Here is a 57,671-nt window from a genome sequence, read left to right as displayed (position 1 = left end):
CCTCGCCTTGCGTATTACGGAAGGGCAAGTGCCGACCAAGCTGAAAAACAAGCAGGTGTACATTTTAGATGTCGCCTCTCTGGTTGCAGGGACGGGAATTCGCGGACAGTTCGAGGAAAAAGTGAAGCAAGTGATTGCCGAGCTGCAAATGCGCAAAAACGTCATCCTGTTTGTGGATGAGATTCATCTACTGGTGGGAGCAGGCTCTGCGGAAGGATCAATGGATGCAGGGAACATCCTGAAGCCTGCACTGGCTCGCGGTGAGTTGCAACTGATTGGGGCAACTACGTTAAAAGAGTATCGTGTGATTGAAAAAGACGCAGCTCTGGAGCGCCGCCTGCAGCCAGTCATGGTAAAGGAGCCAACCGTAGAACAAGCCATCGAGATTTTACAAGGATTACGTCCGAAATACGAAGCATTCCACCAAGTCGCTTACTCGGATGATGTCATCCGTGCCAGCGTGGAATACTCCCATCGTTACATTCAGGATCGATTCTTGCCTGACAAGGCGATTGATCTCATGGATGAAGTGGGCTCGCGTTTGAACCTGAGGTCCTCCGCGGTTGATACGGCAGAACTGCATGAGCGGCTGGCGCAAATCAATCAGGAGAAAAAGGAAGCGACGGAGCAAGAGGCATACGAACGAGCTGCCCGTCTGCGAGACGAGGAAGCAAGCATTTTAGAGAAGCTGGATCAGATTGAGGGCAAGGAACAACGCGTCCAGGTCGACGTCTCGGACATCCAAGCCTTGATCGAGCAAAAGACGGGGATTCCTGTTACGAAGCTGCAAAGTGATGAGCAGATGAAAATGAAAAACCTAGCGGCTCATTTGGAAGCAAAAGTCATTGGTCAATCCGAGGCGGTCACACAAGTCGCGAAGGCGATTCGACGCAGTCGTGCAGGTCTGAAACCGAAAAACAGACCGATTGCTTCCTTCCTGTTCGTCGGTCCGACTGGCGTAGGGAAAACAGAATTGTCCAAAGCATTGGCAGAGGAGCTGTTTGGTACCCGCGATTCCATGATCCGCCTCGATATGAGTGAGTACATGGAGAAGCACTCGGTATCCAAATTGATCGGTTCTCCTCCTGGCTACGTTGGTCATGAAGAAGCAGGTCAGTTGACAGAACGCGTTCGCCGCAACCCGTACAGCATCATTTTGCTGGATGAGATCGAAAAAGCACACCCGGACGTGATGCACATGTTCCTGCAAATTCTGGAGGATGGTCGTCTAACAGACAGTCAGGGCCGTACGGTGAATTTTAAGGAGACGGTCATCATTGCGACGAGCAATGCCGGCGTGAGCGAGCGTAAAATCTCTGTTGGCTTTGGAGCAAAAGCGCCCGAGCCTGCCACCGTGCTGGATTCTCTGGGGGCATACTTCAAGCCAGAGTTCCTAAACCGCTTCGACTCGATCATTTCCTTTGCCCATCTGGAAAAACAGGATTTGGTCAAAATCGTCGATCTGCTGCTGCAAGATGTTAGGGGCAATCTGTCTGAGCAAGGAATGGAGATCAGCGTGACAGATGCTGCAAAAGAAAAGCTGGCTGAGCTGGGCTACAACCCTTCCTTCGGGGCACGTCCATTGCGCCGTGTAATTCAGCAATATGTCGAGGATGGCATTGCGGATCTGGTGATGGAAGAAGACAATGTGACAGCGATGCTGATTGATGTAGAAGAGGAAGGCATTCGTGTCAAAAAAGCATAACAGGCGTAAAAAAAGAAACCCCAATGTGTGAATTGGGGTTTCTTTGCTATTTATTCAGGACTTTCTCATTGATGCCATTGCTGACGCCAGCGTTTTCCATTTTCAGCTGGCGGCGCTTGGTGACAATTTTCTTCACCCATAATCCGACCAAGATGAGCGGCACCATGATGAGGAATATATAGAGAGAAACGTTATGGACCATATTTTCCGCCATTTTACCGTAAAAATAAAACAAAAATCCGACTGCGTAAAATTTGACTGCCCGTCCAATTGCCGCATACCCAAGCAATTTCCACAACGGGAATTTCAAGCAACCTGACATGATTGTAAATACTTTAAACGGAATCGGTGTAAATGAACCGATGAAGATCGCGACTTCGCCCTTCTTTTGAAACATCGCTGTGGCAGAATCAATCCATTCCTTCTTGAGGATTTTGTACAGAACGGATTTGCCTAGGACTTTACCGATAAAATAACCAACGGGTGTCCCTAAGAGACAAGCGACATAGCCTACCGTTGCAATCCACAATGCCTGCGAAGGATCTACGAGACTGAGTGGCACTTGAAGAAAGAAGGCAGGAACGGGAAAGATGACTGCGTCTGCAAAAGAATGGATGAACATTCCCAAATAGCCGTATTCCATTAAGAAATCTAAAATGTTCTGAAACATCTATTTCTCCTTTGTCATTCTATCGTTAACTGCCAGTCATCAACTTTGGAGGCCTTTTTGCGCTTTGTCGGAATATTCAGCGTCACGCCGAGTAAGCCCAACAAAATACATGTGTCTAGATGCGATTCTACTTCAAACTGGCCGACTATGGAACGAATTTTTTTGAATTGGGATTCACTTACTATACAACGATATACCGCATTTGATGCATTTTAAAACCATTTTCTCTGCATATTTTCTTTTGCAAAGCCGCCATCATTCTGCTAAAACCATATTCCTGTATTTGTAATACGTTGTAGATCGTTAATAGGTTACGTACCAATCAATTCACATCCGCCTGTGTGCTATGGATCAACTCAACAGCTCTATTATGGAGATTTTTTGGTTGTCCAAAAAACGCACCCTCGTCGGATTTTATCTGCGACTTAAGGCGGAGAGGTTAACGGTGCATGCGGCGTAACACATCCATCAACACCTCAATCCCTTGCTCAATCACTGCTTCCTTGGCATAGGACACATTCAGCTTCAAAATATTTTCTTGCGGAAAGCCCACCAAGTAATTTTTGTCAGTAGCATCCACAAGAATGGAGTACTTTTTTAGCTGGTTGATAACAGCAGGGACCGGGATGGCATCGTTCAAAACAATGTGCGTATGAATCCCCGGATACGCAAAGGGCTGAAAGGTGAATAGATGCTCTTCATTCGTCGCAAAATGGTTCAAGGACGCCATTAGCAGGTTGGATCGCCGTTGATAGGAACTGCGAATTTTTTGCTTGTGACGCTCGAACATTCCGCTTTTTAGGTAAATTTCCAACGCAGCTTGAGATAGCATGGAGCTGTCGATATCCATGAGTCGCTTGTGCTGGTTAAAGGAATCCTTTAGCGCGTCAGGTATAACGGCCACACCCAAACGCAACCCAGGAAAAATAATTTTGGAATAGCTTTTTAAATAGATGGTGCGAGAAAAGCGATCATAGGTAAAGAGGGGATCAGCTTTGCTGTCATGCTCAAGGTCTGCCATGTAATCGTCTTCTACGATATAGACGTCGTACTGTTGGGCAAGCTCCACAATGCGCTGTTTATCCTTTCGACTGTACGTCGTACCGAGCGGACTATGGTAGCGAGGCATCGTATAGAAAAACTTGATCTCTCCCGTTCGGAAAATAGACTCCAGCTCTTCTAAATCGATTCCTTGGGCAGTGCGCTTGATCCCGACGACAGGATGCTTGCGTACTTGCAAACTTTCAATGAAAAGATGGTAGCTGGGCTGCTCAATCAGAATCGTTTCCTTGCCATTTGGAAAAGGCAGACTGCACAGCAAGGATAGCGCTTGTTGGACACCGGAGGTAATGAAAATATTACCCGGGTCCGTAAAAACCTGATGGTTCCCAAGCAGCCTGGCGATGACGGCAATGAGCGATGGCAAGCCTTGTGTGGTTCCATATATGAAAAGATCGTTTTTATAGGTTTCAATCGCTTTATTGATGCAGTGTTGAAAGTCGACATAAGGAAAGAGGTCAGGATCGGGAGCAGAGGTCGCAAAATCGATCACCGACGTATCTGCAGGTTGGATCTTTCTTTGTTTTTTCACGACGTAGTAGCCGCTTCGGTCGACCGAGTAGATGAGGTGACGCTTTTCGAGCTCATCCAAAGTGCGGATTACAGTGCTCTTGCTGCATTGGTAGCGAGAGGCGAGCTCCCGAATAGAGGGAAGCCGGTCTCCGTCTCGATAGGAGAGGCTTTCAATCAACGTTTCGAGTTCATTTTGTAGCTGCAAATATTTGTGCATCCAAAAAACATTCCCTTACCGCTGGATTTGTATCGGTACAGTTACTCCTTTTTTGCATTGTAGCACGATTGATCCCCCATTACTATTAACTAAGACGGCCGTCTGTAAAAAGTCCCCAGTAGGAGAGATACATACGATGAAAGACCAACAAAAAGCGATTCTTGCGGCATTACTGAATGCAGGGATTACCGGCTTGTCGTTTTTGTTTCTGAAAATGGCACTCGCTGTAACCAGCCCGGTTGATACTTTGGCGCACCGTTTTACCGTGGCATTTATCGCTGCATCTATACCGATCGTGTTTGGGTGGATCAAGCTGTCCATCAAACCAAAAGACATGCTCACGATTATACCGCTCGCCATGCTGTATCCCATTCTGTTCTTTACCCTTCAGGCGTTTGGACTGGTGTATACCACTTCGTCTGAAGCAGGGATTATTCAAGCAACCGTTCCGATTTTTACTATGATCCTGGCGGCATTCTTTTTGGGGGAGTCTTCTACGTGGCTGCAAAAGCTATCCACGCTTTTATCCGTAGGAGGTGTCGTGTACATTTTTGCAATGAAGGGGCTCGGTGTCAGCTCAGGCTCAGGGAGCAGTATCGGTACCATTCTCATCCTGTTATCCGCGTTTTCTTTGGCGGGGTATAGTGTTCTGGCGAGGAAAATGACTAAGTCCTTTCATTATATAGACATGACATATATGGTGGCGTTACTCGGATTTTTGTTTTTTAACGGCTGGTCAGTCATTCGCCATAGTGCAGAGGGGACTTTGTCGACGTATTTTGCCCCTTTCGCCAGCTCATCGTTTATCATCTCCATTGTATTTTTGGGGATACTGTCCTCGCTCATGACGTCTTTTATGACCAACTTTGCCTTGTCCAAGATGGAAGCATCCAAACTCAGCGTGTTTAACAATTTGTCTACGTTGGTTACCATCGTGGCAGGCGTCATCTTTTTGCAGGAACAACTGGCATACTACCATCTTATTGGCGCGGTGATGATTGTTATCGGGGTGATTGGGACGAATTTCCTAGGGGCAAAAGCGAAGAACCAGAATCGCACGCCTCAACCAAAATCCACTTCTGTGTGAGAAAATAAAATGGATACGCAACAGAGCGAATGTTTATTCATTGGCTCTGTTTGTTTTTGTGGAGGAATCTCTCATCCTTGCTAGTCGCAAAAAAATCATTCTAGACTTGGTGAAACTGTTTACAAATCGTATCATACACGATATAGTTACCTAGATTGTGAGTATAATGACATATGGTGAGATGACGGAATGAAAAAAATTATACATCTGGATTCGATTGAAAAGAGATTTGCAGATACTGTCGTCGTCCCCTCTTTTTCTCTCTCCATTGAAGAAGGGGAGTTTTTGACGTTACTCGGCCCAAGTGGCTGTGGGAAAACGACACTGCTTCGAATGATTGCTGGCTTTGAGCAGCCAACGACTGGGGAAATTTTCCTGGACGAAAAACCACTCAGCCATGTGCCGCCGTATCAGCGCGATATGAACATGGTGTTCCAGCAATATGCTTTGTTTCCACACATGACAGTGGAGCAAAACATCCTGTTTGGTTTGAAAATGAAAAAAGTCAAAGCAGCTGAACAACAAAAGCGTTTGGAGGAAGTACTTCAGTACGTCCAACTGACAGAATTGCGGAAGCGCACGCCAAAGCAGCTGTCTGGTGGACAACAGCAACGCGTAGCAATCGCACGTGCGATTATTAACAACCCACGTGTTCTGCTTCTGGACGAGCCTCTAGGTGCTTTGGACTACCAATTGCGAAAAAGCTTGCAGCTTGAACTGAAAAACTTGCAGAAAAACTTGGGAATAACGTTCATTTACGTCACACATGACCAAGAAGAAGCGATGGCGATGTCCGATCGAATCGCGGTTATGAACAAGGGACGAATTGAACAGATTGCTTCTCCAGCAGAGATTTACAACTCCCCGCAAACCTTGTTTGTGGCTACCTTTATTGGGGAAAACAACATTTTCCGGGAAAACGGAACGAATGCAGCCGTACGTCCAGAAAAGATCAAGTTGTACCCGATTGACTCCGACAAGGATAAACACAAGAAGCTGGGCACCATTGCTGACGCGGTGTTCCTCGGCAATTTGCGCAAGGTATTTATCCGCCTCGAGGGGCAGGATATGACCGTAATGGCACACCAGTACGCAGGTGACGGTCTGGACTGGCAGGTGGGAGATCAAGTGGCCATTGGCTGGGCACAGACGGACGAGGTGATTCTTCCTTGTTAAACAAGAAGCCGGTAAAACTGCTCGCGCTTCCCGCCCTTTTGTGGATGGGTGCGCTTTTCGTCCTGCCTATGCTTATGATCGCCGTACTGTCTTTCCTCAAAAGAGGCACGTACGGGCAAGTTGTCTATGAATTTACGTTGAACAATTACATCCGTATTTTCGATCCGCTGTATGGCCAAATTTTTTGGGATACGCTGGTTGTAGCGGTTTTAACAACGGTATTTTCGATTTTGTGCGGCTATCCGTTAGCGTATTACATTTCACGACTGGAAAAATCGACTCAGCAAATATGGCTTTTGCTCGTGATGATTCCGTTTTGGATCAACTTCTTGGTCCGTTCCTATGCGTGGGTAATCATCCTGCGTTCGCAAGGCGTAATCAATACGTTCCTGCAATCGCTGGGCATTATTTCGGAGCCGTTGCCTCTTCTGTACAATTCGGGTTCTGTCCTGCTCGGGATGGTGTACACACTCATGCCATTCATGGTCCTGCCGATTTATGTGTCACTGGAGCAGATGGATCGTCGTAAGCTGGAAGCAGCGTATGATTTGGGCGCAACACCTTGGAAAGCTTTTTGGCACGTGACTCTGCCGATGACCAAGACAGGTGTCGTCACTGGATCGATCCTCGTATTTGTTTCTTCCATCGGGATGTTCGTCGTTCCGGATGTCATGGGAGGAGCGAAATCGGCTCTGATCGGAAACGTCATTCAAAATCAATTTCTGTCTGCGCGTGACTGGCCGTTTGGTTCTGCCTTGTCCATCGTGCTGATGCTATTGTCCATGCTGTTGATTCTTCTTTATTTCCGCGCTACCAAAGCGAGCGAGACGAAGGAGGAATCAGCATGAAAACATTACGTCGAAACGCACTATCTGGATACTCGTGGCTGATGCTGGTCTTTTTGTATCTGCCAATCTTGATCCTTGTCCTTTATTCGTTCAATGATTCACGGATCAATGCTACGTGGACTGGTTTTACGTGGAAATGGTACGTTTCTTTGTTTGAAAACAGGCAGGTCATGCAAGCGCTGATGAACAGTATGACGATCGGGGTTATCAGCAGCGTCATCGCAACGGTTTTGGGTACGGCTGCCGCTCTGGCGGTCAAGCATTATTCGATTCGTTGGAGCAACATCTTCAACGGGCTGATGTACTTGCCGATTGTCATCCCTGAGATCATGATGGGATTGGCTATGCTCGTGCTGTTTAGCCAGGTACAGATGGAGCTGGGGAAAGTGACCCTGATCCTGGCGCATGTTACGTTTAGCATGCCGTATGTGATGGTCATTATCTCAGGACGTTTGGCTGATATGGGCAAAGAACTGGAAGAAGCGTCTCAAGATTTGGGAGCAACTCCATGGGAGACATTGCGCTATGTGACGCTGCCTCTGATCATGCCAGGGATCATCGCAGGCTTCCTGATGGCGTTTACCCTGTCGCTGGACGATTTCATTATTTCGTTCTTCGTGGCTGGTCCGAATTCGACCACATTGCCACTCTACATTTATGGGTTGGTAAAACGAGGTGTCTCGCCAGAAGTGAATGCACTCTCGACACTTTTGATCGTGAGTACTGTGCTGTTGGTTGTGGTGGCAGAGATTTTCCGCCGTAAAGATTCGAAAAATAATCAATCCATCTTTTAGATCCATCATGGAGTTTTCATAAAAGCAATCCCATAACTGATTTGGAGGTTGAGAGGAAAAAATGAAACGTTTCAAGTCCTTGATGATCGGCGCTTTGACCGCCGCACTTGCGGTGACTGCTGTAGGCTGCTCATCGTCATCTGAGCAAGAACAACAAGTATTGAATATTTATAGCTGGGCAGACAACTTCGACCAAGACGTCATCAAAGATTTTGAGCAAAAATTCAACGTCAAGGTTAACTATGATGTATACGGCAGCAACGAAGAAATGCTGGCAAAAGTTCAAGCAGGTGCATCCGGCTACGACTTGATTCAACCTTCCGATTACATGGTAGGCACGATGATTCAGCTGGGCCTCCTGGAAGAGTTGAACAAAGCCAACATCCCGAACATGGGCAATATTGTGTCTACGTTCAAGACACCTCCTTATGACAAAGAAAACAAGTATTCACTCGTATATACATGGGGAATTACCGGGATCGCTTACAACAAGAAATATGTAAAAGAAACCCCGACAAGCTGGAACGATCTGTGGAATGAAGCTTACAAGGGCCGTGTCATCATGCTGAACGACCCGCGTGAGGTTATGGGAATGGCACTGATCAAGAATGGCTTCTCCAATAGCACGACGAACAAAGAGGAACTGGAAAAGTCCTTTGCTGATTTGAAAAAGGTAGTACCGAATGTTGTTGCCTTTGATACAGACAACATCAAGCAAAAGATGATTGCTGAGGAAGCATGGATTGGAACGGTTTGGTCCGGTGACGCCGCTTTCATTCACGCACAAAATCCAGATGTTGAGTACGTCATCCCGAAAGAGGGCGCAACGATCTGGGCAGACACGCTGGCAATTCCAAAAGGCGCTAAGAACAAGGAAATGGCTGAGAAGTTTATCAACTACCTGATGGACCCAGAGGTCAGTGTGAAAAACTACGAGTCGATTGGCTACAGCAACCCGAACGAAAAAGCATACCCACTGCACAGTGAAGAATATCGTTCCAATAAAATGGTCTTCCTGGATACAGCGGATATTGCCCGTGCAGAGTGGCTGGTGGATGTAGGAGAAACCTTGCAGCAATACGACCGCTACTGGACTGAAATGAAGAGCGGCAGATAAATAGTGGTGAACGAACCGAGATGGAGTTTTTCCGTCTCGGTTTTTTGTGTTCATTTTGTCTGGGAGCTTACTCTTCGGCTGGAAAGGGGAATAGAGCGAGGGCATTGGAAAAATAATAAGGGGACACCATATATTGGGGTAAAGATAAGATGACAACTAACTTGATTACTGAATCCGTTAGCGAGACGCAAGAAAGATTATGGGATCACATGCGAAATCCGCGATTGGTGTTTCGTAACCTTTCTTGTGGAACCAATAGCTTGTTGCTAGCCTACCTCCCCTATCTAGTGGATACGGTAATTCTCCAGCAGGTGTTGCTTCCCTATTTCGAAAGATTACCTGACGAGAAGATCGTTCCTGATACGATTTTGGGGAATGTTCCTGTTGCTCATGTCACCCAAACCATGGATTACAGACAAATCAGCGATTATCTCGTGAGGGGATGGATTTACCTTCAAATAGAAGGAACGGCGTGCGGGATTCTTCTCTACGTAGCAAGAATACCGAGTCGTTCTTTGGGAGAGGCTCAGGTCGAAACCCAAATTTTCGGTCCACAGGTTTCTTTTACGGAAGCCTTGGAAACCAACTTAGGGGTTCTACAGGGATATCTGTCGACTGATTTGCTTACCAACGTATCCATTACGATTGGGAAACGTAGCATGACGAATATGGAAATATGTTACATGGAGGAACTGGCTGCTCCTGAAAATGTGCAAACCGTCATTCAGCGTATAAGCGATCTAGATATAGACGGCGTGATTGACAGCGGAAAATTGGTTCAACTAATTGATGACAATACGTTTTCTATTTTTCCGCAGCTAATCCTAACAGAACGACCTGACCATGTAAGTGAAGCCCTGTTGGAAGGAAAGGTTGTCGTGTTTGTGGAGGGGAGCCCGTTTGCTATCGTCGGTCCCAGTTCCTTCGTTGACTTTTTCAAGGCCAATGAAGATCTCTATATTCGATGGCAAATGGCTTCTTTCATTCGATTGTTACGTTTCTCGGCCCTTTTTGTCTCTTTGTTTTTTACAGCTACTTATGTGGCTGCACTTACGTTTCACTATGAAATGATTCCATCTGCTCTCCTTGTATCGCTAGTAAAGTCTCGTTCCAAGGTGCCTTTTCCCCCGTTGTTTGAAGCTTTGCTGCTTGAGATGATTATTGAATTCTTGCGGGAGGCTGGAGCAAGACTTCCTTTCAAAGTTGGGCAAACGATAGGGATCGTCGGCGGTATCGTAATTGGACAGGCAGCCGTTGCAGCGGGTTTTACCAGTAACATCTTGATCATGATTGTGGCACTCAGTGCATTAGCTTCGTTTACTTTTCCTTCCTACATGATGAGTACGGCAGTACGCATCCTCCGCTTTCCGATTATCCTGTTAGCTGGAATTTGGGGAGGGTTTGGTATTATGCTTGGCGCGTCTTTTCTATTGATACACATCCTACGTCAATCAAGTCTGGGACGTCCGTTTTTTCTCCCGTTTTTTCCTTTTCGCTTGCAGGATTTTAAAAACAGTCTGATCCGGTTTCCTTTTGACTCTCTCGGCAAGCGTCCGGTTATGACACGTTCTCCTGACGATACCCGTGTGCCTGATGAAGTAGGGAAAAAAAGACCAGTTCAGTAGGTTAGGTGTTGAATGTGAATGTCACTATCCACTTTTCGGCGGAATAGCCATATGGCTATCAGCGTATCGCTTGCGCTATTTATGGTTCATGGCAATCAGGTTGGAATCGGCATAGCGGGCGTACAACGGTTTATTTATGATAGGGTGCAACAAGACGCTTGGATTGCGGTCATAATAGCAGGCATTATGACCCATATAGCAGCGTGGTTCATGCTAAAAATCCTAGCGAAATTCAAAGACATGGATTTGTATGACATTCATCAAAGTGTATTTGGAAAATGGCCAGCTCGCATTCTCAATTTCATCTTTATCATATATATCATGGGTTCTGCCTTAACGATCTTGAGAGGGTACATCGAGATTATTCAGTCATGGATGTTTCCAGAAGTGCCTTCTTGGATATTAAATGCCTCCTTGCTTTGCCTGACCATTTATGGAGTGACGGGTGGCATTCGGGTGTTGGCTGGCATTAGCTTTTTTTCTGTTGGATTGACGATTTTGCAGCTGTTGCTCATGGCTTATCCCTTGCAATACGCTGATTTTCATTTATTGCAGCCAGTATTTCATCATGACATTGGACAGTTGTTGGACGGTGCGAAGAAGATGTCTTTTTCCACTATCGGATTTGAGATTATTTTGTTCATCTATCCTTTTGTGAAGGAAAAGAAAATACTACCGTGGTATGTACATGGTGGGTTGTTTATGACTACCTGCTTGTATGTTGTCGTCATGCTGGTTACACTCTTGTACTTTCAAGGCGAACAGCTTCAGCATCTTATCTGGGCAACGTTCATGATGATGAAAATTGTAGAGTTTCCGTTTTTGGAGCGTTTTGAGTTTGTCTCCATTTCACTGTGGATGCTCGTCATGCTGGATAATTTGCTGATGGACTTGTGGATAGCCATGCGGGGGGTTCACCATATTAGTGGGGTCAAGGAAAGAATGGCCCTTTTCGGGATTGTTGGTGTCATGTTTTTTGCTAGCAACTTTTTGGAAACACGCCAGTCGATTAATCTCATCACGGATATTTTCGGTGGAGTAGGTTTCTATATCATTTTTATTTATCCTATCGTGCTTTATGTAGTGATTCGGCTGTTTCGGAAAGGAGCAGTCCGGACATGAAAAGGTTACGTTTGCTTGTTCACTATTTATTAGTGGTCGTGTTATTGAACGGCTGTGGGGAACAACATGTATTAGAAAAGTTGGGACTGGCGGTTGCAGTGGGGTACGATCTTAGTAAAGACGGAAAGCTGTTAGGTACCACGGTATTTTATCAAATTGATCCGGAGGCACGTGAGTTGGTTACTGTGATTTCTGGCACAGCGCATACAAGCAAAGGACTTACCGTTGCACAGAACAGGGAGTCTTCCAAAAAAATTGTAGGCGGTCAAATTCGCGTTGTGGTCTATCATGATGAGCTAGCGCGTAAAGGGATCCTTTCTCTTGTGGAAAACTTAACGCGTGATGCCTCCATTGGAAGCAATGTCTATTTAACTGTAGCCAAAGGGCGAGCTTATGATATTTTGACACATCGCTATCCCGAGAACAGCAACATTGGAATTTACCTCTATCAAGCCATACGACAGAACGTCGATGGAGAGAATATGATCTCCTCGAAACTTCATGAGTTTATGAAAGATTTTTATGCAATCGGGAAAGATCCTGTGATGCCTTATATCGAAAGAGTAAAGAATGAATTGCATATTAATCAAATTGGTCTGTTTCGAGATGATCGATTGGTGGCAGAGATTACAACAAGGGAGGGATTTTTCCTCAAGGTATTACGTGAGCGTTACAATAAGGGAGAATTGGAAATAAACATTTCCCTCGATAAAAAGCGTATTTTTACTGTCATTGAACATATCTCAAGCAAAAAGCAAATGAAAGTGCTGGATTTGGAGAAACCAAGATTTTCTGTGAAAGTCAAGATGACAGCGCAGATTCAGGAAATGGCTGAAAAAATTGATTTATCAAAGCCTGAGCAATTGAAAAAGGTACAAAAAGCAATCGAACTGGCAGTGAAAAAAGAGACGGAACATTTACTGGAAAAGTTAAGAAAATACGACGTAGATCCGGTAGGATTTGGGGAAATCTACAATATAGCCAGTCAAAAGAGCGGGAAAAAGAAATTGAGTAAAGATGAATGTCGGGAAATCATCAAAAGGGCGAAATATGATGTAGATGTCGAGATCAAGATTTTACGTACAGGCGTCATTGGGTAATCGAAACAAAAATAAATAGACAAGCAACAATCCGGGGTGAGATAGTGTGGGAGAGTTGAGAAAAAATGGAAAACAGGCAGGCTGTACAAACAGGACCGTTTGAAAAGGCATGGATCGGAGAGATTTTCCGCTCATGCCTTTTTTTGTTTTCAACACTTTGCCACATCAGATAGCCCGATGGAGCCATATAGATTCTCGTAGTATTTTGATAGGATTAAGGACGAAATAAGGAAGCAGGTGATAGGGTGACATATAACATCAGACATTATGCGGTTGTGTTTTTGCTCGCCTTCTTACTTGTACTGACAACGGGTATGACGACTGCTTACGCCCATGCTGGGTTGATGAGCAGCTCACCGCAAGATGGTGAGGTACTGAAGGCGAATCCGGGACAATTTTCTGCGCGGTTTACCGAAACATTGGAGCCAGACCTCGTTACCGTTCGTCTATTTGACTGGGACGGCAAGGAAATAAAAGTAGAGCGGCCGACATTGCAGCCGGGTGATGCCTCGCAGTTAAATGCGAATCTGCCGAGCGATTTGGCTGAAGGGACGTATTCGGTTATCGTGTCGGTCGTTTCCGAGGATGGACATCCAATTGAAGAGAAGCTCACGTTTTCCATCGGACAAAAAAGTGCGGTCGTGGTTCCGCCAAGTGAGCAAAAAGCAGATTCAAGCTACTTGATCATGTACCGCTATTTAGCGCAAGGGATTATTCTCGTAGGTGGCGGCTTGTATCTAGTAGCGTGGGCAGCTCAGCGTCATGGCTTGCCTTCGCTTGCCCAGCTCATCGGGATTGGCAGACAAATCGGATGGAGTTTGGCGATAATCGGACTTATATTTTTGTGGTTCTTGTATGACGAAGCGTTAACGGCTGTATCACTTACGCAAGCACTGTGGCAGATGGACGGGAACTTGCTCAGTCAGTCTCCGTTTGCGATCATGCTACTGGTGTCCTTTGCATTACTGCTATTGATGGCGATCCCCAATATGGTGTCTGGCTGGTATGTGGGAATCTGGATTCTCGTGATCAGCGCACAAGCTTTTGGTGGTCATGCATGGGGCATTGCTCCTGTCTGGCTGTCCATTTTGCTGAGACTGTTGCATGTATTGACGGTCGCCGTGTGGATGGGGGCACTTGTCTACTTGCTACTAACAGTCAAGGTAGCTGAAAGAGGACAGGAGTCGTTCAAGAGGTTCTTTTTGCAGACAGTTGCTGTGGCGGCAGTGCTTGCTGTTGTGACGGGTGTTGTCATGCTCATCGTGCAGACGGATGTCATGAGTATTTTCCAGAGTACAACGGCATGGAGCTATCTATTATATGGAAAAATAGCAAGTGTCTCCCTCATGCTTCTTCTAGCCTTTAGGCAAACAAGACGTTGGCGGACGAAAAATGCCTTGCAGCCGGCTTACTTGCGTTGGGAAATAATATTCGGGATTATCGCTGTTCTGGCTGGACTTTGGATGAGTCAGATAAACTACCCGACTGCGACGACAAATAATCAGGCCGTGATTCAAAATGATACAAACTAGGGAGGATTTCATACGATGAAAATGACAAAATGGATGAGCAGTGTACTGGTAGCAGGTGCAGTTTTGACATTGGCGACAGCAGCACAAGCACATGTGAACGTATATCCGAAAGAGACTACTACAGGCTCCTATGAAAAATACTCAGTGCGTGTCCCAGTAGAAAAAGACGTCAATACGACAAAAGTGAAGCTGGAATTCCCGGCAGGTGTGAAGGTAAATACTGTACAACCGATTCCGGGCTGGACCTACGAGTTCGAAAAAGATAAAGACGGTGTGAACACAGCGCTTGTGTGGACAGCAACAGAAGGCGGAATCAAGGCGCATGAGTTCCAAGAGTTCACGTTTGTAGGGGCAAACCCGAAAGAAGAGGGCCAATTGGCTTGGAAGGCTTATCAGACCTATGCAAATGGCGAGGTTGTGGAATGGACAGGGGACAAGGATTCCAAAACGCCAGCGTCTGTCACTACCATTAAGGCTGGTGTAGGCGAAGCAGGGCATGAGCATGGACAAGAACAAAAGCCAGCAACCGCTCCTGCCGGAGAAGTGGCTGGTGCAGGCAACAATAATACCTTGCCATTGGTACTTTCTGGTTTGGCGTTGCTGATTTCCATCGTTGGTCTGTTTAGAAAAAAAGCGTAAGTACTTCATAATCAAGCTGTGCAGTGTGTCCAATCATGCTGCACAGCTTTTTTCCATTGTATGACAATTAAAATCATTCTATAATAGCTGTAATTACTTTCGGAGGTGCATATCACATGTTAAAAACACTATTCAGAGCAAGCAAGTACACAGAAGGAAAAATAGGAACGGCAGCATGACGCGTACGCATTTTGCACAGTAGAGGATTGTAGAGTAACAATCAGTATGTGAAAACGGAACGCGTCATCTGCCTAAAAAAGGTGGATTCTGCTTCCATGTCTATGAATGCGACAAAAGTATATACGATCAAAAGCTTTTTGACTTCCCTGGCCAATACGACCATGTTCACGACCTATGCGCTTTACTACATCGTGACACTGGGTTTTAACCCGTTTGAATTGCTTTTGATCGGGACGGTATTGGAGTTATCCGTGTTGGTGTTTGAAGGGATAACAGGAGTAGTTGCGGATACGTACAGTCGCCGTCGCTCCGTCATTATCGGGATGTTTTTGCTGGGAATCGGATTTGCAATGCAGGGGATTGTTCCCACGCTTGATGCTTGGGTACCGTTTATTTCTGTCTTCGGCTTGGTGCTGTTTTCGCAAGTCGTCAGTGGTCTCGGGTATACGTTTATCAGTGGAGCGGATACTGCATGGATTGTGGATGAGGTCGGAGAAGAGAAGATCGGTACGATTTTCATGAAGGCCAAGCGCTACTCCTTGTTTGGGAATCTGCTCGGGATTGCACTTAGTGTGGCATTGGCAACACTCGCTCCCAACTTGCCTTACCTCATAGGTGGCCTCATGTATCTGGGGCTTGGTGTCTTTCTGATTCTGTTCATGAAGGAGACCGGTTTTATTCCTCGTGAGCGTGAGCAAGGTGCTTCCCACGTGAAGGAAATGATTCAGACGTGGACTTCGGGTGCCAAAGTGATTCGCAGCCAGCCGATTCTGATGTTGATCTTGTTCGTGACGCTGTTTACGGGTGCAGCTTCTGAAGGGTATGATCGTTTGTGGGAAGCGCATTTGATCGCAGAAATTGGCTTTCCAGAGCTGGCTGCTATTTCGATGCCAATGTGGTTCGGGATCATTGCCGCACTCGCAAGCTTACTCGGCCTCATCGTCGTAGGCGTTGTGGAAAAAAGGCTGGATGTGAACAATGAGCGGGTTGTCCTTGTGGGCATGTTCACGTTGACGGGTCTCAAAATTGCAGCGATGATTGCTTTTGCCTTTTCCCCTAGCTTTAGCTGGGCGTTAGTAGCGTTGCTGTTGATCGGTGTGATCCAATCATTAAGCAGTCCGCTGTATGATACGTGGCTGAATCTGAACATTGAGAGCAGTGTGCGAGCGACGGTTTTGTCGATGATGGGCCAGTCCAATGCTTTGGGACAAACGGCAGGTGGTCCGGCTGTCGGATGGATCGGGACCCGGTTTTCGATTCGCGCTTCGTTGGTTGCGGCGGCCATCTTGTTGGCACCGATTCTAATTGTGTTCGGACGTGCGCTTAGAAGGCGCTGAGTTGTAACAAGCATAAGGCATGTGTCCATTTTTAGGGCGCATGCTTTTTTGTTGAGGGAATAGTTGGGTGTTGAAAACAAACTTGCGAACGAATGTTCTCTTTTGGTATGATGATCTCAACAACAAGAAGACACATTTTGTGGTGGTGGCAGCATGATGATTTTGGAGTTGAGAAGGTACGCGACCCGGCAGCAAGCAGTGGAGATCATCTATTTGAAGAAGAATGGAGAGGCTAGCAGGCGTACGATCCGTATTGTGCATATTGATGAGAGCAAAGGGAGCTTGAAAGCATACTGTTATAGGAGGAAGGCGTTTCGCGTGTTTGTGTTGGATAACATTTTTGCGATCGCACCTGTGTCTGGTCATTTTGCCGGATGAAAAGGAATCATCCTCCGCGCCCCCAGCCTGTTCCAGCGGTACTATGTTATACTAAATAGGTAAACAACTTCAAAAAAGAGGAAGGGCGGGGACAAATTATGGAGTTCTTCATTGTCATCGTCATCATGTTTTTGATCGTAGTATTTGTCTTGGCGTCCAAAGCTGCAAAAGGCGGAAGTGGGCGCTCTCATTCCTCTTCAGACAGTGGGGGCGGAGCCTTCTATGTCGACAGCAATCACAATCACCATCATCGAAATCACGACTCAGGCGATCGTTGGGATAGCTATGACAGCGATAGCGGAAGTGGTGGAGACAGTGGTGGTGGCGGAGATAGCGGAGGAGGCGGCGGCGGGGGAGATTGACGCTGTTGCATTTTGTTTCATTATGGTACAATAATTGGGAAATATGATTCCAAACCTGAATGATAGGTTTGCTAAAGGAGAGATGTTTTATGGTAGCCATCAAATTTGTTCAGAGTGTCGTAGTCGGGGTCACAGGAATCCTCCTTTCAAGCGAACAGTAATATCGTTCACCAAATGAGGATTCGACTGTGACTGGTTCTGGCTGATAGCCATATATTTAACCAATTGCAGGGGGAATCCGCAGTGAATCAACTAACCAATCAACAAGTATTGCAATCTATGGGCTGGAATGAGTATTTTGCTAATCATTTTGCCCCTTATGCCGAGCAAGGCTACAGTGTGGGACGTATCACACTCGAACATAAACGTATTTATCGTCTGTGGAGTGAGCATGGTGAACTCTTGGGCGAAGTAACGGGTAAGCTTCGTTATGAAGCCATCGGACGAGAAGATTTTCCGGCTGTCGGGGACTGGGTAGTGATCAGTGCCCGTCCTGAGGAAAAGAAAGCTTCCATCCACGGACTTCTTCCACGTAAGAGCAAGTTTTCCCGCAAAGTAGCTGGGGATACAGTGGAAGAGCAGATTGTGGCCGCAAACGTCGATACCGTTTTCCTTGTGAATTCCTTAAATAATGATTTAAATCTGCGCAGGATAGAACGCTATCTCATTCTTGCGTGGGAAAGTGGAGCCAATCCGGTGATTGTGCTATCCAAAGCAGATTTGTGTGACGATTTGGATGCATGTTTGGCAGAGATAGAATCAGTCGCAATCGGAGTGCCTGTTCACGTAGTCAGTGCTGAGCAGGGAGAAGGACTGGATCAGCTCGACCCTTATCTGGGCGAGGGCCAGACGATTGCCTTGATGGGTTCCTCTGGTGTTGGCAAATCCACGTTGATCAATAAATTGAGCGGAGCGGAAATGCAAAAAGTCAGTGGCGTGCGCGAAGGTGATGACCGTGGCCGCCATACGACGACCCATCGCGAACTGTTCCGATTGCCGAGTGGTGCTCTGATGATCGATACACCGGGCATGAGGGAGCTGCAGCTCTGGGAGGCAGATGAAGGCTTCCGCGGTGCCTTTGACGATATCGAGTCCATTGCGGAAACATGCCGTTTCAATGATTGTAAGCATATGCGAGAGCCTGGCTGTGCTGTTCAAGCTGCCATCCAATCTGGATCATTGGAAAAAGCACGCTTTGACAGTTACCTGAAGCTTCAACGAGAATTGGCACATCTGGCGCGCAAAGAAGACGCAAGGCTTGCAGCTGCTGAAAGGGATAAATGGAAAAAGATCAACGTTCAAATGCGGGAGAAAAAACCGAAGCGATAAACACGAGAGCCCTTGAGAAATCAAGGCTCTTTCCTTTATATGGACAAGTAAGCGCTTCCTTTTGTTTTCAAAAATTAACGCTTGCTCATAACGCGAGAGTTATGATAGATTTGGTCAATACTCGTTATTACACTTCGAAATAAATAGATATAGGTAGCTCGTATAATTTTGGGAATAAGGCCCATCCGTTTCTACCAGGTGACCGTAAATCACCTGACTACGAGTGAAAGTGCGTCTAGGGTTCCGTTTCTTTCCTATTCGAATAATAGGGTTGAAAGAAAGCTGGTCCGAGCGACGCAGGCACGATTGATGTGTCACACCTAAGGGATAAAAGCCCAGAGGGACAGTTTCACTTGGCGTTGGTTTGTTACGTAGCCCGCTTGTGACACTGTCCGCTCTGGGCTTTCTATATTTCAGCAGGCTACAGATATAAAAGTGGCCGGAACCATACCCGAGGAGGAAGAATTGATGAAAGAATTACAAGAGCGCATCGTACAGGACGGCAAGGTACTGTCGGCATCCGTTTTGAAGGTGGATGCGTTTTTGAACCACCAGGTAGATCCACAATTGACGATGAAGATCGGACAGCGTTTTGCCGAGCTGTTCGCTGGTGAAAAAATCACAAAAGTCGTGACGATTGAGGCAAGTGGCATTCATTTTGCAATGGCGACTTCCTTTGCGTTGGGTGTTCCCTTTATCTACGCGAAAAAGAAAAAAGCTGTCACGTTGACAGAGGAAGTATACTCTGCTCCTGTTCATTCCTTTACTCGCCAGGAAACGTATCAAATCAGTGTTTCCCGTCAGTATTTGTCTAAAGAAGACCGCGTATTGATTGTCGATGACTTCTTAGCTACGGGAGCTGCTCTGGTGGGACTTACGAATATTATCAAAGATGCCGGTGCTCATCTCGTCGGGGTTGGCGCTGTTATCGAAAAAAGCTTCCAGGAAGGCCGTGGTCTCTTGGAGCAAGCTGGCGTACGAATCGAATCATTGGCACGTATTGAATCGATGTCACCAGAAGGCATTCACTTTATTGAAGAAGAGCCTGCACGCGTATAATCAAAAAATGAATAGGAGGTAAGGGTTCACTCATGCTAGCCAAACATAAAATTGTTACTTTGGGCTTACAGCACATCCTCGCCATGTATGCAGGAGCAGTCGTCGTACCGTTGATTATCGGTGGTGCTCTGAATCTGACTCCTACGCAAATCGCTTATTTGATTGCTGCCGACCTTTTCACATGTGGAATCGCGACGCTCTTGCAAGTCCTTGGCACGCGTTATACAGGGATTCGCCTTCCCGTTGTGCTAGGATGTACGTTTACGGCAGTAGGACCGATTATCGCGATTGCTTCTACGAGCAATTTAGCGACAGCTTACGGTGCCATCATCATATCGGGTATATTCGTTGTCTTGGCAGCTCCACTGTTTGGCAAGCTGCTGCGCTTTTTCCCAACCGTGGTACAAGGTTCAGTCGTTACGATCATTGGTCTGTCGCTCATTCCCGTTGCGATGAACAACGCCGCTGGCGGACAAGGCATGCCGGACTTTGGACAACCGCACAATTTGCTTTTGGCTTTAGGAACGTTGGTTATCATTTTGCTTATTAATCGTTTCTTTACCGGATTTATTCGTGCGATTTCCGTATTGCTCGGGTTGATTGTCGGTACGGCTGTAGCTTATATGATGGGGATGGTCAGCTTCGCGAGTGTAGCGGAAGCCTCCTGGTTTAGCGTGGTTGAACCGTTTTACTTCGGTACACCACAGTTCAGTATTGTCGCCATTGTTACCATGATTCTCGTCAACATCATCAGCATGGCTGAGTCCACAGGTGTTTACTTTGCACTCGGTAAAGTGACCGATACAAAAGTAACAGATCAAGATGTAGTCAAAGGATTGCGTGGGGAAGGGGTCGCAATTGTACTGGGCGGCATTTTCAACGCATTCCCTTACACGGCTTTTTCGCAAAACGTTGGTCTGGTTTCCTTGACTGGCATTAAATCGCGCGATGTGATGATTGGTGCCGGTGGAATTCTGGTTGTTCTCGGACTACTGCCGAAGCTGGCTGCTTTGACAACGGTCATTCCTAACGCGGTATTGGGTGGAGCGATGATCGCTATGTTCGGGATGGTTGTTGCATCTGGTATTAATATTCTCTCGCAGGTTGACCTGAACAAAAACGAAAATCTGCTGATCGCTGCTTGCAGTATCGCTGTTGGGCTAGGCTCTGCTGCAGTTCCAGCGATGTTTGATCAACTGCCTACGTTGGCAAAAATGATGCTGCAAAATGGTATCGTGACAGGTTCTTTGACTGCCGTCATCTTGAACATCTTGCTCGTTCATACGAATAAAAAAGCATCTCAGACTGCTCCGGCAAATGTAACTGTTTCGGAAGCGTCTTAACCTTATCAAACAATGAACCGCCATTTCCTGGTTAGACAGGGAGTGGCGGTTTTTCCTTTTATCGTGGCTGCGGTGGAGAGAAGAATATTTCCAGTCTAGGCTCCAGGCTCCGTCCTGCAGGAGGCCAAGACTGCCCGCTTCGAAGGGACTCGCGGGGAAACGCAAAAGTGGTAGCCGCTTCGTAGCTCGGGCACGTTGCGTTTCTGTTGCCCGCGAATCCCTTCTTCGCTCGGTAGGACTCCACAAGTCGCTACGTCTGGAAATATTCTTCTCAGGCGTAACTGATGACATCTCTTTCTAAGGTTTTTAAAAATCGATTAACACGGAAAGTTCGTAGAGGAAACAGGAGAAAAAAGCGAAGAGCTTTGGGACACAGACCGAGGCGCAATGAAAAAAAGAGAAACAAGCTTTTAGCGTCCACCTCTGAGACGCCTCCTGAATGGACCACTTTGGACGCGGGTTTCGCTCTTTTTCATGGAGCCGGGCAGTCAATCTCACAGGGGGTGGCCCAAGAAGCTGAGCGTTTTCTCCTGTTTCCTCCCCACCACTACAGCAACAACTTAGGATTCCTCATGTGAATAATTTAGTGGGAAATGGAAGAAAGATAGAAGGAATCCGATGATGAAAATTGCTGCTGTTACCCAGCTATTCAAAAAGGAGTTCTTGCATGTCTCCGTACGTTTTTCCCATTCAATATGCTTTTCTTGTTTTTATGTTAGGGTGCTATGTCTTATTTGTTCCCTGGCTTATTTACACCTATAGAAAAGATGGGTTTTTCAGTTGGTGGCGGCTCATTTTAAGCTCTTCCTTTCTGTTTTATTTGCTATGCGCTTTGTTTTTGGTGCTGCTTCCTTTGCCAGCTACAAGGGACACTTGCGCCATGCAAGCAGAGAATACTGTTTATTATTCGTTGATACCGTTTACCTTTGTTCGTGATATTCTCAAGGAAACTTCGTTTGTATGGTCACAGCCATCCAGCTATATTCAGCTCGTGAAAAAGCAAGCATTCTTGCAAGCCGCTTTTAATTTTTTGCTACTATTCCCTTTCGGCGTCTACCTTCGCTACTTTTTCCAGAAGCGGGAGTATTGGAAACGGGCTTTGGGGTTCGGCTTTGCGTTGTCACTGTTCTTTGAAGTCACACAATTAACAGGGATCTATGGAATTTATCTTTGTCCGTATCGACTGTTCGATGTCGATGATCTCATACTCAACAGCAGCGGTGCTTTATTTGGTTTTTTCGTTGCACCGATTATACTGGCTTTGTTCCCGTCTACTAAGAGCATAGAAGCGAAAAGAGCCAGTGTGATGGAGAGTGATATCGTCCTCCCAGTACCGCAGTTGCTGGCGTTGTTGATCGACTGTATCGTAGTCCAGTTTATGTCCGGTCTATTTGACGTTTTTCTTCCGTTTGGCTGGCTGACAGAGCTGATCAGTACCTCACTCGGTATAGTGCTTGGCTTCTATTTCATTCCGCTATTATGGAATGGAAAGACGATTGGAACAGCGATTTTGCGGTTCAGACTGGTGAACGAAGATTCCGGAAAGCCCTCCGCAACATCTTTATTCAAGCGATTTCTCGCCCTGTATTTCACGTGGTTTATCATGTATACCTCGAATGCAATCAGTCAAATAGAAAGATGGATGGAGTCGGCCTTTTATCCATTCCTCATCCTTTTCACCTTTGGCGTCATCGTAGTAATTACGCTTGCACTCCTCATTCATGGTCTGCTCGTTTTGTTTTCCCGAGGCAGGCGCCGTTTTTATTTTGACTATGCATCCGGTCTCAGACCCAGTCGAAAATAGTGCTCGCAAGATTTTGGTAGATACGTCAGGAAACAGGAGAAATAAGCGAAGATCTTTGGGACACAGCCGAGGCGCAATGGAAAAAGAGAAACACGCCCTTAAGCGTCCACCTCTGAGAAGCCTCTTTGAACCTCTACTTTGTACGCGGTTTCGCTTTTTCCATGGAGCCGTGCAGTCAATCCCCCAAGCAGGTGGCCCAAGAAGCTGGAGCGTTTTCTCCTGTTTCCTCCCACCACGACAGCTCGAACAACAGGTTCTAAAAAAGGCTTCCCCGCAATGACAAGCGTCCAACAGTGCTGGCCAAGTTTTACATACGATGACATGTAAAACAAACTACCTCCAGAAAGGAAGGGGTGCCATGGCAACCTTTCAGGAAGCGCTCCTGGCCAAGAAGCATTTGGTCAAAAGGTGGAAGCGAATGCCGGGCGTAATTGGCATCGGGATTGGCTATGCAAACGGAAATAACAAAAAAGACGGCGCCTGCATTGTGATGTATACCGTAAATGCGAGTGCCGCCGTGAAGAAGGTATGCCCAAGTTGCGTCCGTGTCAAAAGTCAGGTGGCGACAGCCCATGTATCCGTTCCTGTTCGAACGGTCACCTCTGGACGGTGCCATTGTCATCCTGCTGTACGTCCCTCTGCAACGAATTATCGCAGCAGAATCAGACCTGTGATCGCTGGATACAGCATCGGCTATCCAGGGGCGTCCGGAACGGCTGGGTTAATCGTTGCGCGAGGAGGCCAACGGTTTGTGTTGAGTAACAATCACGTCCTGAATCGTAACAATACGAGTGGCTATACCGAGACCATCCAGCCTGGCGGAGCAGACGGAGGTCGTTCAGGAAGAGATCGAATCGGACGCTTGTATCGCTATGTTCGTCTTCGGAGAAATGCAGTGAATCGAATGGATGCAGCGATTAGTATCCCTACTTCCAATCGACTCCTTGCCCCTCGGTATGCAACAGTAGGCAGAGTACCAGGTGTTATACGTTCGTATGGCATCGGGCGCAGATTGAAAAAAGTGGGCCGTTCATCAGGGCTGGCATGGGGAACGGTTGAATCCATCCACACCGATATTGATGTCAGTTACGGGAACTACGGAGGGCTGGGGACCATCCGTTTTCAGAATCAGACGGTCATCAGAAGTACGGTTCCCATCTCCTTACCTGGAGATTCTGGCTCTGTTTGGCTGACTGCGGGCAATTACGCTGCAGCCGTGAATTTTGCTGGTTCAGCCAATGGCAGGCTCTCGATTTCGTATCCGGTTGTCTGGGCATTGCAAGCGCTTGGTGTCGGGGTAGCAAGATCAGCAGGGAGAACTGGCAAGTCAGTTGCCAAAGCCAAAAGAGTCAGGAGAAACAACGCTCGTACGAGACCACTGTCTGCCACTGAGTTAAACCGTGTCCAAACAAAAAAAGCTGCCTCCAAAAGGCAGCTGAGCAAGAAAAAGACGAATAGATAATAGCATTAGGAAACTTCTTTGGCTAACTGATCCAGTATGTGGAGAATGCGGTTTGAGATATCTTCTAGCGTATCAAACGCAGCTTCTGCTTCCTCTAGTTTTCCTTGCTTGACGAAATAGTAAATCCGCCGAACAGTTTCGTGGAACTGTCGATGAGGCACATCTAATTGCTTGAAAGAGGGCAAGGTGCTCACGGATGGATTGTTCAGGGCTTCGTCATACCAAATCCCCAAGCGGCATTGATGATGGTCGACGAGTTCTTTTTCATCAATGTGGTGATACCCAAGCATGAAGTTGTATAGCCACCATTTCCATAAGAGATGGTCGGTTTTGACGATTCGCAAGTAATGTTTGGTCTTTAAGTGGCTCGTTTGTGTGATGCTTAGCTTGTGCAGGCTATTAATGCCGGCGCCAACATCATAAACGTTTTTACCCGCATTCGAGACATGCGAAGAGACTTGCTCCATATTCGTCTGGACTTGCGATATGCGCATCGAAATGTCATCTGTGGCAGCAGACTGCTCTTGTGCTAATGCTGCAATGTGTCCGGTGGAATGCCCGACAGTCTCAATATTTTGCACAATATCTCCTAATATCCCAATCGCATCACGTGTCTGATTCGCTTTATCGTTAAAATGGTCGCTCATGAGAGTGGCCGTTTCTTTTACCTGGACAGCTTCGTTCTGGACGTTGTTGATTGTGGTCGTAATGCTTTGAACGGATTGCTTGGTTTGTTCGGCGAGCTTTCGCACTTCATCTGCCACGATAGCAAAGCCACGCCCGTGTTCGTTGGCTCGCGCTGCCTCAATCGACGCATTCAATGCAAGAAGATTGGTTTGATCGGCAATATTGCGTATAACTTGGACGACCTGGGAAACTTCTGCAATGGACGTCATTAACTGCGAAATTTTTGTTTGCATCTCTTGGAATTCATCTGCCATGGAAAGAAAGCTAGTCAATGACTCTTGGATAATATCTTTGCCCATCGTCGCTTGCTCGATTGTAGTGGAAGCACTCTCTGCAACGGAGACCGCTGATTGAGCCACTTTTTGCACAGATTCGCTTAGTTGTTCGGCAGCAGATCTCACATTGCCAGCTTCCTCAGTCGTATCCTCAAGCGTGTCCAGCACATGCTTGAATTTATCGATCTGAATCACTAACTCCAGAACTTCGCCCAGGCGATCAATAACTTTGTAATCATTATCCTCCTGATACGATTGGAGGACGATTTGCGAATCAAGCGTGATGATCTTCATGAATGCCAACAGGACGGAAGATAGTTCTTGGGGACGTTTCGAATAAGTGTTGACGATTGCGGGAATCAAAAATTCATAGACCCGCAAGTAAGAGCCCGTATACCATTCGGGCGCAAGTCCAATTTTGCTGTGGACCTCTCCGATTTTCTTACGCCCGGCTACATAGGCGTCGTCTAGCTTGGCATGTGGAAGCGATTGCAAATAGTGACGAAAGGATACAGCCAATCGATCAACCGTCGTATGCGTTTCGATGATTTGCATAAGATGGGGGTATTGGCGAAGCATGTGGTAATGACGCTCTGTAATGGCCTCTAGGTGTTGGGTTAGGAGTGGTTCAATTTGTTTCAACTGATCAAGGTCTGTCTGATTCATTTGCAAAAAATGAACTTTTCCCTGTAGCTGATCGGGCATTTGGACATCGCTTTTTTGAATTGAGGCGGTAACGGTTTGAGCGCCACGCTTACCAAACATAAAATCCCTCCATATTTTTACGAAAAACGGGCCTATTCATCAAAAGAATAGGCCGTAAGTGCTTTTTAGATTATAGCATTCACGAATGGAGTTGAATCTTTGGAACTATTGTGATTTTGTGAAAAGTATATTAAGAAATGGGCAGCGTCATTCATTATTCAAAAAAGGTCATGTGATGCTTTTCGTCCCGGTAATAGGCGAGGCGGTCCTGGAGAGCGCCTGTATGTAATTCGAACTTATGCCCATCAGGGTCGGTGAAATAAATGGAACGCTTATCCCGCTCCGAACGATCCCGTCCATGCAAAATGGTAACGCCGTGCTTTTCTAAATGAGCGTACCACTCATCAAATGACTCTTCTGAGATCGTGAAGGCCATGTGTGTATAGGAGTGAGTAATTTCATTGCGTGGGATGTCTGATTCCTCATTCAGCGCCAACCAGTGGCCATTCAGGTCAAAATAAGCCAGCTTGCGACCTCGTACAAGTGGTTTGGCATGCAGGACATCCCGGTAAAAACAAAAAGATTTCTCCAGATCTGAGACAGAGAAAAGCAAATGATTCAATCCTTGAAGTTGCGGCAATACGTCCCCCACCTTTTTAGCAATAATCTTGCAACTATTGCTATTGTATGAGGAAAACAGGCAAACCACCAGTCTATCCCGGGTCTGCCTGCCATTTGTTTAGGATTGACTTTGTTGAGCTTGCGCTTGGGTTTGCAGCGTGGATTGGACTTGGGATACCATCGTTTGCGCTTGGGCAATTTCCTGAGACGCTTGCTTCAAGGCTTCTTCGGCGAGCTGTGGATTGGCTGCAGATTGCTCGATCGCTTGCGTAATCATATTTTTTGCCAGCGTGGTGGCTACCTCTGCTTTTTTAAGCGAGTCGGTGTTAATTTGGCTAGGCATGATATACCTCCTGCGGGTTTCGATGATGGGAACACCGTATTAATTTACCCCGCACGCAACGGTTTATGTATGATAGATACGCGTCCAACCGTTTTCCTCCCGCGATGCATAGTCTGACAGGGGGAGGGACGTCAGATGAAAAAGCAATGGGTGCAAGTCATTCGATTGACAGAGCAAGCTTTCTTTACGATTATTTTTTCAGCGCATAAGCGGGTGGGGGATCGCGGAATCATTTTACCCAAGCGGTTTCATTCCAAGTTAAAAATTCGCCGTTTCCTGCAAAAATTCATGACCCCTTGTCTGGCAAATCGAGTGATCGGCAATCTTGATTTGCGGCGAATAAATGGACAACTCGCGATCCCTGTAGGTGATACGATCGGGGCACCACCGATTGTTAAATCAAAGGTCCTCTCTTCGGGCAGCAGGTGTGCGACGCTTGTGGTCTGGTTTGCCTTCGATTCAAGTGATCGATTTTTCCGTGTGTACCAGTTGAAAAAGCTTCCGAATGGGCGCTGGATCGTTGTAGGGCGTCATCCGCTGGACTATCCGTTTAACCTTCCGCAGGATTTCCTGAAACGACAAATACCATGTGGGAAAATCTGTACATCATGGAGAGGGAAGTTAAAAACTAGGAAAAAATGACTATCTTCCAAAAAAATCCGGTATTGATATTGGTTCAATTTGCCTGTATAGTATGTAAGTGTTGCAATACTTATCGGAAATTGTCGAATGAGAGAAGTTCCGATATGGCTGGAAATCGGGAAGTAGCTCAGCTTGGTAGAGTACTTGGCTTGGGACCAAGGGGTCGCAGGTTCGAATCCTGTCTTCCCGACCATGTTTTGTTTTGAATAGGCCGGTATGGCGGAATTGGCAGACGCGCGCGACTCAAAATCGTGAGGGAAACCGTGGGGGTTCAAGTCCCTCTACCGGCACCAGCAATCTATACATATGGTTTTCGTTATAAGGTGGGGAACAGTGAGTAGGCCTGTTTCTCACTTTTTTTTTGTTCTTACAATCATTGTCCATTATACCGACAATAGATAGGGAAGATTGCATGGAAGCAGCAGGACAAACAAAGCCTGCCAAAGGAGAGGACGACAGTGATTACGGTAATGATAGTGGAAGATGAGAAACCCATCCTTGATCTCATGAAGCATGTCATCGGACAAAACGATCACTACACGATCGTTGGAGCATTCACACATCCACTAGAGGCTCTCGCTTGTCTGCCCGATCTGTGCCCTGATGTGGCGTTCTTAGATGTAGAAATGCCAAAAATGAACGGACTTGAGCTAGGCTCTAAAATAAATGAGTTGTCTGAGCACACTAAAATTATTTTTACGACTGCCTATAAAGAGTACGCGTTGGATGCGTTTAAGGTGTACGCGTTTGACTATATTTTAAAACCGGTTACGCCTGCGGCCATTGAACGAGTTACAAATCGGTTAGTCAAACAGCTACAAATGACGTCCCCGATCAAACAACCTATGAAGAACGTTTCCATCCAATGCTTTGGTGGCTTGGACGTGCGCAATGCAGGAGGTGAGGTTGTTCGATGGCCAACAAGAAAGAGTGAGGAGCTGTTTGCCTACTTTCTCTGTCATCCCAAGGAGGATATCAGCAAGTGGCATCTGACTGATCTTTTATGGCCGGAGATGGACGAGAGCAGGGCCACGCATAACCTGCACAATACCATGTATCGACTGAAGAAAATCATGAAAGAGCAAGAACTCGGCATCGATATACAAAAAACGGGTGAAGGCTATCTATTTCACCCGATGGATCAGACGTACGATTTATTGGCATTCCAGCAATTCGATCTCTCTTCGTTAAAGGACAGCAAAAGCGCAGGAGGAGTCGAAAATTTGTGTGCAATGTACAAGGGGGCCCTTTTTGATCGCAAGGATTTCTTGTGGAAAGCCCCTCTGGAAGAACGGTACCGGAAAAAGTATACGGAGCTGGTGTGCAAACTGGTAGAGCTCGACATGGCCTCAAAGGAGTTACCAAGGGCTGCGCGCAGGCTGGAAGAGTACTTGGCGGTGTACCCTTTGCACGAGGAAATGAATGTCGCCTTGATGGAGATTTACGCAAGGGGCGAACAAAAACAGAAAATCGTCCAGCACTATGCCAAATTCGCTGATGCCTATCACCAAGAGTGGGACATGGAGCCGCCGAGGGAAATAAGCGAGTGGGTATCCCGCATGGCTGGACAGTGACAGGGGCGCAGGCAGATATCATTTCGACCATAGATTATGTGAGAAGTTTGGGAGAAGTTATTGCTATCATTCCTAGAAAAAGGAAGAAGGCGAGTTTCATGCAATTCACCATTATATCTGTGGGAAAAATCAAAAATGATATCTTGCCGCGAGTGGAAGCATACAGTAAACGCTTGGCCGTCTATTGCAGAATGGACATTGTTGAAATTCCAGAAGAAGCCCGAATGGAAACGATGAGTAGTGCTGAGATCGAACAAGTGAGGCAGTCGGAAGGACAAAAAATTCTCGCGCAAGTCAAACAAGAGCAGCATGTCATCGCCCTCACTGGAGAAGGAGAACTTTGGACCCCGAAGCGACTATCTGTGCAAATTGAAGATTTGTCGATGGAGGGCCGAAAAGAGATTCTCTTTGTCATTGGCGGTTCACTTGGCTTATCAGAGGAAGTCTTGGTCAGAGCAAATGATCGGCTGGCACTCCCAAAGAAAGCATATCCGCATCAGTTGACGCGTTTAGTCGTGTTGGAACGCTTGTACAGAGCGCTACGAATCAGCCTGGGAGAGCCGATGCGGTAGTCCAATTCAATGGCAAAAGGAGTCTCGAAACCATGAGACTCTTTTTTTCTTTATACGTAAAAACATGGTGAGATTTTTGTGAGGGGGAAATGGTACTCTTAAAACAAAAAGATCGTACATATTCGGGCTCTGTAAGGGAAGGGGATACATTTTTGGAGCGAAGAAAATTCCTGATGCCTGCCGGGATTGGTTTGGTTTTTTTGCTTTCCATAGCGGTATTTATCGGGATCTATATACAAACCTTCCCTAGTCGGGACATGCCCATGGCGAAGCGGGGAGTACTCGATTTGTCGAGCTGGGATTTTCAAAGACAAGGCTTGGTCAATTTAGATGGAGAATGGGAGATATATCCTGGAAAATTGCTTTCGCCTGAAGATTTTCGACGAGGGCAACATGCAAATCCCTCGTATCTGGTCGTGCCTGGAACGTGGAAGGGAGACAGTCTCATCGATAGTATCGACCGGAAAGGCGCTGTAACCTATCGATTACAAGTAAAGCTCCCAGAAGACGGGCAAATATATGGGTTAAAAACAAAGAGCATTCGGATGTCCCACCGATTATATGTAAATGGAAACGAAGAAGGTGCGAGCGGACAGCCAGCCGTAGAGAGTGAATCCCATCAGCCAGGGAATACACCGTATACTGTGTTTTTTTCCGCGGATGACAAGGACCTGGAGATTGTCATTCAAGTGGCGAATTTCATGTTTTTCACCGGGGGGATTGCGAGCTCGATTCAACTGGGCTTGGATGGGGATATTGCCATTCTAAACAGCACCTTGCTCGGAACAGATATTGCCTTTGTCGTAACACTAGGGATCATGGCTGCCTACCATCTCAGCTTTTATTTTCTCCGCATGAGGGATAGAACCTATTTGTTCAGCGGCAGCTATATGATTGTTCTTGGTATTTATCACATGGTTTTTGGTGAAAAGGTACTGTTGCAGCTTTTCCCTTCGATTCCTTTCGTTGTTGCCTACAAGGCACAGGATGCATCCCTGTTCGCAAGCTCGATCTTGCTCGCCCTATTTTTCTGCTCCATCGATACGAGGGTTCTATCCCGCAATTGGCTGGTGAAGCTGACAGCGCCTATTTTTCTCTACATCCTTGTCATACTCGTCTTGCCTTACTCCTTTTATACGAATCTGAAAGGGCCTCTCTTGATTTATGTGCAAATCTTTCATTTCTTCATATTGGGTAGGCTGCTTTATTTATCTAGCAAGAGTCAAAGGGATTCGTCGGACCGAAAAGAAATGCTGCTTTTCGTTGGTGCGAGTATTTCCTTGTCGGTCAGTCTCATTGATGGTCTTTTATACGCAGAAAACATCGTACCCACTGATCTTGCGGGAAAAATCGGCATCCTGTATTTCATTACCTTCATCAACATACTTTTGGCAGTGCGATTCACGAATGCCTATGAAAAGACAGAAATTCTTTCTCATCAATTGAAGATTTCCAATCAGATCAAAGATGAATTTCTGACGCATACTTCGCATGAGATGAAGACACCGCTGCACGGGATTATCAATATCACGTCCCATTTACTAGAGGATGAGAATCATGCGTTGTCTTCCAAACAAAGACAAAATCTTTGGCTTGTCAAGGATACATCGATCAAGCTGTCTATGCTGGTTGGTGATTTACTCGATGTTACTCGCCTGAAACATGGGGAGCTGCGCCTCCATTTATCAATTGTGGATATCAAGGTCATCACCCAAATTGTCTTTGACGTACTGCAATTCGAATTGCTGGGGAAAGATGTCCGACTGGAAAATCAGGTCCCCGCTAACATTTGGGTGTATGCAGATGAGAATCGGCTTCGTCAAATTATGTATAATCTCGTACACAATGCCATCAAGCATACGAATGTAGGCTCGATTCAGGTAACGGCGGGCGTGGTGGAGGGACAGGTTCGTATTTCTGTTGAGGACACGGGGATAGGAATTTCACCAGATAAGCATGAAGTCATTTTTGATTATTTTGAGCAGGTCGATGAGCTATTGCCACAGGATGGATATACAGGCATGGGGGTAGGCTTATACATCAATCGCAAGCTGGTTGAACTCATGGGAGGAGAAATTTGGGTAGAGAGCTCGGAGCTTGGCAAAGGCACTCGTATGACCTTTACGCTGGCGACGGGGCATCAGCAGATGGTCACGCAGGAGCTCGCCGCAACGGCTCAGGAGAGGCATCGGGAGGCCAGTGAACAGATTCCTCTTAACATTTTGGATGTTCACCAATACACCATCATGATTGTCGATGACGAGGCATCCAACATTCACACCTTGCTGAACATCCTTTCCAAGCATCGCTATAATGTCATTTCGGCCTTTTCGGCAAAAGAAGCCATGAAGAAAATCAAGGAGCATCCACAACCTGATCTCGTCATTCTGGATGTGATGATGCCAGGAGTATCGGGGATTGAGCTGTGCCAGCTGTTGCGAACACAGTATTCGATTCTTGACCTGCCGATCTTGTTTGCATCTGTCAGAGATACCCCTCAAGACATTGCACTCGGCTATCGAGCAGGGGCGAACGACTATGTGACCAAACCGTTTGATGCGGAGACACTCATTGCCCGCGTGCAGACACTGATCTCGATGAAGACCTCCATTCAGGAGGCAATTCGCAATGAACATGCGTTTCACCAGGCTCAAATCAAGCCACACTTTCTCTACAACGCTTTAAGCAGTGTCATTTCTTTCTGTTATACCGATGGAGAAAAGGCAGCGTATCTCATCACCATGCTCAGCCAATATTTGCGCTATATTTTGGATATGGATCGAACGACGCTGTTCGTTCCGTTATTTCGGGAAATGGAGCTCATCCATGCTTATGTAGAGATTGAAAAGGCTCGTTTTGGGGAAGGCTTCGATTTTGTGTGTCACGTAGATGATGGAATTCTTGACAAAGAGATTCCTTCCTTAAGCATCCAACCGTTCGTAGAGAATGCGATCCGACATGGATTGTTCGAAAAGGATGAAAAAGGTCACGTGACGCTTACAATTGTGGACGGAGGTCATTACATCAAGGTCATGATTGAAGACGATGGAGTCGGTATTGCAGATGATCTCCTGTATCAAATGTCAAAAGGCGAGAATCAAAAAGGAAGCATCGGCATCCAAAACATCCGCAGACGATTGGATACCATTCCTGGTGCTACGTTGAGTATCACCTCTGAAATGGGAAAAGGGACCAAAGTCGTTATGTATATTCCTACTCCTGAGGGGATGCATGCTACAATAGCGTAGTATAGAAGGAAAAGGAGGCGAGAACGTTGAGACTTGCAGGAAAACAAGTGGTTTGCTTCGTCGAAAGTGAATTTGAGGATCTCGAGCTCTGGTATCCAGTGATGAGACTGCGAGAGGAAGGCGCTACCGTCCATTTCGTCGGCCCCAAGGCGAATCACGTCTACATAGGGAAATACGGTGTACCGTGTGAGGCTGACAAAGCGATGGCAGAGGTCAATCCTGCCGACTATGCAGGTGTACTCGTTCCAGGAGGGTGGGCACCTGACAAGTTGCGCCGCTATCCGGAAGTGCTGTCGTTTGTGGTTGCGATGCACGAGGCGAAAAAACCGATTGGGCATATTTGCCATGCGGGTTGGGTGCTTGCTTCCGCAAAAATTTTGCGTGGGGTAACCACGACGTCGACGCCAGGCATTAAAGATGATATGGAGAATGCAGGCGCGATTTGGGTAGATGAAGAGGTCGTGGTAGACGGTCACATTGTGGGTTCCCGTAGACCACCTGATTTGCCTGCGTATGCCAAAGCGTTTGCTGATTTGCTGGCACAACAATAGGAAAAGAAGGAATAAAGGGCTTGCTCGAAATACTGAGTAAGCCCCTTTTTGACGTTGATAGAGGTTTTGTTACGAATTGGAGTCATTGCGTTTCTTCCACGGCGGATCGCCCAGCTCGTGAATCTTGTTATTGATTTTAAAAAAAAGATAGGGAATCAAAAACGCCAAGACCGTCCCTGTGAAGGTCAAATACGGAGGGACTACGCCTAAAAATTTGAACATGGGATCACCTGTTGTTTTGGCGTTCGGTACGGTTGATCGCACCGATATTGCGTAAATAGACTTTTGCTTGAATGGTTATCTCACTTTTTTCATACAGACGCTGCCCTGTTTCCCAGTCCTGCCGAATCTTTTTCCATAGCGAGAAATGATGCTGCTTCAGATAGCTGCCAAGCTTGATGACATCCACTTTCATCTGCTTATGGACCTTCCTGATGGTGTCATTACTCATTCGCTCAATTTCTTCGGCAAACACTTTTTCAAGCTTCTCCATTGCCGTGTTATTTAAGGAATCCATTATGGCGTAAGACTCGGCCAATGTGCCTTCACATTCGATTTCTATCGTGAATTTCATGTGCTGCCGATCGCGTAAATCTGCTTTAATACTATGCTTGATTCCTTGGATGTTCATTGAGACAAGGTTGTTTTTAAACTTACCTTTTACCATCCCTCCGCTAACTTTTCCCGTGAGAAAATTCAGTCCCTCCGTCTCTTCTTCCCCGAGAAAACCTATCATCTGATTGTCATGGGTAAAAACAGCGGCGCCTGCTAATTTTACCTCCTGCTCTTCAGGTCTGATGCGCGGAACCACAAAACTGTACGGACTGAGAAGCTCCTCGTGGACATCGCCCAATCGGACCTCTGGAAGCATGCGGGAATTTTTATTAACGTTTTCTCCAATCGAGTTGACGTAAATAGCGGGCAGCTTCTCTGTTTTCGGTTTGACTTCCAGTACTTCTTTGGCAGGACCATTTGAGATAAATACCTTGCTGCTTCGTCTGGAATCTGGATCACGCAGATAGAAATCCAGTGCTCTGGCAAAACCATTTTTCGTACGGGCGACGTCTTCGGAGACGATCAGGATTTTCATATGCTGATAAAATGGAGTTCTGCTGGTCCGGGTAGCTAATTCGCGGGAAATCTCGAAAAGAGAATCCCCCTCGGATATGAGGTTGTGGTAAGCCTCATTGGCTGTGTTTTGACCACCACCACCGCTTCCTTGGCCGCCGGAGATCAATCCACCGGGGACGACGAATTGATGTGTGACGAGAAAGCGTTCTTTTACTTGAGGTTTGTCTGGAGCTTCTTGTTTGGCTTGCTGCTCAGCTTCTTTTGTACGAGGTTTATCAATCGCTACACCTACCACAAATCCGCGTTCCTCAATTTGAACCTGATCCCAGCATCCAGCTAGCAGTGTGGAAAGAAGCAAGCAGATGCTACAGACAATGAGTCGTCTATTCATTGCTTTTGACACCTCGCAAAACGGCGATTACGAGCAGCAATATGGGACATAAATAGACGACAACGATCCCGAAATAGGTGACACTGTCAGCGAACGTAAAGAAGTCGACCAGGTTTTGTGGAAGCATCGCGACAAAATAAATGATGGGAGAGAGGATCAGGACCCACACGGTTTTGTGCACATTAAAAAACATAGACGACAAGTTCAGCACCGTAATATCGAGCCACATTGCACAAGTGTTGAAGATCGTCATGATCCAGATGGTAAAGAAGATGGATTCCACCCGTTCAAAAAAGCCCCCAGGGATTTCTACCTCTTTTGCCAGCTCAATGGTTGGATAGGTCAAATTCGTTGCAACGTCAGCAGAGAATACACCGATGACGAACATGTAGATGGTCATGTAGAGCAGAATAGGGATCGAAAGACCTAACGTAACAGCCCGTGTACCTTCTTGGGGATTTTTCATCAGCATGGTATAGAAAAGAATGATTTCAAAGCCGGAATAAGACAGCCCGACATCTTTGGAACCTGCCAAGAGAGAGCGCCAGTCCGAAGAGAAGAAGGGACGTATATTTTCGACCTCAAATAACTGAGTCGTAAAAAGCAAGACAATGAACATGACGACAAGAACCACAGGCAAAAACAGCAGGTTGAGCCGCAGCATGGCAATACGTGATCCAACCACGGAATATTGAACGATCAAGAGAAAGGAGAGCGTGATCATTTCCACCGGAGTGTTGTAGAACAGGTATTGCTTGGCGATGTTTCCGATTGCCCTGATTTCAAACGAGACAAATAGCATCGTGTAAATACAGACGAGAGAGGTCAAGATGTAGGCGATCGGTTTGCTCGCAATGATCGAGCTGTATTCAAAGAAGGTTTTTCTCGGAAACCGAGCCGCTAGCTTGGCAAGCAGCCAGCCAATCAGGCACGCACAAAGACCGCTGATCACGACAGAAATCCATCCATCGAATGCTCCGGTTGCCTTGGCTAAGGAGCGGGGAAAAGTCAGGATGCCGACGCCGATTGTGACTGAGGCAATGTTAATCCCCATATGATTTTTGCTGATCATTTTCTCCGCCAAGGTTTGTGCACTCACTTACGACCCTCCTGTATTCATTCGGTTTTCATCTTTTGTGTGAAGGGCATCTGGTCGGGTTTTCAAAAAGGTAACAGGTGCGCGCAAAATCATATCCTTCCAATCCCTCGGCATATGTGGAGCAAGAGGCGCCAAATAAGGGTACCCGATGCTGGTCAGATTGGATAAATGAATCATGATGGCAATCAAGCTTAACACCACGCCATAAATACCAAAAATGGCTGCCATAAGCATGGCGAAAAAACGAATCATTCGAAAGGCGATGGCAAGGTGATAAGAAGGGATGGCAAAAGAAGCGATAGCAGTGAGGGCGACGACGATGACCATGACAGGACTGACGATGCCCGCAGAAACCGCTGCGTCACCGATGACGAGACCGCCGACGATGCCGATGGTCTGGCCGATCGGTTTCGGTAAGCGTATTCCGGCTTCCTGCAACAGCTCCATCGTCGTCACCATCATGATCGCTTCTACGAAGGCCGGAAACGGAACTCCATCACGTGTGGCGGCAATCGAGAAGGCGAGATCAGACGGGATCAAGCCAGGGTGAAAGGTGACGAGAGCGATATAGAAAGCGGGCGAATAGACGGCCAGAAAAGCTGCCAAATACCGCAACAGCCTAGCTAATGAACCGACAATCCAACGCTCGTAGTAATCCTCTGGTGAATGCAGGAGCAAGCCAATCGTCACAGGCAAAATGAGTACCATGGGAGTGCTGTCCACCAATATCGCAATGCGCCCTTGAAACAATGCTCCACTGACTTTGTCGGGACGCTCCGTATTATGAATCTGCGGAAAAGGCGACAGAAAATCATCCTCAATCCATTGCTCGATAAAACCGGACTCTTCTATCTCGTCAACATCGATCGTAGAGATTCTCCGTCTCACTTCATCCAGTAGTTCTGGATCAACGATGTTTTCAATGTAGGCGATGATCACATCTGTTCGGCTGCGTCTGCCTATGATGGACCCTTCAAAGCGCAAGTTCGGGTCTTTGATACGTCTGCGTATATGAACAGTGTTGTCCCGGATACTCTCCGTAAAGCCGTCCCGCGGACCTCGAACCAAGCCTTCGGAGACCGGCTCCTCAATGGAGCGAGTTTTCCATCCCTTGCTGTCGACAATAATGACTTCGGTCGATCCATCCACAAAAATGGCTGTATCCCCGGAAAGAATGCCTTCGAGTATTTTTGTCAAATCCGTTGCTTTCGATATTTCAACGACAGAAAGGACTTCTTCATAAAGCATCCGGACAATCTCATCTGGTTCAGTCGGTACTACTTTGGAAGCAGTCGAGATCATCAACTGGATTTGTCCGAGGACTTGCGTATCCAGCATGTCGCAGTTCGCCAATCCATCAATGGCAATAACGGCACAGGAATGTTTGGTGTTGCCGATCGTAAAGGAACGAATTAATAAATCGTGTGGGCTGCCCAGCACGGTCTTGAACGTCTCCATGTTTTGCGTCAAACTGGTCGATAGCGTAAGCGTAGGATCATTTCGCTGCTGCAAACGCTGTGCGATAAGAGAGGGAGTTTTCTTTTGGCGACGCTGGGACAAAAATCTGCGCATCATTTGAAGTTCCTCCCGTTCAGAATGCGAATATCATGTTAGTGCGATTTTTTCCAGATGAGAGGAAAATTATGCGGAAGAATAGGCGAATGCTAAATCTTTCATAGTTTTAAATTGAACTCATCTGTGACCTATGTTACATTCGGCATGGTAGAATAGAGTGTAGGAAATAAGGAAGTTCATGAACAGGAATTAGTAGAGAGAGTAGGAAAGATGGAGAAGGGTGGAATAGAAGTGCTTGACAGTCAAGTATTGATCCGGGAAACGGACTTTTCCCGACTGGCACATACATGGGAAGAACTCGCGGAAGTCATGAAATCGCAGGGAGACGAAACTACGCCTCACAAGCTCATTCAGCTGGCTGCGAAAACAAAGCGCGCTGAGCTGAATATTGCGTTTTGCGGACATTTTTCCGCTGGAAAATCAACGATGATTAACACGCTTCTGGGTGTCAATTTGTTACCGTCCAATCCGATTCCGACCAGTGCGAATGTTGTTAAGATTCGCGGCGGAGAAAAAGCGGCTCGCGTCTTCACCCTGAACAGCGGAGTCCTTACATTTGATCCAGATACGGAGATGGAGAAGCTCAAGCAGTTTGCTGTTGACGGAGATACGGTAGAATCCGTAGAGGTTTCCTATCCGGGAACATTCCTTGACGAATACGCCAGCTTGCTCGATACACCGGGCATTGACTCCACGGATGCGGCACACAAAATCGCTACGGAGTCTGCGCTGCATTTGGCTGACGTCGTCATTTACATGATGGATTATAACCATGTTCAAGCCGAAGAGAACTTCAACTTTACGAAGACGTTGAAGGACCGTGGCAAGCCAGTCTATCTGGTTGTGAACATGATCGATAAACATATTGATTTCGAATTGGATTTTGATAGCTATAAGGAAAGCGTCGAGGAGGCATTCGCGACCTGGAGCATCCATCCGGATGGTATTTTTTACACGTCGCTTGCGGAACCAGATCATTCTGAGAACATGTATGAGGAATTCAAGGGCATGCTTGCGCAGTTGATCGCTGATCGTGAAAAGCTGGTTGGCACGAGCGTTCGCAGTGCTGCCGAGCATTTGATCGACGAACACATCCAAGTAGTAAGAACAAGCCAGGCAGATCAACGCCAGCAGTGGGAAGCCAAGCTGGATGGTCTGGAAGTAGAAGGCATCGACAGTCGTAATGCAGCAGCTGTTCAGGTAGCGCTTGAGCAGGAGGAAGCGACAGCAGCGACTCTAGAACAGCGTGCCGAGGATGCCCGAATGCAGATGGAAAAAGAGCTGAGTGTACTTTTGGACAATGCTCGTTTGACTTATTTCAGCACGAATGAAGCAGCACGAAGCTATTTGGAGAGCCGCAAACCGGGCTTCAAGGTTGGGTTGTTGTTTGCAGGCAAGAAGACAGAGGAAGAACGCGCACGTCGCGAAGAAGCCCTTCTCGTCGAGTTCCGCGAAAAAGTGGCGGGAAATCTCGACTTCCATTTCAAAGAATGGCTCGGCAAGCAGCCGCAAGTGTTTGATTTGCGGAGCGAAGAATATCACGCCAGCGTTCACGCGACCAAGATCGAGATTACGGGCGAGTTCCTGAGCAAGCACATCAAAGAGGGTGCTGCCTCGAGTGAGTACGTTCTGAACTACTGTGCGGATATTTCCAGTGGGATGAAGCTGGAGTACAGACGCGTGGGTCTCTCCTTTATTGCACAAGTGGTTGAGATGATCAAGGAGCAGGTGCGTGTAGAAAGTGCAGCTCAAGGCGAGCGCCTTGGCGTATTGCGTGAAATGGCTGCGCTGCATCAAAAGCTGGCAGGACTGGCAGCGAGAGAAGAAGAAACCAAGGGTCGTCTGTTGGCGATTATGCGTGGAGGAGAACAAGTAGCATGAATCAACTACGAGACAAACTAATTGCGGCAGCAGAGCGTCTGCGGCGCGCAAGTGAAGAAGTCGTTACCGTACCAGGAATGCAAGCACAGGCACAAGCGATGCTGGATCGAGCAGATCGCCTGACAGCCAATCGTTTTACTGTCGCACTGTTTGGTGCATTCAGTGCAGGGAAATCGTCTTTTGCGAACGCCTTGATGGGCGATCTCGTGCTGCCAGTGTCACCGAACCCGACAACAGCAGCGATCAACAAAATCATGCCGCCTACGGATACACACCCGCATGGCACTGTTCGTGTCGTCATGAAAGAGCGTGAAGCCATTGAGCAGGACGTGATCCGTTCCCTTGCTGTCTTTGGTATGATCGCTACTGATCTCGAAGGGGCACTGGCAGAGCTGGGCAAGATCGATGTCGCCCAAATCCCTCCGACGGCAAAACCGCATTACACCTTTTTGAAAGCTGTTACAAAGGGGTTGCCAGAGATGTCGGCTCATCTGGGCGGCGAGCTGCTGGTTGATATGCAAGCGTTCAAAGGGTTTGTGGCAAAGGAAGAAAAAGCTTGTTTCGCAGAGTACATCGAGCTGTTCTATTCTTGTCCACTAACCGATCAGGGTATTGTTCTGGTAGATACCCCTGGTGCTGACTCCATTAACGCACGTCACACAGGTGTGGCGTTCGAATACATGAAAAACGCGGATGCGGTCCTGTTCGTGACGTATTACAACCATGCCTTTGCACAGGCTGACCGCGAATTTTTGCTGCAAATGGGGCGCGTCAAGGATACGTTTGAAATGGACAAAATGTTCTTTATCGTCAATGCTTGTGACCTCGCAGCGAATGAAGAAGAATTGCAGGGTGTTCTTACCCACGTAGAAAAAAACCTCCTCTCGTGCGGCATTCGCCTCCCACGTATTTATCCAGTGTCCAGCCAGACTGCTCTGTTGGCACGGATGCATGAAAAAGGCAAGCTGGCAGCTTCTGCGGAGAAAGTATACCGCCAACGCACGAATACGGCTGAAGGCGAGCCGCTGATGCCGGCAGATGAAGCATTCAAATTCTCGGGAATGGCTTCGTTTGAAGCAGAGTTCCTCCGCTTTACGATTGAAGAGCTGACGCAAATTGCGGTGAATGCTGCAATCGGTGAAATCCGTCGCGCCCACGATACCTTGGCAGAATTCATGCGTATGGCACAGTCCGGAGAAGACGAGCGTCAATTGCGCAAAGAAGCAGCAAGCACAGCCAAGACACAGGCTCTATTAGCTGTTGAAGCACTGTCTACCGCTTCGTGCGAGCGTGACTTGGCAAAAGAGCGCGAGGAGCTGCTTTACTACGTTCGCCAGCGCTTGTTCTTCCGATTCAACGAATTGTTCAATCTCGCTTTTAACCCGGCTGTCATCAAGGAAGATGGACGCAACATGAAGCAAGCACTGCAAGGATGCTTGACTGATCTTCTGCGTTCGATCAGCTACGATTTGGCGCAGGAACTGAGAGCGACTACCCTTCGTTTGGAGAAATTCACGAACAAGCAGGGGACATCACTTGTTGCAGCGTGGCAAAAGGATGCACAAGGCTACGCAGCAGGGTTGACCTTGGCACCATATCAGCAGCGACAGGTGGAAACACTGTCCTTTGCTAACGAACTGCCAGTAGCCGAATCTGCATTTGCATCAGCGATTTCCTTGTTCAAGAACACCAAAGACTTTTTCGAGCAGGATGGCAAAGCGAAAATGCGTGAAGAACTGGAAAAGCGCATGCAAGAACCAGTGAGCGGGTATGTAGAAATCGGAAACAAGCAGCTGGATGAGCAGTTTTCTACGCTGTTCCAAGAGCTGGTGGCGCATGAGCGCAATCGCGTCATCGACCAGATCAACGAGTATTTCACAGGTCTGTTTGCAGCACTTGAGATGAACATTGATCTCGACGAGCTCGCGGCAAAAGTGAGTCGTGTAGCGGCTGAGCTGGCGTAGTCGGAACATAATAGCGAAAAGGGCAGTCCCCAAGTCTTGTACAGACCAGGGATTGCCCTTTTTTCAGGTATCTATCATACTACCCGCAGCAAAATATGTTCGAATCCGTCTTCGTCTTCCTCGGGCTGAAAAATAACAGTCCACGTCAATGTCTCATCAAAAATGTACATATCGATAGTGAAGCGCCCATAGTTTTCCAGCAGATATTTTGCGTCCATCTTCATTACTTTGTCTCGTATCATCTCTTTTCCGAACGTACTAAAACCTTCCCAAAAAACGAGTACCTCACCTTTTTCAAGCAAAAACGTTTCCGCTTCATTTTCGGACATACCCTCTCTGACGATACCTTTATCGTTGTTATTGAATCTCGCTAAGTCCCAGAGGCAACCTTGGTACTGTGTGATATATCGGTTATATACAAATCGGCGAAAGCTACAGCTTTCTACATCGTAAAATATGGAAATATATCGTTCTTTTAATGACTTTGAAAAGTCTTTCTCTAAAGATGGAATCGTACGTGTATTCACGACATCAGGACTATACTGAACTGGCCGATAGAAAAATTCTTGTGTATCACCATTTTTTTTGGTCTCTTTGGTAGAAAATCCATAGCTCATTTCTTCGATATAATTTGTCCTAGCAAACATATCTAGTTCGTACTGCAATTGACTCTTGTGAAGCTTGGCAAATTCTCCTGCTGGTATCGTTTTCACATAGCACCCATCTGGAATGTGTTCAATATGACTCACTCTTTTCCCGATGATCGTGCCATCTGAATCCCACATCTCAAATATTTTTTCTGGCTCAAGTACATGCTCGATCCCCGTAAGCCGAGGATTGTAAAATTGTGCGTAATCATCGTCGTGAGAATCGAAATTCAAATCCTCTGGGACGCCAATGACGATCACCTCATCGAGTTTACATATTTCCAGCCTCATGGTTCCTCCTGTGGTGTTGCATGATTCGATTTAAAATGAACGCGTTGTAAATTTTTATAGTTTGAAACTTAGCATATGGTTGAATATATGTAAAATATTGTTTTTTATAAAAATAAGGAGTTCGATAAAATCATGCCGCGGTGGAAGCAATGTCCTTTGCTGACGAACTGCAAGTAGCCGAATCTTCATTTGCATCAGCGATTTGCTTGTTCACGAACACCAAAGGCTTTTTCGAGCAGGATGGCAAAGTGAAAATACGTGAGGAGCTGGAGAAGCACATGCAAGAATGAGTGAGCGCAATCGCGTCATCGACCAGATCAACGAGATTTCACAGGTCTGTTTGCAGCTTCTTGAAATGAACGTCAATCTCGACGAGTTGGCTGCAAAAGTGAGTCGTGTGGCGGCTGAGCTGGAATAGTTCCGATTTGGTGGGAAAATGAAAAGGACAGTTCCCGGTCTCGTAAAGACGAGGGGACTGCCCTTTTTCGGTTGTTAGGTGGCTCATGTCATATGATTAATAGGTGTAGGAGCTACCAAATTGTATATCATTTCCGATTCTCCCATTCCTCCCGCAAAATCCCCATCTTAATCGCATCGAAATATTCGCCGCGTACAATCCTTGCTTTGCGTACCCGCGCTTCTTCCACCATTCCCATGTGAGCAGCCAGCTTGATCATCCGTTTATTGCCGGACCACGTACCAATGCCTAAACGGACAGTATCCATGTGGGTAAACAAGTAATCGATCCACATCCGAAATGCTTCCCGGCCATAACCATTCTGCCAATAGCGGGAGTCATAAATAACGATTCCGATTTCGCACCAGTTCGTCTCCTCAGATACCCAGTAGCGACCGACACTGCCCTTTAGCTCGCCGTCAATCTCAATCATCAGTTCGGTTCTTGGTGCACCTGTCCCAACGAGAGCAAGAGACTCCTGGTGGCGTGGGAGGTCGCGATATTCTTCTTTTGTGTACGGATCAAGTGGTTTGTAGGGGCCATTCCAATTGAGATGTTCACGATCCTCTGCTTCGTACTTCCAATAGTAGATGGTATCCAAATCTTCTGCTCGAATATCTCGCAGAACGACCTTTTCTCCTTGCAAATGAATACGCATGACTTGTTCTCCTTTCGTGTGGGTGAATCTGGTACAATCATTGTAAAAGAGAACTGCTCCTATACACAGTGACAGTTTAAGAGAGTTAAATGGGGACAGATTGGAGGGCCGCTGATGGAGTACATGCCGATCATGGATGCACAGAGCAAAGATCCTCTGTATCAACAGCTATACAAGCAATTGAGCAAACGGATTGCATCAGGAGAGATACCGTCCGGAACCAAGATGCCGTCGATCCGTCAGTTGATGAAAGCGAGCGGAGTCGGAAAAAATACGATTGAGGCAGCCTATCAGCAACTGCTCGCAGAAGGCTACATCGTGAGCCGGGAGCGGAGCGGCTTTTTTGCTGCCGAGATCGAGAGATGGTCAGAGCCAGTGGATCAGGATGAGGAGATTGCCTTGTATTCGTCCATCTTGAAAAAGAAAAAAGGGGAGCATCTCACCTGTCGCTACAACTTTCATGGCTCTGTCATCGATACGAAGTCCTTTCCTTACGCTGCATGGCGTTCTTGCATGCTGGAAGCGCTGGATATCTATCCGGAGGACTTTTCTTTTTATGGGGATGATCAAGGAGAGTGGGAGCTCCGAGAAGAGCTCAGTACATATTTGCGCAGAGCACGTACGCTCATTTGTCGGCCTGAGCAAATCATCATCGGCACCGGATTACAGCAGGCTCTCAGCTTTTTATGTCTGCTCTTGGCAGATCGGCATCGTGTGGTTGCCATCGAGGAGCCTGGCTATGCAGATGCACGGATCGTCTTTTCCCATCACGGCTATGAGGTCGTGCCCATCCCGTTAGCGGAAGAGGGCCTGTCCATTGAAGCTTTGGAGAAAAGCAAAGCAACGGTCGTGTACACGACGCCTGCCCATCAATTTCCGTATGGGATGGTGATGCCAGTCGGTCAGCGTCAGCAATTGCTGCAATGGGCAAAGAGAAAGAACGGAATCATCATCGAAAATGATTACGATGGCGAATTCCGCTACAATGTACACCCTACGCCATCTTTGCAAGGGATGGATCGGGACGGATGTGTTGTTTATATCGGCAATTTTTCCAAAGCATTTTCTCCAGCACTTCGCTTGGATTATACGGTACTTCCGAGGCAGTTGCTCGGGCGATATTTGGAAGCATTCCAGGCGTATCCTTCTCCGGTTTCCCGCCATTTGCAACGAAGTATGCAGTTGTTCATGCAAAAAGGATATTGGGAAAAGCATGTCCGAAAAATGCGCACCGTCTATCACCGCAAGCACGATGCACTGCTTCGGGCGATACAGACCTACATGCCCCGGGAAGTCCGAGTTTTGGGACAGTCAGCAGGGCTTCATATTTTGCTCGAGGTAGATACTTCCCGAACGGAGAAGGAGCTGATCGACCTGGCGCGTGCGGCCGATGTTCGCGTTTATCCGAGCGGCCATAATTGGGCCAATGATCCGACAAATGCACGACCGCGAATCATCGTTGGATTTGGCGGAGTGGAGGAACAAGACATTGCGGTAGGAATCGGTCGTTTGGCAGAAGCTTGGTTTTCATTATGATCTGCGCTTTTGCCGAATCTTCTCGTTCTTATCCTTGTCATCCCCTTCTTCTTCCTCTGATTCTTTCTTTTCGATCTTTTGCTCATGGAATTCAACTGGCGTTTGCCCGAACACGCGATCTAGCGGAGTGTAGTAATGCTCAACTGGTTTCTTTTGCACAAAAAAGCGGTAGCAAGCGATCCCGAGCATGCCAAAAATCAAAAGGGATACGCCAATAATCAAGCCGGACATCATCATCATCTGTTTTTTGTCCCTCCTTATTTTGAGGTTATCGATGATTTACGTTGGGGGCCTCAAATAGTTTCAACAGAAAAAGCAGCCTATGGCGTGGGACAGGGCAGTTGTCCAGCGCATAGGCTGCTTGGCATTTATCGGCAAGGATTATTTCATGCTTTTTTGGTACTCATCAAACTGAGAGGTTACTTCATTTGAAGGCTTGCTGGTCAAATGGCTGACAACTACGATGGCGAGCAGGCTAATGGCAAAGCCGGGAACCATCTCATAAAGGAAGTCCTTCAGTACATCAAAACGAGTCCAGATAATAACGGTAAGTGCGCCAGCGACCATACCCGCGAGAGCACCCCATTTGTTCATGCGCTTCCAATAGAGGGAGAGCAGAATGACAGGCCCAAACGAAGCGCCGAATCCGGCCCACGCATATCCGACGAGATCGAGGATCGTGTCATTTTTATTCAAGGCGAGTAAAAAGGCGACGACAGATACGAGCAAGACGGACAGGCGGCCAATCGTGACCAGCTCTTTGTCAGTGGCAGAACGCTTGAAAAAGGTTTTGTAAATATCCTCGGTCAAGGAGCTGGACGTGACGAGCAGCTGAGAGGAAATCGTACTCATGATCGCTGCCAAAATCGCCGCCAGCAAAAAGCCGGTAATGAGTGGATGGAACAGGATCGTACCCAGCTGGATGAAGATCGTCTCAGGATCGCTCAACGTCCAGCCTTGCTTGGAGTACAGGGCGATACCAACCAGACCTGTCAGCATGGCGCCAGCGACGGAGAAAATCATCCAGCCCATACCGATGCTGCGAGCTTTTTTGATCTCACTCGTGGACGTGATCGCCATAAAGCGAACGATAATGTGCGGTTGTCCGAAATAGCCGAGTCCCCATGCAAACAGGGAAATGATGCCGAGCAGGCTCGTCCCTTTAAAAATATCGAGCAAAGAGGGATCGACAGCGTGGATCTCCGTAAATGTTTCTCCCAATCCGCCTGCGGTAAGAACGGTCACAAGCGGAACGAGAATGAGTGCGATGACCATAATGAGTCCTTGTACAGCGTCCGTCCAGCTTACAGCGAGGAAGCCGCCAAACAATGTGTAAGCAATGGTGACCAAGCCGACAATCCATAGCCCGGTTTGATAACTCAGGTGGAAGGTGTTTTCAAACAACACGCCTCCAGAAACGAGACCAGATGAGACGTAAAAAGTAAAAAAGATCATAATAACAAGAGCCGAGACAAGACGAAGCATCCGAGACGCATCTCCGAAACGATTTTCCAAAAAAGCAGGAATCGTAATCGAGTTGTTGGCAACCTCCGTATACGAACGAAGGCGGGGAGCGACATACAGCCAGTTGGCATAAGCGCCGAGAGTCAGACCGATCGCAATCCATGATGCGCTAAGACCTTGGGCAAACATGGCACCTGGCAGCCCCATCATCAACCAGCCACTCATGTCGGATGCACCCGCGCTGAGAGCGGTTACAGTTGGACCTAGCGATCGACCACCAAGCATATAGTCAGTCAGATTGGAGGTACGTTTGTAGGCATAATAGCCGATTAACAACATACCTGCCATGTACACAATAATAGATGCGAGCAGCATATTCATTGGCATCACCTCGTTGTGTTTAGTATTTATGAATTTTATATGAACATCTTACACGTTATCATGCCCAATTATAAAAATCTATAAGGAAACACAGAAAATTATGTAGAGCCTCAATAAAAAGTTTTTTAATAACACGAAAAAGCCCGCGAAGATTGATCGCAGGCTTTTCTTGAAATGTTTTCCAAATTACTGTACTTGAACCTGACCGTTTCCGTCGAGTGTTACTTTGAATTCCTTTACGACAGTAGGCTCCGCACCCTGATTGTTCAAATCGTGCTTAAGCACTTTGAAAGTACCATCGGCAGAGAGCGTGCCTGTATATTCAACACCAAACATGTCAGATTTGTAAAAGCTGAAGTTCGCTAGCTCGGTCTTTTGCAATTCTTCCACCAGCAACTGACCATCTCCGCTGAACATGGCATTACGCAATGCCTCAGAGGATTCGTATTTTTGCTGGAGGTATGCTTGTAGTTGTTTGGCGACTTCAGACTCAGCCAGTTGCTTGCCGGCTTCGAGAACTTGTTGTCCCGCTTCGACAGCCTGTTTGCCTGTCTCAATCGCTTGCTGTCCTGTTTCTACTGCTTGCTGGGCGGTTTGGACCCCTTCGGATATTTCGGAGCAGGCAGTGAGCAGCAGCGCGCATGCAACAATCAAAACTTTTTTCATGTGGTTCACTCCTTTCTGGCGTGACGATTCTTACTTTATTTATTTTACCGTATATCCACTGACTTCGCATCCGCATATGATGAGGTAAGCGTAAGAGCTGCATTGATTACAGGGAGGAAACACAATGATTCAAGGGAAAGTAAAATGGTTCAGCAAAGAAAAGGGCTATGGGTTTATCGAGCGCGATGGAGGACCTGATGTATTCGTACACTATTCTGCGATCACGGGGCAAGGTTACCGGAATTTGGAGGAAGGCGAGCAGGTGAGTTTTGAGATTGTGAATGGACAGCGGGGGTTACAAGCAGCCAATGTAGCGAGGAAAGTCGTGTAAAAGAGGTATCATCTTCAAAACACACATGACGAAGGACTTCCTTCGATTCAAAAACGCCGTCATACCTGTACAAGGCAGACGGCGTCTTATTTATGTCATGTTGCGTTCGGGATTGATCAAAGGTTGTTGTAGAGAAAGACTGACAGTGCAATGACCAGAGCGATCGTAATGATACCGTAAATGATCAACAAATTGCGGGAGCGTTGTTTAAAGCCCCGTACTTTGGATTCGGATGGGTTAATTCCGATTTTAATCGTAACGACCAGACCTATAAGAACAAGTACAATAATAGCAATAATGAAAGGCAAAATACTCATAACAGCCAGTCCTTTCTGTATGGCACAGTCATCCTGCTGGATATACACGAGGATGCATACGGTAGCCTACTTCGATCATATACCGACCGTACAAAAATGTTGCCATCCACTTGGGGATTATTTTGCCCATCCACTTGCCATGAATGCATCCGCTAAGCGCGAAACTGCCTCAGGGATCTGATCTGTGGTAGCTCTGCCAAAGGTGAAGCGAACATATCCTTGCTCTGCCCCGAAAAGATGTCCCGGAACGAAGACAACTCCCCGTTTGACTGATTCTGTGAGAAGAGTTTCGCCGCTCCATTCCCCTTTGAATTTACACCACAAGTGAATGCCTCCTTCTGAACCAACCATTTCTACTTGGTCACCGAACTTGTCTTGAAGCGAGGAGACAAGCTGATCGTGCCGCAAGGATAGCTCTGTTCGCAGAAGATCGATGTGACTCACAAACTGAGGGGATCCGAGAAAGCGATTCGCGAGCCATTGCGGAAAAATGCTGTGCCCAAAATCAAACTGCTGTTTCGCATCTGCCAGTCTTTCCATGACAGTAGGCGGCCCTACGATCCAGCCGATCCGCAGACCTGAGGCTACAATTTTGGTCAAAGAGCTGATGTAGAGTACTGTTCCGTGTTGATCCAGCGATTTTAAGGTTGGGACGGGCTCTCTTGAAAAACTGGTCAAGCTATATGGATCATCCTCGATGATCGGAATCCCGTTTTCATAGGAGAACGCGAGCAATTCCTGGCGACGCTCTAATGAAAGCAGTGTCCCTGTCGGATTTTGATAATTCGGATTGAGAAAAACCATTTTGATGCGGTGCTGGCGGTGCAGCTGTGCCAAGTGCTTTGGGTCGATTCCGTCCCGGTCGATAGGCAGTGAGAACGTACGCAAGCCAGCGGAATGAAAAAGCGGCAAGGAATAACAGTAAGACGGCTCCTCAATGGCTACCGCATCTCCTGGCTTTAACAAGCATTGAACGACGAGGTGAAGAGCCTGCTGCGCTCCTGACGTGATCATGATCGAGGTAGCAGGTGCTGCGATGCTTCGCCATGTTTTCATATGGAGACTCAATGTCTCTCGCAAAGCCCAATTGCCCTGCGGATGCTCATAGCCGAGATGAGCGGGGAAGTCGGGGGTCATGAGCTGCTGAAGTGTTTGATTGGGGACGAGATCGGTCGAGAGCTCGCCACTCGCCAAATCAATCAACTCATTTTCCTGTGTTTCACGACGGATTTTGCGAATCAATGGTAAATTCGGACGAAACGACCCTGACTCCGTCAAATGACGCCAGTTCGGAACGCGTGTCCGTGCGAGTCCCCAAATATCTTGGCTGACAATGGTACCACTTCCTTGAATGCGCTCGATCATACCTGCTGCTTGCAGCTCATCGTATGCCGCGACGACGGTCGAACGGTTGACATTCAGTTCTTTGGCCAGGGTGCGCTCCGAGGGCAAATAGCTGCCAGGACCGAATTCACCACTGCTGATTCTTTGCTCGATTTGCACTGCTATTTGTTTATATAAGGGCTTTGTAGCCGTAGAAGATATACCATCCATCCCGAATCCCGCTTTCTACATTTATCCATTTATTATATCATGACATTCCGATCTTTCATTTTCGTCTGGGTCAGGTAAAATAGATGAGATGGAAGGAGAGATGGACGATGAAACAATACCTGGATTTGTGCCAGCGCATTTTAGATGAGGGTGTCACAAAAGAGGATCGGACAGGCACCGGAACGACCAGTGTTTTTGGGCATCAGATGCGTTTTGATCTGAGTGAAGGCTTTCCAATGGTCACAACGAAAAAGCTGCATATGAAATCGATCATCCACGAATTGCTCTGGTTTTTATCAGGCGATACCAATGTCCGCTACTTGCAGGAAAACGGCGTGCGGATCTGGAACGAATGGGCCGATGAAAACGGAGATTTGGGCCCGGTATACGGAAGCCAATGGCGTTCCTTTGCGGGACGCGACGGCAAAACAGTGGACCAGATTCAATGGGTCATTGATGAGATCAAACGCAATCCGGACTCTCGTCGCTTGATCGTTAGCGCGTGGAATCCGGCTGAATTGGACAAGATGGCATTGCCGCCTTGTCACCTGTTGTTCCAGTTTTACGTAGCGAATGGCAAGCTATCCTGCCAGCTGTATCAGCGCAGTGGCGATACATTTTTGGGTGTGCCGTTTAATATCGCTTCCTACGCATTGCTGACGCATATGGTGGCGCATGTCACTGGACTTGAAGTGGGCGATTTTGTTCATACGATCGGTGATGCTCATCTGTATCTCAACCATATCGAGCAGGTCAAGCTCCAGCTCACTCGCGAGCCGAAAACACTGCCGAAGCTCGTGCTCAATCCAGAAGTGACTTCGATTTTTGACTTCAAATACGAAGATATTGAAATCGTCGGCTACGAATCCCACCCGCACATCAAAGGCGAGGTGGCCGTATGATCAGCCTGATTGTTGCCTATGCCCGCAATCAAGTCATCGGAAAAGATGGCGACATGCCGTGGCACCTACCTGCTGACTTGAAAAATGTGAAGGAATTAACGACAGGCCAAACGATCGTCATGGGACGCAAAACGTTCGAATCGATCGGCAAGCCGCTGCCTAACCGCAGAAATGTCGTCCTGACACGCAGCCAGGACTTTCACCCTGAAGGTGTAGATGTCGTTCATACGAAGGAAGAAGTGCTCGCACTGGGTGATGTCATCATCTTTGGTGGCTCGGAAATTTATCGTCAGTTCCTCGATGTTGTTGATCGGCTGTACATTACGGAGATCGATTTGGAAACTGAGGGCGATACGTTTTTCCCAGCATGGGATCGGGATGCTTACACCTTGGTGGACAAGCGTGAGGGTATCGTGGATGAGAAGAACGTTCATCCGCATGCGTTTTACGTGTATGAACGAAAAAATAGCTGATAATCGAAAATGCCTCGTTGCTGAGGCATTTTTTTGTTCTTTTTTCACCTCTTCTGCTTGGTTGCTCGTCATGTGAATACTCGACATATGTATGGAACCACAAGCATATAAACGATAGAAAATAGCAGGGACGAACCCAAGGAGGTGATCGGGATGAAGGTAGACTTTCACGTCCATCTGGAGGAAGGGCCGTATTCGCTGGACTGGTTGCTCAAGCAAGCGGAATCATTGCGCCCTCTCGTGGAGCATGCCGAAGTGAAGGGGAGCCGAAAATGGGCTAGTATGCTGACCGATGGGTTGGCTGAGCGCCTTCAACAAGGCCCGTATTCACGGGACTGGCTTGAATTGTATCGATTACGTGCCAAACAGGCGGGGATTCAGCAAGTTTGCGTGGTGGAGCACTTATATCGTTTTCTTGAGTATCGGCCGTACTACGAGCAGCATGTGCACATCGGCTCTGATCGCTTGGGGACGGCACAGCGCAAATGGCTGAGTCAGGTCGCAAATGACTCTCTGGACAGCTTTGTTGTTTTCATGCAAAAAGAGCGGCTTCGTTGGGCGGAGGACGGGATTGACCTGCGTGTCGGGATTGAACTGGATTATTTTTCAGGTGGAGAAGAGACACTGCGGCATGTCATCAATCAATATCCTTGGGATGTGTGCATAGGGGCCGTACATTTTCTGGAAGGCTGGGGTTATTCGATCCAGGATGCACGAGAACGCTTTGGAAGACAGGAACTAATCGGATTGTACAGCCTTTATTTTGATAAGCTGGAGCAGGCGATCGAATCGCAATTATTCGATGTCATTGCCCATATCGATGGCATCAAAGCGTTTGGTGTGCGACCAGATGAAACGGCACTATTGCCGTATTATCAGCGTGTGGCTCGAGCTCTTGGACGCAGGGAGATTGCGACGGAAATCAATACAGGCTACGGTCTGGCGAGTCAGCTCCGGGAATTTTCGCCCAGTTATCGCTTTCTGGAAATTTTGTTCCAGAATGAGGTGCCCATTACCTTGGCGTCTAGCGCTACTGCACCTGAGCAAGTCGGTCAGCAGTTGGACGAGGCTCGAGCGCAGTTGAAACGAGTAGGTTATACGAGCTTTGCGGTTTTTGAGAAGCGAAAACGCAGCATGCTCGCTCTGGATTAGTCAAGCTCCCCATTTGGCCCATGATTCTGCTATGATGAAAGAAGAATGGTGCATCCAGTGGGAGGAATAAAAACCATGGCCTTGCAGGAACAATTAAAAGAGCTGCTCAAAGAGATGGAGCCGCAAATCATTAGCTGGAGGCGTCATCTGCACCAGCATCCCGAGCTTTCCTTTCAAGAAGAGAAGACCCCAGCCCTTATTGCCGAAATATTGAGAGGACTTCATTTTGATGAGGTTCGCACAGGTGTGGGCGGTAGAGGAGTCATCGGCGTTTTGCGCGGAGGTCGCCCGGGAAAGGTCGTCGCGTTGCGTGCGGATTTTGACGCATTGCCGATTCAGGATCAAAAAGAGGTGCCGTATAAATCTACCGTACCTGGCGTCATGCATGCGTGTGGACATGATGCGCACACTTCTCAGCTGTTAGGACTCGCTTCTGTGTTGGCAGCACATCGTGAGCAGTTTGCCGGAGAAATTCGCTTTGTCTTTCAGCATGCGGAAGAGGAAAATCCGGGTGGAGCTACCCAAATGGTTCAGGATGGTGCTGTAGATGGCGTCGATGCGATCTTTGGCGTTCATCTCTGGTCGATGTTCCCTGTGGGCAAGGTGTATATTAGTGCAGGTCCGCTCATGGCGAATACGGACGACTTTTCCATCGAGATCAAAGGAAGAGGGGGACACGGTGCTGTTCCAGAAGAAACCGTCGACTCCATTGTGATCGGTTCACAAATTGTCGGTCATCTCCAAACGATTGCCAGTCGCAACGTCAGCCCATTAGAGAGTGTGGTCGTGACCGTGGGGACGTTCCATGGGGGAGACAGTACGAACATCATCGCAGATAGCTGTCGTTTGACAGGGACTGTCCGCACCTTTTTGCCAGACGTCCGCGATCGTGCGGAGCAGCGCCTGACAGAAATTGCGGAGGGGACAGCTGCCATGATGGGAGGCAGCGCTACGGTTGTCTACGATCGAGGGTATCCAGCCGTCATTAACCATGAAAAAGAAGCAGCGATCGCACAGGAGGCAGCCATTGCTGCATTCGGAGCTGGTCGCGTGGAATCGATGAAGCCGTTGATGGGTGGCGAGGACTTTTCTTACTACTTGGAAAAGGTGCCTGGCGCTTACTTGTTCGTAGGGGCAGGCAATCCGGAAAAACTGGCGACATATCCACATCACCATCCCCGCTTTGATATCGACGAGGACGCCATGCTGATCGCAGGCGAGCTCTTGGGACGAACAGCGTTGCACTATTTGGAAACACATCAACAATAAGAAAACTCATGAAAGATGCGCTTTTGCCTACATAGGACAAAGGCGCTTTTTTTGCTTTCAACCATAAGCTATACGAGGCTAGCTAGAAAATTGAACAAGGGAGGGAGTGGCCTTTCGGTGAGAAAACGGATAGGCGTACTGACCTACCGAAGAGAATCAGGCTTTGTCGAGCCCGGCTTTTTACGAAGGCTGGTTGAGGAAGGGAGAGAAATGGGGGCAGAGGTTTTTTTGTTTAGCCCACAAGATGTCCAGTTTGCAGAAAAGCGGATCAACGGTTTTGTACCAGATGGCACGAAGTGGAGACGAGAGTGTTTTGCCTGGCCCGATATCGTCATCGACCGTTATCGCTACTATCCATTGCCCAAGCATCGTGCCTATTTGCCATTTCGCAAGCAAGACTGGTTTCGTTATGCGAATAACCGCTTCTCGAACAAATATGTCGTTCATCAGATTTTGATACAAGATCCTGAGCTACAGCGCTGGCTTCCCGAAACACTCCCCTACGACAGAAAAACGCTTGATGCGATGCTTGCCGATCATCGTCTGGTTTATCTCAAGCCGACAAACGGCACAGGTGGCAGAAGCATACTGCGTGTGGAGAAACGAGCAGGTCGCTACCTTTTGCATGGCAGGACCAAGAAGCAAGTCAAAAGCTGCGAAAAACTGGCGACGCTCACAGAGGTGTGCGAGCGGCTGGAGCATTGGATGAAGAATGAGAAGAGCGGAAACGAGCAGTTTTTTCTTCAACAGGGGCTACGGTTGTCACTGGTTCCCAAGCGAACAGTAGATGCTCGCATGCTTGTGCAAAAGGACGGGAAGGGTCAGTGGTGCTTGACCGGGATGGGCATTCGCGTTGGGCCGTTACAATCGTCCACCTCGAATTTGCATGGGGGAGGAACCGCTTTACCTGCTGTTTCCTTTTTGGTCGAACGATTTGGTCAGGAAATGGCAAAGCGGATTGTGCTGGAATGCAAGGAGCTCGCGATCAAGACTGTCACACGCATTGAAGAGCATTTCGGCCTGATGATGGAGTTTGGCTTTGACCTGGGTATTGATGTTCACGGGAAGGTTTGGATTATCGAAATCAATCCGAAGCCGGGCAGAGAAATTTTCAAGCAGTTGCGTCAGCATAAGCGATATAAGATGGCGGTTCGACGGCCGTTGGAGTATGCGTTGTATCTCGTTAATAAAGAGAAGTCTGAGCGACTGAGGGATCTTCCATAGAGGAAGGTCTCTTTTTTTGGTATTTCCGTTTCTTTTCAGAGGGGGACACGGCATAATAATAAAAAATGCACAAGAGGTGAAACGCACATGCAAAAGCAATCATTTTCCATCGCACTCGACGAGGAGTTGACACTGCGAGGAGACATTCATACGGAGGAAGCGGCGGGTTCAGCACAGCCGCTACTGCTATTTTGCCATGGCTTTAAAGGCTTCAAGGATTGGGGAAGCTTTCCCTACGTAGCCGATGAGCTCGCCAAGCAAGGCATTACCACGATTCGCTTTAACTTTAGCTGCAATGGCGTAGGGGAGAGCTTGACGGAGTTCGATGAGCTGGAGAAATTCGGGCGCAATACGTATGCGCGTGAACTGGCTGATTTGCAAGCCTTGACGGAACGGATTTTGTCAGGCGAGCTTCCTGTACCTGATTATGTGGACAAAACGAAGCTGTACGTATTGGGACATAGCAAGGGCGGCGGTGATGCGATTTTATTCGGAGCAAATAACCCGCATGTGGCAGGGATTGTGACCTGGAACGGAATCGCCCATGTCGATTTGTTCGACGAGAAGCTGCGCCAACAAATAGAAGAGACAGGCGTCGGATACATAGCGAATGCGCGAACCGGTCAAGATATGCCAATCACGAGAGTCGTGATCGAGGATGTGGACAACAATCGCCAACATTACGATATTTTGGAACGTGTTTCTACGATGGAACAACCACTGTGCATCATCACAGGAGAAAAAGATTATGTCCGTCTGGTAGAGGGTGCAAAAAGAATTCATCAGGCTGCCAAAAACAGCGAGCTGCACTGGATAGAAGGCGGAGATCATACATTTAACACGCGTCATCCGTTTGCAGGAACATCGGCTCCGTTGGAAGCTGCGATCAAACAAACCGTCGCATTTGTCCGCACCCCACGGACATAGAAAAAACCTCTATTTTCCTGCGTTTTCTTTCCATTTGGGCTGTGGTATACTGGGTATCGTCTAACGGTTTGAATGATGTGATTATTCAGAAAAATAACAGAACAGGTGGAGAAGAAACATGAATAGCAAGGTGTATCTGTATGATACGACCCTGCGAGATGGTACGCAGGGAGAAGGGATCAGCCTGTCGGTAGAAGACAAGATAAAGATCGCACTGCGGCTGGATCAGTTTGGTATCGATTTTATTGAAGGCGGTTGGCCAGGCAGCAATCCAAAGGACATGGCTTTTTTTGAGCGTATCCGGGAGATTCCGCTGCAGCACGCAAAGGTAACGGCTTTTGGCAGTACCTGTAGACCGAATGTAGCAGCGGCGGATGATGACAATCTGCAAGCGTTGATCTTAAGCGGGGTAGGCGCGGCGGCGATTTTCGGGAAATCATGGGACTTGCACGTGACGGATGCTCTCAAGACGACATTGGAAGAAAACGTGCGCATGGTCGCTGATTCGGTCGCATTTTTAAAAGAAAACGGACTGACGACTCTCTTTTTGGCAGAGCATTTTTTCGATGGGTACAAGGCGAATCCGCGCTACGCATTGCGGGTGCTGGAAGCGGCAGAAGAAGCTGGAGCTGACTGGATTGTTCTCTGTGATACAAATGGTGGAACACTGCCGCATGAAGTCTATGATATTGTCAAAACGACTGTCGGCCATCTACGGACGCCTGTAGGCATCCATCCGCATAATGACAGCGGAGTGGCAGTTGCCAATACGTTAGCTGCGATTCAAGCGGGCGCACAGCAAGTACAAGGAACCATTAATGGCATCGGTGAGCGCTGTGGGAACGTCAACCTGATCTCCGTGGTTCCGAATTTGCAGCTCAAGCTCGGCTTTCACTGTGTGAGCACTGATCAATTGCAGGAGCTGACACAGCTGTCGCGCTATGTAGCGGAAATTGCCAACATGACGATGCCGAACAACCAACCGTTTGTCGGTTATAGTGCTTTTGCTCACAAGGGTGGTATTCACGTAAGTGCCGTGATGCGCGACCCGAAAACGTACGAGCACATCGAGCCAGAAAACATCGGCAACAAACGTCGCGTACTCGTCTCAGAGCTCGCAGGACAAAGCAATTTGCTCGCCAAAATGGAAGAGCTGGAGATCGATCTGTCGCTGGATCGCGAAAAGGCGAGAGAAATCATTACACACATCAAAGAGCGCGAATTCCAAGGCTATCAATACGAAGGAGCAGAGGCTTCGCTAACGCTGATGCTGCTGGAAGCCTCCGGCAAGCTGAAAAACCTGTTCAAGCTGGACTCATTCAAAATCATGCTGGAAAAGGCAGCCGTCCAATCGATCACGTCGGAGGCGACTGTGAAGCTGCGTGTGAACGGGGAGTCTGTCCATACGGCAGCTGATGGCAATGGTCCGGTGAACGCACTGGACAATGCCATGCGAAAAGCATTGGAAGGCTACTACCCGTGCATTGCAAAAATGCAGCTAGAAGATTACAAGGTGCGTGTCTTGGACGAAAACGGCGCGACTGCCGCAAAAGTACGTGTCCTAATCGAATCCTCGAGCAACGGCGAAAAGTGGAGCACAGTCGGCGTCTCCACCAACGTCATCGAGGCGAGCTGGGAAGCGCTGGCAGACAGTATCCGTTACTTGCTTTGGAAGGAAGGCTGCGAGGAAGTCGGAAGCCTTGCTTCCTCCGGGACGCGCGTAGGAATTGTAAATCATTAATAAAGAGACCAGCCCTGGCATTTG

General features: G+C 47.5%; 54 protein-coding genes, 2 tRNA genes and 1 riboswitch (1 of these 57 running past the window's edge). Of the genes, 39 read left to right on the top strand and 17 right to left on the bottom strand.

Annotation, left to right across the window (positions count from 1 at the left end; translation table 11 throughout):
- On the top strand, nt 1–1,705 hold the 3' portion of the coding sequence (locus HP398_RS25040; protein ID WP_173623963.1) for an ATP-dependent Clp protease ATP-binding subunit. 434 nt of this gene lie to the left of the window's left edge; 1,705 of the gene's 2,139 nt are visible here — the last part of the coding sequence; its start codon lies off the left edge, out of view; it ends in the stop codon at nt 1,703–1,705.
- Between the two features lie 46 nt (nt 1,706–1,751).
- Here the strand turns inward: HP398_RS25040 and HP398_RS25035 are convergent, their stop codons facing one another.
- On the bottom strand, nt 1,752–2,375 hold the full coding sequence (locus tag HP398_RS25035; protein WP_173623962.1) for a YqaA family protein: 624 nt from the start codon (nt 2,373–2,375) through the stop codon (nt 1,752–1,754).
- 439 nt (nt 2,376–2,814) lie between these two features.
- Nucleotides 2,815–4,164, bottom strand: a complete 1,350-nt coding sequence (locus HP398_RS25030; protein WP_173623961.1) for an aminotransferase-like domain-containing protein — start codon at nt 4,162–4,164, stop codon at nt 2,815–2,817.
- A gap of 136 nt (nt 4,165–4,300) precedes the next feature.
- Between HP398_RS25030 and HP398_RS25025 the strand changes: the two genes are divergently transcribed.
- From HP398_RS25025 to HP398_RS24945, 17 genes are all read left to right on the top strand, one after another.
- The gene (locus tag HP398_RS25025) at nt 4,301–5,251 is read left to right on the top strand and encodes a DMT family transporter (RefSeq protein WP_173623960.1); all 951 of its coding nucleotides are present in this window, start codon (nt 4,301–4,303) and stop codon (nt 5,249–5,251) included.
- A 189-nt stretch (nt 5,252–5,440) separates the two neighbouring features.
- Nucleotides 5,441–6,427, top strand: a complete 987-nt coding sequence (locus HP398_RS25020; protein ID WP_017252041.1) for an ABC transporter ATP-binding protein — start codon at nt 5,441–5,443, stop codon at nt 6,425–6,427.
- Nucleotides 6,428–6,471: 44 nt separating this feature from the next.
- Nucleotides 6,472–7,275, top strand: coding sequence for an ABC transporter permease (locus HP398_RS25015; protein WP_173624058.1), 804 nt, complete (start codon nt 6,472–6,474; stop codon nt 7,273–7,275).
- Complete coding sequence (locus tag HP398_RS25010; protein WP_017252039.1) at nt 7,272–8,069, top strand: ABC transporter permease; 798 nt, start codon at nt 7,272–7,274, stop codon at nt 8,067–8,069. Before HP398_RS25015 ends, HP398_RS25010 begins: the two co-directional genes overlap by 4 nt.
- A gap of 61 nt (nt 8,070–8,130) precedes the next feature.
- Nucleotides 8,131–9,186, top strand: coding sequence for a polyamine ABC transporter substrate-binding protein (locus HP398_RS25005; RefSeq protein ID WP_017252038.1), 1,056 nt, complete (start codon nt 8,131–8,133; stop codon nt 9,184–9,186).
- A 149-nt stretch (nt 9,187–9,335) separates the two neighbouring features.
- The gene (locus HP398_RS25000) at nt 9,336–10,811 is read left to right on the top strand and encodes a spore germination protein (RefSeq protein ID WP_173623959.1); all 1,476 of its coding nucleotides are present in this window, start codon (nt 9,336–9,338) and stop codon (nt 10,809–10,811) included.
- Between the two features lie 51 nt (nt 10,812–10,862).
- Nucleotides 10,863–11,933, top strand: coding sequence for a GerAB/ArcD/ProY family transporter (locus HP398_RS24995; RefSeq protein WP_254476362.1), 1,071 nt, complete (start codon nt 10,863–10,865; stop codon nt 11,931–11,933).
- Nucleotides 11,930–13,033, top strand: a complete 1,104-nt coding sequence (locus HP398_RS24990; protein WP_017252035.1) for a Ger(x)C family spore germination protein — start codon at nt 11,930–11,932, stop codon at nt 13,031–13,033. Before HP398_RS24995 ends, HP398_RS24990 begins: the two co-directional genes overlap by 4 nt.
- 245 nt (nt 13,034–13,278) lie before the next feature.
- Nucleotides 13,279–14,565 (top strand): copper resistance CopC/CopD family protein, encoded by a 1,287-nt coding sequence (locus HP398_RS24985; RefSeq protein ID WP_173623957.1) that lies wholly within the window; start codon nt 13,279–13,281, stop codon nt 14,563–14,565.
- Between the two features lie 15 nt (nt 14,566–14,580).
- Entirely contained in the window at nt 14,581–15,204 is a 624-nt protein-coding gene (locus tag HP398_RS24980; protein ID WP_173623956.1) for a YcnI family copper-binding membrane protein, read from the top strand.
- Nucleotides 15,205–15,479: 275 nt separating this feature from the next.
- Complete coding sequence (locus HP398_RS24975) at nt 15,480–16,721, top strand: MFS transporter (protein WP_173623955.1); 1,242 nt, start codon at nt 15,480–15,482, stop codon at nt 16,719–16,721.
- A 153-nt stretch (nt 16,722–16,874) separates the two neighbouring features.
- The gene (locus tag HP398_RS24970; RefSeq protein ID WP_254476360.1) at nt 16,875–17,099 is read left to right on the top strand and encodes a WYL domain-containing protein; all 225 of its coding nucleotides are present in this window, start codon (nt 16,875–16,877) and stop codon (nt 17,097–17,099) included.
- A 98-nt stretch (nt 17,100–17,197) separates the two neighbouring features.
- Entirely contained in the window at nt 17,198–17,461 is a 264-nt protein-coding gene (locus tag HP398_RS24965) for a hypothetical protein (RefSeq protein ID WP_017252030.1), read from the top strand.
- Between the two features lie 243 nt (nt 17,462–17,704).
- Nucleotides 17,705–18,790, top strand: coding sequence for a ribosome small subunit-dependent GTPase A (gene rsgA, locus HP398_RS24960; RefSeq protein WP_017252029.1), 1,086 nt, complete (start codon nt 17,705–17,707; stop codon nt 18,788–18,790).
- A gap of 138 nt (nt 18,791–18,928) precedes the next feature.
- A riboswitch (purine riboswitch) is annotated at nt 18,929–19,030 on the top strand.
- Between the two features lie 228 nt (nt 19,031–19,258).
- Nucleotides 19,259–19,849 (top strand): xanthine phosphoribosyltransferase, encoded by a 591-nt coding sequence (locus tag HP398_RS24955; protein WP_017252028.1) that lies wholly within the window; start codon nt 19,259–19,261, stop codon nt 19,847–19,849.
- A gap of 32 nt (nt 19,850–19,881) precedes the next feature.
- A complete protein-coding gene (locus HP398_RS24950; RefSeq protein ID WP_017252027.1) occupies nt 19,882–21,192 on the top strand; it encodes a nucleobase:cation symporter-2 family protein in 1,311 nt (436 codons plus the stop codon).
- Between the two features lie 667 nt (nt 21,193–21,859).
- On the top strand, nt 21,860–22,996 hold the full coding sequence (locus HP398_RS24945) for a VanZ family protein (protein WP_173623954.1): 1,137 nt from the start codon (nt 21,860–21,862) through the stop codon (nt 22,994–22,996).
- A gap of 98 nt (nt 22,997–23,094) precedes the next feature.
- Here HP398_RS24945 and HP398_RS24940 read toward each other — a convergent pair whose 3' ends face one another.
- Complete coding sequence (locus HP398_RS24940; RefSeq protein WP_017250697.1) at nt 23,095–23,319, bottom strand: hypothetical protein; 225 nt, start codon at nt 23,317–23,319, stop codon at nt 23,095–23,097.
- Nucleotides 23,320–23,354: 35 nt separating this feature from the next.
- Here HP398_RS24940 and HP398_RS24935 point away from each other — a divergent pair, with 35 nt between their 5' ends.
- A complete protein-coding gene (locus HP398_RS24935) occupies nt 23,355–24,458 on the top strand; it encodes a chymotrypsin family serine protease (protein ID WP_017250696.1) in 1,104 nt (367 codons plus the stop codon).
- Nucleotides 24,459–24,463: 5 nt separating this feature from the next.
- Here HP398_RS24935 and HP398_RS24930 read toward each other — a convergent pair whose 3' ends face one another.
- The 3 genes from HP398_RS24930 to HP398_RS24920 all read right to left on the bottom strand — a co-directional run bounded on the left by HP398_RS24930 (nt 24,464) and on the right by HP398_RS24920 (nt 27,089).
- Nucleotides 24,464–26,185 carry a protoglobin domain-containing protein gene (locus HP398_RS24930; protein WP_173623953.1) on the bottom strand — a complete coding sequence of 574 codons (1,722 nt, stop codon included), beginning with the start codon at nt 26,183–26,185 and terminating at the stop codon, nt 24,464–24,466.
- A gap of 154 nt (nt 26,186–26,339) precedes the next feature.
- Complete coding sequence (gene fosB, locus HP398_RS24925) at nt 26,340–26,765, bottom strand: metallothiol transferase FosB (protein WP_173623952.1); 426 nt, start codon at nt 26,763–26,765, stop codon at nt 26,340–26,342.
- Between the two features lie 99 nt (nt 26,766–26,864).
- A complete protein-coding gene (locus HP398_RS24920) occupies nt 26,865–27,089 on the bottom strand; it encodes a hypothetical protein (protein ID WP_007722024.1) in 225 nt (74 codons plus the stop codon).
- Nucleotides 27,090–27,224: 135 nt separating this feature from the next.
- On the opposite strand from HP398_RS24920, the gene HP398_RS24915 reads away from it, so the two are divergent.
- From HP398_RS24915 to HP398_RS24885, 7 genes are all read left to right on the top strand, one after another.
- Complete coding sequence (locus HP398_RS24915; protein WP_173623951.1) at nt 27,225–27,731, top strand: hypothetical protein; 507 nt, start codon at nt 27,225–27,227, stop codon at nt 27,729–27,731.
- 116 nt (nt 27,732–27,847) lie between these two features.
- Nucleotides 27,848–27,924, top strand: a tRNA-Pro gene (locus HP398_RS24910).
- A gap of 17 nt (nt 27,925–27,941) precedes the next feature.
- Nucleotides 27,942–28,024 (top strand) — tRNA-Leu (locus tag HP398_RS24905).
- 165 nt (nt 28,025–28,189) lie between these two features.
- The gene (locus HP398_RS24900; RefSeq protein ID WP_173623950.1) at nt 28,190–29,305 is read left to right on the top strand and encodes a response regulator; all 1,116 of its coding nucleotides are present in this window, start codon (nt 28,190–28,192) and stop codon (nt 29,303–29,305) included.
- Nucleotides 29,306–29,403: 98 nt separating this feature from the next.
- Entirely contained in the window at nt 29,404–29,877 is a 474-nt protein-coding gene (locus HP398_RS24895) for a 23S rRNA (pseudouridine(1915)-N(3))-methyltransferase RlmH (RefSeq protein WP_173623949.1), read from the top strand.
- 152 nt (nt 29,878–30,029) lie between these two features.
- A complete protein-coding gene (locus HP398_RS24890) occupies nt 30,030–33,125 on the top strand; it encodes an ATP-binding protein (protein WP_483297075.1) in 3,096 nt (1,031 codons plus the stop codon).
- Between the two features lie 26 nt (nt 33,126–33,151).
- Complete coding sequence (locus tag HP398_RS24885) at nt 33,152–33,676, top strand: type 1 glutamine amidotransferase domain-containing protein (RefSeq protein ID WP_017250689.1); 525 nt, start codon at nt 33,152–33,154, stop codon at nt 33,674–33,676.
- A gap of 69 nt (nt 33,677–33,745) precedes the next feature.
- Here the strand turns inward: HP398_RS24885 and HP398_RS24880 are convergent, their stop codons facing one another.
- From HP398_RS24880 to HP398_RS24865, 4 genes are read right to left on the bottom strand one after another with little or no spacing between them, the layout of a single operon-like run.
- Nucleotides 33,746–33,898, bottom strand: coding sequence for a hypothetical protein (locus HP398_RS24880; RefSeq protein ID WP_167403199.1), 153 nt, complete (start codon nt 33,896–33,898; stop codon nt 33,746–33,748).
- Nucleotides 33,899–33,902: 4 nt separating this feature from the next.
- Nucleotides 33,903–35,138: a Ger(x)C family spore germination protein gene (locus HP398_RS24875; RefSeq protein ID WP_017250687.1), complete on the bottom strand. Its 1,236-nt coding sequence runs from the start codon at nt 35,136–35,138 to the stop codon at nt 33,903–33,905.
- Nucleotides 35,131–36,237 carry a GerAB/ArcD/ProY family transporter gene (locus HP398_RS24870; RefSeq protein WP_173623947.1) on the bottom strand — a complete coding sequence of 369 codons (1,107 nt, stop codon included), beginning with the start codon at nt 36,235–36,237 and terminating at the stop codon, nt 35,131–35,133. The genes HP398_RS24875 and HP398_RS24870 overlap by 8 nt, the downstream gene beginning before the upstream one ends.
- Nucleotides 36,238–37,812 (bottom strand): spore germination protein, encoded by a 1,575-nt coding sequence (locus HP398_RS24865; RefSeq protein ID WP_173623946.1) that lies wholly within the window; start codon nt 37,810–37,812, stop codon nt 36,238–36,240.
- 210 nt (nt 37,813–38,022) lie between these two features.
- On the opposite strand from HP398_RS24865, the gene HP398_RS24860 reads away from it, so the two are divergent.
- Together HP398_RS24860 and HP398_RS24855 are read left to right on the top strand one after the other, a co-directional pair.
- A complete protein-coding gene (locus tag HP398_RS24860; RefSeq protein ID WP_173623945.1) occupies nt 38,023–39,693 on the top strand; it encodes a dynamin family protein in 1,671 nt (556 codons plus the stop codon).
- Nucleotides 39,690–41,657 (top strand): dynamin family protein, encoded by a 1,968-nt coding sequence (locus tag HP398_RS24855; protein ID WP_173623944.1) that lies wholly within the window; start codon nt 39,690–39,692, stop codon nt 41,655–41,657. The genes HP398_RS24860 and HP398_RS24855 overlap by 4 nt, the downstream gene beginning before the upstream one ends.
- A gap of 74 nt (nt 41,658–41,731) precedes the next feature.
- Here the strand turns inward: HP398_RS24855 and HP398_RS24850 are convergent, their stop codons facing one another.
- The gene (locus tag HP398_RS24850) at nt 41,732–42,595 is read right to left on the bottom strand and encodes a hypothetical protein (RefSeq protein WP_173623943.1); all 864 of its coding nucleotides are present in this window, start codon (nt 42,593–42,595) and stop codon (nt 41,732–41,734) included.
- 140 nt (nt 42,596–42,735) lie between these two features.
- Here HP398_RS24850 and HP398_RS24845 point away from each other — a divergent pair, with 140 nt between their 5' ends.
- Both HP398_RS24845 and HP398_RS31250 read left to right on the top strand, forming a co-directional pair.
- Nucleotides 42,736–42,885 carry a hypothetical protein gene (locus HP398_RS24845; protein WP_173623942.1) on the top strand — a complete coding sequence of 50 codons (150 nt, stop codon included), beginning with the start codon at nt 42,736–42,738 and terminating at the stop codon, nt 42,883–42,885.
- Nucleotides 42,882–43,013: a hypothetical protein gene (locus HP398_RS31250; RefSeq protein WP_017250682.1), complete on the top strand. Its 132-nt coding sequence runs from the start codon at nt 42,882–42,884 to the stop codon at nt 43,011–43,013. Before HP398_RS24845 ends, HP398_RS31250 begins: the two co-directional genes overlap by 4 nt.
- Nucleotides 43,014–43,140: 127 nt before the next feature.
- Here the strand turns inward: HP398_RS31250 and HP398_RS24840 are convergent, their stop codons facing one another.
- Nucleotides 43,141–43,710 carry a GNAT family N-acetyltransferase gene (locus tag HP398_RS24840; RefSeq protein ID WP_173623941.1) on the bottom strand — a complete coding sequence of 190 codons (570 nt, stop codon included), beginning with the start codon at nt 43,708–43,710 and terminating at the stop codon, nt 43,141–43,143.
- Between the two features lie 114 nt (nt 43,711–43,824).
- Here HP398_RS24840 and pdxR (HP398_RS24835) point away from each other — a divergent pair, with 114 nt between their 5' ends.
- The gene (gene pdxR / locus HP398_RS24835) at nt 43,825–45,246 is read left to right on the top strand and encodes a MocR-like pyridoxine biosynthesis transcription factor PdxR (protein ID WP_173623940.1); all 1,422 of its coding nucleotides are present in this window, start codon (nt 43,825–43,827) and stop codon (nt 45,244–45,246) included.
- Here pdxR (HP398_RS24835) and HP398_RS24830 read toward each other — a convergent pair.
- From HP398_RS24830 to HP398_RS24820, 3 genes are all read right to left on the bottom strand, one after another.
- Nucleotides 45,241–45,486, bottom strand: coding sequence for a DUF3951 domain-containing protein (locus HP398_RS24830; RefSeq protein ID WP_173623939.1), 246 nt, complete (start codon nt 45,484–45,486; stop codon nt 45,241–45,243). The genes pdxR (HP398_RS24835) and HP398_RS24830 overlap by 6 nt on opposite strands.
- Nucleotides 45,487–45,627: 141 nt before the next feature.
- Complete coding sequence (gene putP, locus HP398_RS24825) at nt 45,628–47,091, bottom strand: sodium/proline symporter PutP (RefSeq protein WP_173623938.1); 1,464 nt, start codon at nt 47,089–47,091, stop codon at nt 45,628–45,630.
- Nucleotides 47,092–47,277: 186 nt separating this feature from the next.
- Entirely contained in the window at nt 47,278–47,757 is a 480-nt protein-coding gene (locus tag HP398_RS24820) for an outer membrane protein assembly factor BamD (protein ID WP_173623937.1), read from the bottom strand.
- Nucleotides 47,758–47,881: 124 nt separating this feature from the next.
- Between HP398_RS24820 and HP398_RS24815 the strand changes: the two genes are divergently transcribed.
- Nucleotides 47,882–48,088 carry a cold-shock protein gene (locus HP398_RS24815; protein WP_017250676.1) on the top strand — a complete coding sequence of 69 codons (207 nt, stop codon included), beginning with the start codon at nt 47,882–47,884 and terminating at the stop codon, nt 48,086–48,088.
- 116 nt (nt 48,089–48,204) lie between these two features.
- Here the strand turns inward: HP398_RS24815 and HP398_RS24810 are convergent, their stop codons facing one another.
- Both HP398_RS24810 and pdxR (HP398_RS24805) read right to left on the bottom strand, forming a co-directional pair.
- Nucleotides 48,205–48,405 carry a hypothetical protein gene (locus HP398_RS24810; RefSeq protein ID WP_007728714.1) on the bottom strand — a complete coding sequence of 67 codons (201 nt, stop codon included), beginning with the start codon at nt 48,403–48,405 and terminating at the stop codon, nt 48,205–48,207.
- 117 nt (nt 48,406–48,522) lie between these two features.
- Nucleotides 48,523–49,959: a MocR-like pyridoxine biosynthesis transcription factor PdxR gene (gene pdxR, locus HP398_RS24805; protein WP_173623936.1), complete on the bottom strand. Its 1,437-nt coding sequence runs from the start codon at nt 49,957–49,959 to the stop codon at nt 48,523–48,525.
- A gap of 107 nt (nt 49,960–50,066) precedes the next feature.
- Between pdxR (HP398_RS24805) and HP398_RS24800 the strand changes: the two genes are divergently transcribed.
- From HP398_RS24800 to cimA, 7 genes are all read left to right on the top strand, one after another.
- Entirely contained in the window at nt 50,067–50,861 is a 795-nt protein-coding gene (locus HP398_RS24800; protein ID WP_017250674.1) for a thymidylate synthase, read from the top strand.
- Entirely contained in the window at nt 50,858–51,334 is a 477-nt protein-coding gene (locus HP398_RS24795; RefSeq protein ID WP_173623935.1) for a dihydrofolate reductase, read from the top strand. The genes HP398_RS24800 and HP398_RS24795 overlap by 4 nt, the downstream gene beginning before the upstream one ends.
- A 153-nt stretch (nt 51,335–51,487) precedes the next feature.
- Entirely contained in the window at nt 51,488–52,486 is a 999-nt protein-coding gene (locus HP398_RS24790; RefSeq protein WP_017250672.1) for a histidinol phosphate phosphatase domain-containing protein, read from the top strand.
- A 75-nt stretch (nt 52,487–52,561) separates the two neighbouring features.
- Nucleotides 52,562–53,755 carry a M20 metallopeptidase family protein gene (locus tag HP398_RS24785; RefSeq protein ID WP_173623934.1) on the top strand — a complete coding sequence of 398 codons (1,194 nt, stop codon included), beginning with the start codon at nt 52,562–52,564 and terminating at the stop codon, nt 53,753–53,755.
- A gap of 117 nt (nt 53,756–53,872) precedes the next feature.
- Nucleotides 53,873–54,979: a YheC/YheD family endospore coat-associated protein gene (locus HP398_RS24780; protein WP_173623933.1), complete on the top strand. Its 1,107-nt coding sequence runs from the start codon at nt 53,873–53,875 to the stop codon at nt 54,977–54,979.
- Between the two features lie 87 nt (nt 54,980–55,066).
- Nucleotides 55,067–55,906: an alpha/beta hydrolase gene (locus HP398_RS24775; protein WP_173623932.1), complete on the top strand. Its 840-nt coding sequence runs from the start codon at nt 55,067–55,069 to the stop codon at nt 55,904–55,906.
- A gap of 118 nt (nt 55,907–56,024) precedes the next feature.
- Nucleotides 56,025–57,647 carry a citramalate synthase gene (gene cimA / locus HP398_RS24770; RefSeq protein ID WP_173623931.1) on the top strand — a complete coding sequence of 541 codons (1,623 nt, stop codon included), beginning with the start codon at nt 56,025–56,027 and terminating at the stop codon, nt 57,645–57,647.
- The last annotated feature ends 24 nt before the right edge of the window (nt 57,648–57,671 follow it).

This window comes from Brevibacillus sp. HB1.4B (assembly GCF_013284285.1).
In the GTDB taxonomy this organism is placed as follows: Bacteria; Bacillota; Bacilli; order Brevibacillales; family Brevibacillaceae; genus Brevibacillus; species Brevibacillus porteri.
This window is presented reverse-complemented; position numbering and strand designations above follow the sequence as displayed.

Coding starts and splice junctions, on each gene's coding strand:
- HP398_RS25005 (WP_017252038.1), top strand. CDS start 8,131: ATGAAACGTTTCAAGTCCTTGATGATCGGCGCTTTGACCGCCGCACTT.
- HP398_RS24975 (WP_173623955.1), top strand. CDS start 15,480: ATGTCTATGAATGCGACAAAAGTATATACGATCAAAAGCTTTTTGACT.
- HP398_RS25010 (WP_017252039.1), top strand. CDS start 7,272: ATGAAAACATTACGTCGAAACGCACTATCTGGATACTCGTGGCTGATG.
- HP398_RS25015 (WP_173624058.1), top strand. CDS start 6,472: ATGGGTGCGCTTTTCGTCCTGCCTATGCTTATGATCGCCGTACTGTCT.
- HP398_RS24820 (WP_173623937.1), bottom strand. CDS start 47,757: ATGAAAAAAGTTTTGATTGTTGCATGCGCGCTGCTGCTCACTGCCTGC.
- HP398_RS24785 (WP_173623934.1), top strand. CDS start 52,562: ATGGCCTTGCAGGAACAATTAAAAGAGCTGCTCAAAGAGATGGAGCCG.
- HP398_RS25020 (WP_017252041.1), top strand. CDS start 5,441: ATGAAAAAAATTATACATCTGGATTCGATTGAAAAGAGATTTGCAGAT.
- HP398_RS24850 (WP_173623943.1), bottom strand. CDS start 42,595: ATGAGGCTGGAAATATGTAAACTCGATGAGGTGATCGTCATTGGCGTC.
- HP398_RS24940 (WP_017250697.1), bottom strand. CDS start 23,319: ATGTCATCGTATGTAAAACTTGGCCAGCACTGTTGGACGCTTGTCATT.
- HP398_RS24840 (WP_173623941.1), bottom strand. CDS start 43,710: ATGCGTATTCATTTGCAAGGAGAAAAGGTCGTTCTGCGAGATATTCGA.
- HP398_RS24830 (WP_173623939.1), bottom strand. CDS start 45,486: ATGATGATGATGTCCGGCTTGATTATTGGCGTATCCCTTTTGATTTTT.
- HP398_RS24990 (WP_017252035.1), top strand. CDS start 11,930: ATGAAAAGGTTACGTTTGCTTGTTCACTATTTATTAGTGGTCGTGTTA.
- HP398_RS24895 (WP_173623949.1), top strand. CDS start 29,404: ATGCAATTCACCATTATATCTGTGGGAAAAATCAAAAATGATATCTTG.
- HP398_RS24980 (WP_173623956.1), top strand. CDS start 14,581: ATGAAAATGACAAAATGGATGAGCAGTGTACTGGTAGCAGGTGCAGTT.
- HP398_RS24800 (WP_017250674.1), top strand. CDS start 50,067: ATGAAACAATACCTGGATTTGTGCCAGCGCATTTTAGATGAGGGTGTC.
- HP398_RS24935 (WP_017250696.1), top strand. CDS start 23,355: ATGGCAACCTTTCAGGAAGCGCTCCTGGCCAAGAAGCATTTGGTCAAA.
- HP398_RS24775 (WP_173623932.1), top strand. CDS start 55,067: ATGCAAAAGCAATCATTTTCCATCGCACTCGACGAGGAGTTGACACTG.
- HP398_RS24790 (WP_017250672.1), top strand. CDS start 51,488: ATGAAGGTAGACTTTCACGTCCATCTGGAGGAAGGGCCGTATTCGCTG.
- pdxR (WP_173623940.1), top strand. CDS start 43,825: ATGGAGTACATGCCGATCATGGATGCACAGAGCAAAGATCCTCTGTAT.
- HP398_RS24930 (WP_173623953.1), bottom strand. CDS start 26,185: ATGTTTGGTAAGCGTGGCGCTCAAACCGTTACCGCCTCAATTCAAAAA.
- HP398_RS24965 (WP_017252030.1), top strand. CDS start 17,198: ATGGAGTTCTTCATTGTCATCGTCATCATGTTTTTGATCGTAGTATTT.
- HP398_RS24915 (WP_173623951.1), top strand. CDS start 27,225: ATGAAAAAGCAATGGGTGCAAGTCATTCGATTGACAGAGCAAGCTTTC.
- putP (WP_173623938.1), bottom strand. CDS start 47,091: ATGAATATGCTGCTCGCATCTATTATTGTGTACATGGCAGGTATGTTG.
- HP398_RS24855 (WP_173623944.1), top strand. CDS start 39,690: ATGAATCAACTACGAGACAAACTAATTGCGGCAGCAGAGCGTCTGCGG.
- HP398_RS25025 (WP_173623960.1), top strand. CDS start 4,301: ATGAAAGACCAACAAAAAGCGATTCTTGCGGCATTACTGAATGCAGGG.
- HP398_RS24875 (WP_017250687.1), bottom strand. CDS start 35,138: ATGAATAGACGACTCATTGTCTGTAGCATCTGCTTGCTTCTTTCCACA.
- HP398_RS24970 (WP_254476360.1), top strand. CDS start 16,875: ATGATGATTTTGGAGTTGAGAAGGTACGCGACCCGGCAGCAAGCAGTG.
- HP398_RS31250 (WP_017250682.1), top strand. CDS start 42,882: ATGAGTGAGCGCAATCGCGTCATCGACCAGATCAACGAGATTTCACAG.
- HP398_RS24920 (WP_007722024.1), bottom strand. CDS start 27,089: ATGCCTAGCCAAATTAACACCGACTCGCTTAAAAAAGCAGAGGTAGCC.
- HP398_RS24945 (WP_173623954.1), top strand. CDS start 21,860: ATGTCTCCGTACGTTTTTCCCATTCAATATGCTTTTCTTGTTTTTATG.
- HP398_RS24865 (WP_173623946.1), bottom strand. CDS start 37,812: ATGATGCGCAGATTTTTGTCCCAGCGTCGCCAAAAGAAAACTCCCTCT.
- pdxR (WP_173623936.1), bottom strand. CDS start 49,959: ATGGATGGTATATCTTCTACGGCTACAAAGCCCTTATATAAACAAATA.
- HP398_RS25030 (WP_173623961.1), bottom strand. CDS start 4,164: ATGCACAAATATTTGCAGCTACAAAATGAACTCGAAACGTTGATTGAA.
- HP398_RS24955 (WP_017252028.1), top strand. CDS start 19,259: ATGAAAGAATTACAAGAGCGCATCGTACAGGACGGCAAGGTACTGTCG.
- HP398_RS24810 (WP_007728714.1), bottom strand. CDS start 48,405: ATGAGTATTTTGCCTTTCATTATTGCTATTATTGTACTTGTTCTTATA.
- HP398_RS24815 (WP_017250676.1), top strand. CDS start 47,882: ATGATTCAAGGGAAAGTAAAATGGTTCAGCAAAGAAAAGGGCTATGGG.
- HP398_RS25000 (WP_173623959.1), top strand. CDS start 9,336: ATGACAACTAACTTGATTACTGAATCCGTTAGCGAGACGCAAGAAAGA.
- cimA (WP_173623931.1), top strand. CDS start 56,025: ATGAATAGCAAGGTGTATCTGTATGATACGACCCTGCGAGATGGTACG.
- HP398_RS24880 (WP_167403199.1), bottom strand. CDS start 33,898: ATGTTCAAATTTTTAGGCGTAGTCCCTCCGTATTTGACCTTCACAGGG.
- HP398_RS24995 (WP_254476362.1), top strand. CDS start 10,863: ATGGCTATCAGCGTATCGCTTGCGCTATTTATGGTTCATGGCAATCAG.
- HP398_RS24860 (WP_173623945.1), top strand. CDS start 38,023: ATGGAGAAGGGTGGAATAGAAGTGCTTGACAGTCAAGTATTGATCCGG.
- HP398_RS24950 (WP_017252027.1), top strand. CDS start 19,882: ATGCTAGCCAAACATAAAATTGTTACTTTGGGCTTACAGCACATCCTC.
- HP398_RS25035 (WP_173623962.1), bottom strand. CDS start 2,375: ATGTTTCAGAACATTTTAGATTTCTTAATGGAATACGGCTATTTGGGA.
- HP398_RS24795 (WP_173623935.1), top strand. CDS start 50,858: ATGATCAGCCTGATTGTTGCCTATGCCCGCAATCAAGTCATCGGAAAA.